At 69.9% G+C, this 56,936-nt stretch carries 52 protein-coding genes, 1 tRNA gene and 2 pseudogenes; 22 read left to right on the top strand and 33 right to left on the bottom strand.

All coding sequences use genetic code 11. The features are described 5' to 3' along the window. Positions 1–323: 323 nt before the first annotated feature. From AB0M27_RS25530 to AB0M27_RS25505, 6 genes are all read right to left on the bottom strand, one after another. Positions 324–659, bottom strand: coding sequence for a hypothetical protein (locus tag AB0M27_RS25530; RefSeq protein ID WP_365724412.1), 336 nt, complete (start codon positions 657–659; stop codon positions 324–326). After that, positions 656–1,462 carry an ISAs1 family transposase gene (locus tag AB0M27_RS25525; protein ID WP_365724418.1) on the bottom strand — a complete coding sequence of 269 codons (807 nt, stop codon included), beginning with the start codon at positions 1,460–1,462 and terminating at the stop codon, positions 656–658. Before AB0M27_RS25525 ends, AB0M27_RS25530 begins: the two co-directional genes overlap by 4 nt. A gap of 148 nt (positions 1,463–1,610) precedes the next feature. Further along, entirely contained in the window at positions 1,611–2,558 is a 948-nt protein-coding gene (locus tag AB0M27_RS25520; RefSeq protein ID WP_365724416.1) for an FkbM family methyltransferase, read from the bottom strand. A gap of 321 nt (positions 2,559–2,879) precedes the next feature. Continuing rightward, complete coding sequence (locus tag AB0M27_RS25515; RefSeq protein WP_365724414.1) at positions 2,880–3,029, bottom strand: hypothetical protein; 150 nt, start codon at positions 3,027–3,029, stop codon at positions 2,880–2,882. Between the two features lie 22 nt (positions 3,030–3,051). Next, entirely contained in the window at positions 3,052–3,387 is a 336-nt protein-coding gene (locus tag AB0M27_RS25510; RefSeq protein ID WP_365724412.1) for a hypothetical protein, read from the bottom strand. Next, positions 3,384–4,190: an ISAs1 family transposase gene (locus AB0M27_RS25505; RefSeq protein ID WP_365724410.1), complete on the bottom strand. Its 807-nt coding sequence runs from the start codon at positions 4,188–4,190 to the stop codon at positions 3,384–3,386. Before AB0M27_RS25505 ends, AB0M27_RS25510 begins: the two co-directional genes overlap by 4 nt. Before the next feature lie 361 nt (positions 4,191–4,551). Here AB0M27_RS25505 and AB0M27_RS25500 point away from each other — a divergent pair, with 361 nt between their 5' ends. Then, a complete protein-coding gene (locus AB0M27_RS25500) occupies positions 4,552–5,526 on the top strand; it encodes a glycosyltransferase (protein WP_365724408.1) in 975 nt (324 codons plus the stop codon). A 1,032-nt stretch (positions 5,527–6,558) separates the two neighbouring features. On the opposite strand, the pseudogene istB reads toward AB0M27_RS25500, so the two are convergent. Further along, a pseudogene (gene istB / locus AB0M27_RS25495) lies at positions 6,559–7,266 on the bottom strand (IS21-like element helper ATPase IstB); the annotation flags it as partial. A 342-nt stretch (positions 7,267–7,608) separates the two neighbouring features. After that, positions 7,609–8,652 carry a GDP-mannose 4,6-dehydratase gene (gene gmd, locus AB0M27_RS25490; RefSeq protein WP_365724406.1) on the bottom strand — a complete coding sequence of 348 codons (1,044 nt, stop codon included), beginning with the start codon at positions 8,650–8,652 and terminating at the stop codon, positions 7,609–7,611. A gap of 191 nt (positions 8,653–8,843) precedes the next feature. Here gmd and AB0M27_RS25485 point away from each other — a divergent pair, with 191 nt between their 5' ends. Both AB0M27_RS25485 and AB0M27_RS25480 read left to right on the top strand, forming a co-directional pair. Further along, a complete protein-coding gene (locus AB0M27_RS25485; protein ID WP_365724404.1) occupies positions 8,844–10,346 on the top strand; it encodes a polysaccharide biosynthesis tyrosine autokinase in 1,503 nt (500 codons plus the stop codon). 29 nt (positions 10,347–10,375) lie between these two features. Further along, positions 10,376–11,335 carry a GDP-L-fucose synthase gene (locus tag AB0M27_RS25480; RefSeq protein ID WP_365724403.1) on the top strand — a complete coding sequence of 320 codons (960 nt, stop codon included), beginning with the start codon at positions 10,376–10,378 and terminating at the stop codon, positions 11,333–11,335. Between the two features lie 67 nt (positions 11,336–11,402). Here AB0M27_RS25480 and AB0M27_RS25475 read toward each other — a convergent pair whose 3' ends face one another. Genes AB0M27_RS25475 through AB0M27_RS25465 form a run of 3 tightly spaced genes read right to left on the bottom strand, consistent with a single transcriptional unit; the run spans position 11,403 to position 14,804 of the window. Beyond that, the gene (locus AB0M27_RS25475) at positions 11,403–12,212 is read right to left on the bottom strand and encodes a glutaminyl-peptide cyclotransferase (protein WP_365724402.1); all 810 of its coding nucleotides are present in this window, start codon (positions 12,210–12,212) and stop codon (positions 11,403–11,405) included. After that, entirely contained in the window at positions 12,205–14,031 is a 1,827-nt protein-coding gene (locus AB0M27_RS25470; RefSeq protein WP_365724400.1) for a DUF4012 domain-containing protein, read from the bottom strand. Before AB0M27_RS25470 ends, AB0M27_RS25475 begins: the two co-directional genes overlap by 8 nt. A 59-nt stretch (positions 14,032–14,090) precedes the next feature. Continuing rightward, the gene (locus tag AB0M27_RS25465) at positions 14,091–14,804 is read right to left on the bottom strand and encodes an LPXTG cell wall anchor domain-containing protein (protein ID WP_365724398.1); all 714 of its coding nucleotides are present in this window, start codon (positions 14,802–14,804) and stop codon (positions 14,091–14,093) included. 61 nt (positions 14,805–14,865) lie between these two features. On the opposite strand from AB0M27_RS25465, the gene AB0M27_RS25460 reads away from it, so the two are divergent. The 6 genes from AB0M27_RS25460 (at position 14,866) to AB0M27_RS25435 (ending at position 25,673) form a co-directional block, all read left to right on the top strand. Further along, positions 14,866–16,596 carry a polysaccharide biosynthesis tyrosine autokinase gene (locus AB0M27_RS25460; RefSeq protein ID WP_365724396.1) on the top strand — a complete coding sequence of 577 codons (1,731 nt, stop codon included), beginning with the start codon at positions 14,866–14,868 and terminating at the stop codon, positions 16,594–16,596. Beyond that, positions 16,593–17,171: a low molecular weight phosphatase family protein gene (locus AB0M27_RS25455; protein WP_365724394.1), complete on the top strand. Its 579-nt coding sequence runs from the start codon at positions 16,593–16,595 to the stop codon at positions 17,169–17,171. Before AB0M27_RS25460 ends, AB0M27_RS25455 begins: the two co-directional genes overlap by 4 nt. A gap of 521 nt (positions 17,172–17,692) precedes the next feature. Continuing rightward, positions 17,693–18,097: a globin gene (locus tag AB0M27_RS25450; protein WP_365724392.1), complete on the top strand. Its 405-nt coding sequence runs from the start codon at positions 17,693–17,695 to the stop codon at positions 18,095–18,097. Between the two features lie 152 nt (positions 18,098–18,249). After that, complete coding sequence (locus AB0M27_RS25445; protein WP_365724390.1) at positions 18,250–21,630, top strand: ABC transporter permease; 3,381 nt, start codon at positions 18,250–18,252, stop codon at positions 21,628–21,630. 13 nt (positions 21,631–21,643) lie between these two features. Beyond that, positions 21,644–24,358 (top strand): FtsX-like permease family protein, encoded by a 2,715-nt coding sequence (locus AB0M27_RS25440; protein WP_365724388.1) that lies wholly within the window; start codon positions 21,644–21,646, stop codon positions 24,356–24,358. 352 nt (positions 24,359–24,710) lie between these two features. Next, the gene (locus AB0M27_RS25435; protein ID WP_365724386.1) at positions 24,711–25,673 is read left to right on the top strand and encodes an ABC transporter ATP-binding protein; all 963 of its coding nucleotides are present in this window, start codon (positions 24,711–24,713) and stop codon (positions 25,671–25,673) included. An 11-nt stretch (positions 25,674–25,684) separates the two neighbouring features. On the opposite strand, the gene AB0M27_RS25430 is transcribed toward AB0M27_RS25435, so the two are convergent. From AB0M27_RS25430 to AB0M27_RS25415, 4 genes are all read right to left on the bottom strand, one after another. Next, positions 25,685–26,362: a hypothetical protein gene (locus AB0M27_RS25430; RefSeq protein WP_365724384.1), complete on the bottom strand. Its 678-nt coding sequence runs from the start codon at positions 26,360–26,362 to the stop codon at positions 25,685–25,687. Beyond that, a complete protein-coding gene (locus AB0M27_RS25425; protein ID WP_365724383.1) occupies positions 26,359–26,772 on the bottom strand; it encodes a thioesterase family protein in 414 nt (137 codons plus the stop codon). Before AB0M27_RS25425 ends, AB0M27_RS25430 begins: the two co-directional genes overlap by 4 nt. Positions 26,773–26,778: 6 nt before the next feature. Then, positions 26,779–28,443 carry an energy-dependent translational throttle protein EttA gene (gene ettA, locus AB0M27_RS25420; RefSeq protein WP_365724381.1) on the bottom strand — a complete coding sequence of 555 codons (1,665 nt, stop codon included), beginning with the start codon at positions 28,441–28,443 and terminating at the stop codon, positions 26,779–26,781. 284 nt (positions 28,444–28,727) lie between these two features. Beyond that, positions 28,728–29,483 (bottom strand): GntR family transcriptional regulator, encoded by a 756-nt coding sequence (locus AB0M27_RS25415; protein WP_365724379.1) that lies wholly within the window; start codon positions 29,481–29,483, stop codon positions 28,728–28,730. A 75-nt stretch (positions 29,484–29,558) separates the two neighbouring features. On the opposite strand from AB0M27_RS25415, the gene AB0M27_RS25410 reads away from it, so the two are divergent. The 6 genes from AB0M27_RS25410 (at position 29,559) to AB0M27_RS25385 (ending at position 32,155) form a co-directional block, all read left to right on the top strand. Next, positions 29,559–29,837 (top strand): hypothetical protein, encoded by a 279-nt coding sequence (locus tag AB0M27_RS25410; protein ID WP_365724377.1) that lies wholly within the window; start codon positions 29,559–29,561, stop codon positions 29,835–29,837. Between the two features lie 323 nt (positions 29,838–30,160). Further along, a complete protein-coding gene (locus AB0M27_RS25405; RefSeq protein ID WP_365724375.1) occupies positions 30,161–30,364 on the top strand; it encodes a hypothetical protein in 204 nt (67 codons plus the stop codon). Continuing rightward, complete coding sequence (locus AB0M27_RS25400; RefSeq protein WP_365724373.1) at positions 30,361–30,585, top strand: hypothetical protein; 225 nt, start codon at positions 30,361–30,363, stop codon at positions 30,583–30,585. Before AB0M27_RS25405 ends, AB0M27_RS25400 begins: the two co-directional genes overlap by 4 nt. Continuing rightward, positions 30,582–31,325, top strand: coding sequence for a GntR family transcriptional regulator (locus AB0M27_RS25395; RefSeq protein ID WP_365724371.1), 744 nt, complete (start codon positions 30,582–30,584; stop codon positions 31,323–31,325). The genes AB0M27_RS25400 and AB0M27_RS25395 overlap by 4 nt, the downstream gene beginning before the upstream one ends. Continuing rightward, the gene (locus tag AB0M27_RS25390) at positions 31,322–31,624 is read left to right on the top strand and encodes a hypothetical protein (RefSeq protein WP_365724369.1); all 303 of its coding nucleotides are present in this window, start codon (positions 31,322–31,324) and stop codon (positions 31,622–31,624) included. Before AB0M27_RS25395 ends, AB0M27_RS25390 begins: the two co-directional genes overlap by 4 nt. A 252-nt stretch (positions 31,625–31,876) precedes the next feature. Beyond that, positions 31,877–32,155, top strand: coding sequence for a hypothetical protein (locus tag AB0M27_RS25385; protein WP_365724367.1), 279 nt, complete (start codon positions 31,877–31,879; stop codon positions 32,153–32,155). A 415-nt stretch (positions 32,156–32,570) separates the two neighbouring features. On the opposite strand, the gene AB0M27_RS25380 is transcribed toward AB0M27_RS25385, so the two are convergent. The 6 genes and pseudogenes from AB0M27_RS25380 to AB0M27_RS25355 all read right to left on the bottom strand — a co-directional run bounded on the left by AB0M27_RS25380 (position 32,571) and on the right by AB0M27_RS25355 (position 40,963). Continuing rightward, positions 32,571–32,774, bottom strand: a complete 204-nt coding sequence (locus tag AB0M27_RS25380; RefSeq protein WP_365724366.1) for a GIY-YIG nuclease family protein — start codon at positions 32,772–32,774, stop codon at positions 32,571–32,573. Positions 32,775–32,795: 21 nt separating this feature from the next. Continuing rightward, positions 32,796–33,110 carry a hypothetical protein gene (locus tag AB0M27_RS25375; RefSeq protein WP_365724364.1) on the bottom strand — a complete coding sequence of 105 codons (315 nt, stop codon included), beginning with the start codon at positions 33,108–33,110 and terminating at the stop codon, positions 32,796–32,798. Between the two features lie 863 nt (positions 33,111–33,973). Next, positions 33,974–35,377, bottom strand: a complete 1,404-nt coding sequence (locus AB0M27_RS25370; protein ID WP_365724362.1) for a TQXA domain-containing protein — start codon at positions 35,375–35,377, stop codon at positions 33,974–33,976. Positions 35,378–35,662: 285 nt separating this feature from the next. Next, positions 35,663–36,143 (bottom strand): annotated as a pseudogene (locus tag AB0M27_RS25365) (single-stranded DNA-binding protein). Between the two features lie 497 nt (positions 36,144–36,640). Continuing rightward, on the bottom strand, positions 36,641–38,845 hold the full coding sequence (locus AB0M27_RS25360) for a GTPase (protein WP_365724426.1): 2,205 nt from the start codon (positions 38,843–38,845) through the stop codon (positions 36,641–36,643). 510 nt (positions 38,846–39,355) lie between these two features. Next, complete coding sequence (locus AB0M27_RS25355) at positions 39,356–40,963, bottom strand: dynamin family protein (RefSeq protein WP_365724360.1); 1,608 nt, start codon at positions 40,961–40,963, stop codon at positions 39,356–39,358. Positions 40,964–41,236: 273 nt separating this feature from the next. Here AB0M27_RS25355 and AB0M27_RS25350 point away from each other — a divergent pair. Then, positions 41,237–41,312: transfer RNA gene (locus AB0M27_RS25350), tRNA-Arg, on the top strand. Positions 41,313–41,490: 178 nt separating this feature from the next. Here AB0M27_RS25350 and AB0M27_RS25345 read toward each other — a convergent pair. The 3 genes from AB0M27_RS25345 to AB0M27_RS25335 all read right to left on the bottom strand — a co-directional run bounded on the left by AB0M27_RS25345 (position 41,491) and on the right by AB0M27_RS25335 (position 43,573). Beyond that, positions 41,491–41,886, bottom strand: a complete 396-nt coding sequence (locus tag AB0M27_RS25345; protein WP_365724358.1) for a hypothetical protein — start codon at positions 41,884–41,886, stop codon at positions 41,491–41,493. Beyond that, entirely contained in the window at positions 41,865–42,308 is a 444-nt protein-coding gene (locus AB0M27_RS25340; protein ID WP_365724356.1) for a hypothetical protein, read from the bottom strand. Before AB0M27_RS25340 ends, AB0M27_RS25345 begins: the two co-directional genes overlap by 22 nt. A gap of 392 nt (positions 42,309–42,700) precedes the next feature. Beyond that, entirely contained in the window at positions 42,701–43,573 is an 873-nt protein-coding gene (locus tag AB0M27_RS25335; RefSeq protein WP_365724354.1) for a LysR family transcriptional regulator, read from the bottom strand. Between the two features lie 91 nt (positions 43,574–43,664). On the opposite strand from AB0M27_RS25335, the gene AB0M27_RS25330 reads away from it, so the two are divergent. Next, on the top strand, positions 43,665–44,906 hold the full coding sequence (locus tag AB0M27_RS25330) for an MFS transporter (protein WP_365724352.1): 1,242 nt from the start codon (positions 43,665–43,667) through the stop codon (positions 44,904–44,906). Positions 44,907–44,978: 72 nt separating this feature from the next. Further along, positions 44,979–45,176 carry a hypothetical protein gene (locus tag AB0M27_RS25325; RefSeq protein ID WP_365724350.1) on the top strand — a complete coding sequence of 66 codons (198 nt, stop codon included), beginning with the start codon at positions 44,979–44,981 and terminating at the stop codon, positions 45,174–45,176. A 357-nt stretch (positions 45,177–45,533) separates the two neighbouring features. On the opposite strand, the gene AB0M27_RS25320 is transcribed toward AB0M27_RS25325, so the two are convergent. Then, on the bottom strand, positions 45,534–46,922 hold the full coding sequence (locus AB0M27_RS25320) for a mercuric reductase (RefSeq protein ID WP_365724348.1): 1,389 nt from the start codon (positions 46,920–46,922) through the stop codon (positions 45,534–45,536). Positions 46,923–47,184: 262 nt separating this feature from the next. Here AB0M27_RS25320 and AB0M27_RS25315 point away from each other — a divergent pair, with 262 nt between their 5' ends. Continuing rightward, positions 47,185–47,925, top strand: coding sequence for a DUF899 family protein (locus tag AB0M27_RS25315; RefSeq protein WP_365724346.1), 741 nt, complete (start codon positions 47,185–47,187; stop codon positions 47,923–47,925). Between the two features lie 413 nt (positions 47,926–48,338). Beyond that, on the top strand, positions 48,339–48,914 hold the full coding sequence (locus AB0M27_RS25310; protein WP_365724344.1) for a hypothetical protein: 576 nt from the start codon (positions 48,339–48,341) through the stop codon (positions 48,912–48,914). Between the two features lie 670 nt (positions 48,915–49,584). On the opposite strand, the gene AB0M27_RS25305 is transcribed toward AB0M27_RS25310, so the two are convergent. The 3 genes from AB0M27_RS25305 to AB0M27_RS25295 form a co-directional block, all read right to left on the bottom strand. Continuing rightward, entirely contained in the window at positions 49,585–49,992 is a 408-nt protein-coding gene (locus tag AB0M27_RS25305) for an SseB family protein (RefSeq protein ID WP_365724343.1), read from the bottom strand. 643 nt (positions 49,993–50,635) lie between these two features. Further along, complete coding sequence (locus tag AB0M27_RS25300) at positions 50,636–51,139, bottom strand: DUF4234 domain-containing protein (protein ID WP_365724341.1); 504 nt, start codon at positions 51,137–51,139, stop codon at positions 50,636–50,638. Between the two features lie 230 nt (positions 51,140–51,369). After that, positions 51,370–51,516 (bottom strand): hypothetical protein, encoded by a 147-nt coding sequence (locus tag AB0M27_RS25295; protein ID WP_365724339.1) that lies wholly within the window; start codon positions 51,514–51,516, stop codon positions 51,370–51,372. Between the two features lie 292 nt (positions 51,517–51,808). Between AB0M27_RS25295 and AB0M27_RS25290 the strand changes: the two genes are divergently transcribed. Together AB0M27_RS25290 and AB0M27_RS25285 are read left to right on the top strand one after the other, a co-directional pair. Continuing rightward, the gene (locus AB0M27_RS25290; RefSeq protein WP_365724337.1) at positions 51,809–52,324 is read left to right on the top strand and encodes a hypothetical protein; all 516 of its coding nucleotides are present in this window, start codon (positions 51,809–51,811) and stop codon (positions 52,322–52,324) included. Between the two features lie 125 nt (positions 52,325–52,449). Next, positions 52,450–53,409: a D-2-hydroxyacid dehydrogenase family protein gene (locus AB0M27_RS25285; RefSeq protein WP_365724336.1), complete on the top strand. Its 960-nt coding sequence runs from the start codon at positions 52,450–52,452 to the stop codon at positions 53,407–53,409. Positions 53,410–54,069: 660 nt separating this feature from the next. On the opposite strand, the gene AB0M27_RS25280 is transcribed toward AB0M27_RS25285, so the two are convergent. The 5 genes from AB0M27_RS25280 to AB0M27_RS25260 all read right to left on the bottom strand — a co-directional run bounded on the left by AB0M27_RS25280 (position 54,070) and on the right by AB0M27_RS25260 (position 56,223). After that, positions 54,070–54,567 carry a DUF5949 family protein gene (locus AB0M27_RS25280; protein ID WP_365724334.1) on the bottom strand — a complete coding sequence of 166 codons (498 nt, stop codon included), beginning with the start codon at positions 54,565–54,567 and terminating at the stop codon, positions 54,070–54,072. A gap of 125 nt (positions 54,568–54,692) precedes the next feature. Further along, positions 54,693–54,974 carry a hypothetical protein gene (locus AB0M27_RS25275; protein ID WP_365724332.1) on the bottom strand — a complete coding sequence of 94 codons (282 nt, stop codon included), beginning with the start codon at positions 54,972–54,974 and terminating at the stop codon, positions 54,693–54,695. A gap of 221 nt (positions 54,975–55,195) precedes the next feature. Beyond that, complete coding sequence (locus tag AB0M27_RS25270; protein ID WP_365724330.1) at positions 55,196–55,417, bottom strand: hypothetical protein; 222 nt, start codon at positions 55,415–55,417, stop codon at positions 55,196–55,198. A 110-nt stretch (positions 55,418–55,527) separates the two neighbouring features. Continuing rightward, positions 55,528–55,737 (bottom strand): hypothetical protein, encoded by a 210-nt coding sequence (locus tag AB0M27_RS25265; RefSeq protein ID WP_365724328.1) that lies wholly within the window; start codon positions 55,735–55,737, stop codon positions 55,528–55,530. A 246-nt stretch (positions 55,738–55,983) separates the two neighbouring features. Further along, entirely contained in the window at positions 55,984–56,223 is a 240-nt protein-coding gene (locus tag AB0M27_RS25260) for a chaplin (RefSeq protein WP_365724326.1), read from the bottom strand. Positions 56,224–56,936: the final 713 nt, after the last annotated feature.

Below are 56,936 nucleotides of genomic sequence, written 5' to 3'. Positions count from 1 at the left end.
CACCCGCACGGTGATCGCCTACACCATCACGCGGGACGCCCTCCTCGCATGCGGGGTCGTGGTTGTACTGTGAACTTTCACCGTTGATCTGGACAGCCTGATACTGGGACGGATCGGTCCCGGAGGAAGCAGTCCAGGTAGTGAGTAGCAAGAGCAACTTCAGCAAGCGGTATACCGCCGACTTCAAGTTCGATGCCATGGAGCTGGCGTTGGCCTCCGACAGGACGGTCACGGAGGTTGCCCGGGACCCTGGATCAACAGGCCACCGGACCCTAGGCTGATTCAATGTGCTGGTGATCATGTGTCGGTGCAGGTCAAGTGAGTCAGAGCAGGTCGAGCGGGTGCGTGGAGGGCGTGTAAGAGGCCTGCCGTAGCCCGGCGGCGATGCGGTGGTGACCGGCGTCGCGGAGTGTGTTGACTGCGGGGTTTCGCAGTGTGGCCATGTTCGCCGGACCGTGCCCGGTGCGGATCTTGGAGGCGTCCTCGGCGAAGGTCGTGTCCCTCACGGGGTGCACGGACTCGATGCCCCAGTGGCCGCGGGCGAGTTGCCCGAGACGCCGCGGAGATGCCTGACGGGAGGTCATGTCGGTGATCGCGTAGACGGTCTGTCGGCTGGTCTTCCCGTTCTTGATGCCGGTGCGGTAGCGGTGGATCTTCACGGCCCGCGCGACGTGCGGGAAGTCCAGGCGAGGCCGGTGACGGTCAGCACGCGCACCGAACGGGTCTCACGTCGGCCGTGGCTTTGCTCGCGGTCGTAGCGCACCGCGGTGCATTCCCTCCACGGCAGGGTGCGCAGCACGGCGTGCAGGCGCGGCTGGTTGCGCTTGACCGCGAGCACGAAATGGGCGTTCTTCTCCTCGACCAGGTAGCAGGCCTGCTCGCGGGTGGTGTGCAACGCGTCGGCGGTGACCGTCACGCCGGTGAGGTCGAAGGACGCCAGCAGCGCGGGCGGGGCGGTGACCTCGGTGGTCTTGTCCGGCACCGGGAGCTGGGAGATGACGCGTCCGGTGCCGGTGAGGGCCGACAGCAGGTGAACAGCGTCGTCGGTGTCGGTACGCGAGCCGCGGGCACTATTGCCGTCCACAGCCACCTGATCGGCGCCGGCCGGGGCGGCGCCGATCAGATCAGCGAGCCCACCGGGGCACACCAGGGTGAGCACACGGCGGATCGTGGAGGTGGCAGGAGCACGCCGGATGACGAGCGGGCCACGGGGGCGGATACGGAGCCGGGCGAGGGCATCCTGCGGGGCGTTGCGCGCCCACTGGCCGATGGCCAGGTAGGAGCGGGCCCCGGCCAGCACCGCGCAGGCCGCGGTCAGCAGCACCGACACCAGGCAGTGCCGACGGCCACGGCGGTCACGCGGGTCGAACAGCGTCGCCAACCGCTCGGCGACGTCAGGCAGTTCACGCTGCCGCAGCGAGGGCGACTTGGTCAGGCAGACGGTGGCAGACTGGCGACACATCGAGGCTCCGGTGGTGCAGGGCGACTGGCAGGTCACCCCCGACAACCGGAGCCTCGTTGTCTTCGTGGCGGCCCGCCGCCACACCGTCACACTCCCGTGACCAGCGCCGCTGCAAGATCACCAGCACTTTGAATCAGCCCTGCCGCTTTCATGGACTGGCGTTGCCCCCTCGACAGAGTTCCCCATCTCGTTCGGCAGGAGCGAAAACAATGTTGTCGTAGCTGTAGTCGTCCCGCGGTTGATGCGGCACGACTCCACCGTCCCGCAACTCGAATGCTTGGTAGTCAAAAGAGAGGACTGCTTCCAGGAGATGCCGACTCCGCGGAGCTCCCGAGACGCCCAAGTCGCCTACCTCCAGCGATACGATCGGCCGGGGACCGCTGAGCATCTGCTGCATACCGCGCAGCACATGCAGCTCCGCGCTCTCCACATCGATCTTCACTACATCGGGAACAAGTCCGTGCTCGCTAGCGTAGTCATCGAGGGTGACGGCCGGCACTTGATGAGTGCGCTCTTCGAGACGGGCCTTGATCGAATCGGGCAACCGGGGGTCGAAGGCCGAGTTATAAGCGCTGAAACCCGGTCCGAAGTCGCGCAGGTTAATCATGGACGGCTCAGACCACACTGCGGTGTTCGTCGGCGTCACATTGCACCTGGCCCGAGCATTCATCTGAAGCACCTTGTACGTCGAAGGAGTCGGCTCAAAGGCCACGATCCGTCCGGTGGGGCCCACCGCATAGCTTGCCAGCATGCTGAAGTATCCGACGTGGGCACCAACGTCGAAGAAGGTCATCCCCGGGCGTAGAAAGCGAAGATAGAACGCGCTCAACTCATATTCAAAGTACCCGTTCCAGCGCAAGCACACCGAAACATCATCGGGCAACGTGACGACGAGCCGCTGCCCCCACGGCGTGCACGCTTCGGCCTGCACGCTGACTCCACGCTGCTTCCAGGCCCGCAACCTGGATGGGGTGGGGTAGCCGAAGCGCAGTGGATGGCGTAGCACTCTGTACCGCACGCGGGTCCGGCTCGCATGGTGCTGCTGGTCCAGCACTTGGAGTACCTGCTCACGCTTCGGTTCTTCGGTCGCACCCATGCTCACGTCCTCGGTCGACTGATGCCACACAGAATTACCACCCTTCGGGGCATTTGCATCTCTTCGGCACCACGGCTCAGTTGGGATGTCTTCCAGTGGAACCAATAGGCACGTCAGAGATGCAGAATACTGCTCAACTTGGAAAATCTAGACATTTTGCCGTGTCAGGGCCTGCGCCAGCCGGACAAAAGCAGTGTCGACCCCGCGACTGAGTTCCGCAGTTGGTGGCATGCGAATGTGTCGAAAATAGGGGTTGAACTGCGGAAACGTCGAAACGGCGGTCCGCGGAGGCGTGTGCCCACGTGGTCGCGTTGCGGCTGGTCAGGCCGGGTTGGCAGCGGTGATCCGGGACGGCGGCTTGATGTCGCAGTTGCGGTAGACGGTGGCCTGCGCGCTGCCCAGCGGGGTGGTCTGGGTAACCTGTCCGGCGTCGCCGGACAGGCAGGGCTGATTCAATGTGCTGGTGATCATGTGTCGGTGCAGGTCAAGTGAGTCAGAGCAGGTCGAGCGGGTGCGTGGAGGGCGTGTAAGAGGCCTGCCGTAGCCCGGCGGCGATGCGGTGGTGACCGGCGTCGCGGAGTGTGTTGACTGCGGGGTTTCGCAGTGTGGCCATGTTCGCCGGACCGTGCCCGGTGCGGATCTTGGAGGCGTCCTCGGCGAAGGTCGTGTCCCTCACGGGGTGCACGGACTCGATGCCCCAGTGGCCGCGGGCGAGTTGCCCGAGACGCCGCGGAGATGCCTGACGGGAGGTCATGTCGGTGATCGCGTAGACGGTCTGTCGGCTGGTCTTCCCGTTCTTGATGCCGGTGCGGTAGCGGTGGATCTTCACGGCCCGCGCGACGTGCGGGAAGTCCAGGCGAGGCCGGTGACGGTCAGCACGCGCACCGAACGGGTCTCACGTCGGCCGTGGCTTTGCTCGCGGTCGTAGCGCACCGCGGTGCATTCCCTCCACGGCAGGGTGCGCAGCACGGCGTGCAGGCGCGGCTGGTTGCGCTTGACCGCGAGCACGAAATGGGCGTTCTTCTCCTCGACCAGGTAGCAGGCCTGCTCGCGGGTGGTGTGCAACGCGTCGGCGGTGACCGTCACGCCGGTGAGGTCGAAGGACGCCAGCAGCGCGGGCGGGGCGGTGACCTCGGTGGTCTTGTCCGGCACCGGGAGCTGGGAGATGACGCGTCCGGTGCCGGTGAGGGCCGACAGCAGGTGAACAGCGTCGTCGGTGTCGGTACGCGAGCCGCGGGCACTATTGCCGTCCACAGCCACCTGATCGGCGCCGGCCGGGGCGGCGCCGATCAGATCAGCGAGCCCACCGGGGCACACCAGGGTGAGCTCACGGCGGATCGTGGAGGTGGCAGGAGCACGCCGGATGACGAGCGGGCCACGGGGGCGGATACGGAGCCGGGCGAGGGCTTCCTGCGGGGCGTTGCGCGCCCACTGGCCGTTGGCCTGGTAGGAGCGGGCCCCGGCCAGCTCCGAGCAGGCCGCGGTCAGCTGCACCGTCACCAGGCAGTGCCGACGGCCACGGCGGTCACGCGGGTCGAACAGCGTCGCCAACCGCTCGGCGACGTCAGGCAGTTCACGCTGCCGCAGCGAGGGCGACTTGGTCAGGCAGACGGTGGCAGACTGGCGACACATCGAGGCTCCGGTGGTGCAGGGCGACTGGCAGGTCACCCCCGACAACCGGAGCCTCGTTGTCTTCGTGGCGGCCCGCCGCCACACCGTCACACTCCCGTGACCAGCGCCGCTGCAAGATCACCAGCACTTTGAATCAGCCCTGCCACCCGACCCACGCCATCCCGACGCAGAACTCCCGGCACAGGGATAGCACGAACACCCTGGCTCACCGAGGTTGACAGGTTCCGGACCCGCGTCTCTCTCACCCCACGACCGCTGGCGGATCGGGATTAGACCTTTCGGATCAGCCCCCGGCCCGGTTGAGCCCTCAGGCAGGCTGTGCCCGGCGATGATGTGGTCGCTCGAGTCGAGGAGCCTCCCCGTGCCGCCAGCCCATATCGCCGTGTTGATCACAAGTCACAATCGCCGCGAGAAGACCCTGTCCGCCCTCGCCGCGCTCGCCAACCAGCGCCGATTGCCCCGGAACACCGTCGTTCGCACCCACCTGGTCGACGCAGGCAGTAGTGACGGCACTCCGGACGCCGTCCGAGCGGCGCATCCGGAGGTGGACGTCATCACAGTCAGTTCCACGGTCTACTGGAGCCACGGCATGCGTATCGCGAGCTTCCACAGCCGCCACGCCGAAGACCCGGCCTGGGACTATCAGCTCTGGCTCAACGACGATGTCGTGCTGGACGAAGACGCCTTGGCCGTTCTGCTCGGCACCGCGGACGCGGTCGGGCCAGGCAAGATCGTCGTCGGCGCCGTCCGAGGCAGGGAGGAGCGCTTCACGACGACGTACTCCGGACGCCGTGGCCGCACACTGGCACTGATCGAACCCACCGGCCGGCCGGAGCTCTGCGACACGTACAACGGGAATGTGGTGCTCCTGTCCCGCGCCGCGTACGAGCGAGTGGGCGACATCGACAAGGTCTTCCGGCACGGTATGGGCGACTACGACCACGGTTTCCGCGCCCGGCGCGCCGGCATCGCCGCTTGTGTGACGCCGCGCCACGTGGGCAGTTGCGACCGCAATCCGCCGCACACCGGCTCCCGTGAGCCCGGCATCGGGGTGCGCGAGGCGTTGCGCCGCGTCATCTCACCTGGCGAGCTGCCACCCCGCCAGTGGTGGGTCTACTGCCTGCGCCACTGCTGGCCGTGGGCGCCCCTGCTGATGTTCTCGCCCTACGTGAGGACGGTGGCGCGGGCCCTCACGCAGCGCGGCGGAAAAGCGGGGCAGGCGTGCGGGCCTGACGGTACATCGAGACTCGGCCCGTCAGGCCGAACGCGCTGCGGGACTTACGAACGCTGGAAGAACGAGGCAGGCGATGGGCAACCAAGTGATGAGCGGCGCTGACGTCGGCAAGACAGGCCAACTGGGACCATCGCATGGCACCCGGCCCCGAGTACCAGAACAAGACCCGAATCCTGAGGTACCGGACATGACGGAACCGCAGGGGCCCATTGCAAGGACAAGGATCGGGGATGCCCAGATCTCGACCGCTACGGTCAATGGGCGGGCGTTGGACGGCTGATCAAAGTAGCCGCATCCGAAGACGTGTTCGGCGCGACAACTCACGGCTCCGGACCTGCCGACGCGGGTGACCGACGAAGAGCGTGTGCGCAATTGCCGTATGCTGCAGCCACGAAAGCGGCCGGCCTTCCGGGGACCAAATGGCCGTCGGCGTCAGCTTCGACGGAACAGCGACCATTCGTCTCGTGCTGCTGAACCACGGCGCCGAGACGGTGTGCCGCGGGTGATGTGGCACGCGGCTTATCGAGATCATCTCACATCTGCTGTCAGTGTGAGGTCCCCCGAGATGCGGAGGATAGTGACAGACGGTCAGCTGGTTCTCATGAGCCCATCGGACCACCTGCGGTGACGCCCTCTCCGAGGGAAAATCGGGGTGGCTGCCTATTGAGGCCGTTTCCTCTGTGATCTGCGAGGTCGTTCATGAGCCGAGCACGGGGAGCCAGCCAGCGGGCGCTTTCAGTGTGGCCTCGAGCACGCAAATGAGATTTCTCCATCAGCCCTTTGGCTCCCACAGGCAGCAGCCGCCCCGGGAGCCGAGGAGGTGAAGATGCTGACAGAGGCACAGGGCGCCGAGGAGATCATCGAACGGGTGGCGGCCCTGGACATCGGGAAGGCCGAGGCGGTGTGCTGCACCCGCGTTCCCCGGAAGGGGGCGCCTGGGCGGCGCATGCAGGAGGTCGGCACCTGGCAGACCATGACCCGGTCGCTTCTGGAGCTGTCGGACCACCTGCGGTGCCTGGGGTGTCAACGGCCATCTTGTTCTCCCCGTAGGCGGCCAGGAGTTCGCCCCACTGGCGGCCGTCGAGATCTCCCCGGTGGCGGCCAGATAGTTCCCCGCCTTCGGGTCAATGTGGGTCAGCTGAAGGGCTTCACCCCTCTGTCCGCTGGTGGCCTGGGTGAGCCGGTAGCTGTCACCCTGGGTGACGACGATGTGAGCGTGGTGCATGAGCCAGTCGACCGTCGCGGTGGCCAGGGTCTTGGGCATGATCTCGTCGAAGCCCGAGGGATGAAGGTTGCTGCTGACCGCGACCGAGCGCCTCTCGTAGGCGGCATCGACCAGGCGGTAGAAGCCCTCGGCGGCGTCCGGGGAGACCGGCAGCAGTCCGATGTCGTCGACGATGATCAGGTCGGAGCGGATGATTTTCGCCAGGGCCCGGGCGATGGAGTCGTCCGCGCGGTGCCGGCGGACCAGGGCTCCGAGGTCTTCGATGGTGAACCAGGCGACGGTCAGCCCGGCCTCGATGGCGGTCTGGCCGAGGGCCTCGGTGAAGTGGCTCTTGTCCGTGCCGAGGGGCCGCAGATGCGGAAGTTCTCCCGTCGGCCGACCCATTCGAGCGTCTTGAGGGCGTCCTGGGTGGCGCGGGGGATGGAGGACTTGGTCTCGTCCCAGTCGTCGAAAGTCTTGCCTGTGGGAAATCCGGCCCGCTTGCGGCGGGTGTGCAGGTTGGCCCGGTCGCGTCCGGCGGCCTCCTCGGCCAGCAGGACACGGACGACCTCGGCCGGGTCCCACCTTTGTGCCTTCGCGGTGGGGATGATGCCGGTCAACGAGCGTCGGATGTGCGGGCACGCCGGCGCATGCCCACGGGTCGCCCGGGCACGCCTTCCGCAAGGTCGATTTTCGGATGAGAGGAACATCGACCATGGCTGCCCCAGGAAGTACTCGTTGGAGTTGCGCGAGCGTGCGGTGCGGATGTATCGGACCTCCGACCCGAAGCCCAGATCAAACGTCTGGCCATCGAGCTCGATGTGCATCCCGAGGCCCTGCGCGGCTGGATCCGGCAAGATTGACCGCACTGGCATTCTGCTTTCCACCTGGTCTCGGTCACCCGCTGGGTGCGTTCCATTGCGGTGATTTGGTTCATGAGGTAGTGATTCGAGCGGAATCTGCTCGTACCAAGGTGAGATCTACGGCCGTGCCAGTTCCAGAACGGGGCTCGCGGCGGGCGCTCCGACAGCAGTTGCACGAGTGTGAGACAGGGCCGTGAGTTCGGCGTCGACCATCAGTCGGGCCAGCTCAGGGGCTCGTACTCGCGGACGCCAGCCAAGGACGCGCTCGGCCTTGGCGGCATCACCAACGAGGTCGTCGACCTCGCTCGGACGCAGATAACGTTCGTCGAAGCGCACGTGGTCGCGCCAGTCCAGTCCGACATGGGAAAAGCACTGATCGACGAAGTCTCGCACACTATGACTGGCACCGGTGGCGATCACGTAGTCGTCCGGTTTGTCCTGCTGCAGCATCAGCCACATGGCTTCGACGTACTCGGCGGCGTACCCCCAATCCCGACGGGCGTCGAGGTTGCCCAGGTGGATCACCTCCTGTAGCCCGGCTTTGATCTGGGCCGCCGCCATGGCGACCTTGCGGGTGACGAAGGTGGGGCCGCGGCGGGGGGACTCGTGGTTGAACAAGATGCCGTTGACAGCGTAAAGCCCGTATGCTTCCCGATAGTTGCGGGTGACCCAGTATGCGTAGACTTTCGCCGCCCCGTAGGGCGAACGCGGATGGAAGGGGGTGCTCTCGTTCTGTGGTGGTGGAGTCGCGCCGAACATCTCCGAACTGGAGGCCTGATAGAAACGGCAAGAAAGGCCTGTCGCCCGGATCGCCTCCAGCAGCCTGATGGTTCCCAGTCCCGTGGTGTCCCCGGTGAATTCGGGCTCGTCGAAGGACACTCGCACGTGTGACTGGGCCGCCAGGTGGTACACCTCGTCCGGCTGTACCTGCTCCAGCAGAGCTGCGATCCGGGTCCCGTCCGTGAGGTCGCCGTAGTGCAGGAACAGGCGTGCATCGGGCTCGTGGGGATCATGGTAGAGGTGATCGATTCGATGGGTGTTGAAGGTGGAGGCGCGGCGAACGATTCCGTGCACCACGTAGTCCTTCTTTAGCAGCAACTCTGCGAGATACGAGCCGTCCTGGCCGGTGATACCGGTGACCAGTGCCGTCTTGAGGGTCACGCGTACTCCTTGCTGGCAGGTTGTGCTGGGGCAGGGACACGTGTCTCTACAGGTGGACGGCGCCCTGCTGTGTTCCAGTCAGCTTACGGAAATTGTCATGACTTAGAGGCATTTTGTCGATGTGTCGGGTTTGAGTTTGTTACCGTGACTTCGGGGCGTCATTTCACTCGATCCAACCAAGGACGGGCGTTTTGGATCTTTTCGACTACCTACGTGTCCTGTCTCGCCAATGGGTCACCATCGTCATCCTGGCCCTGCTCGGCGCCGGAGTTGGCGCACTGGGCACGCAGATCGCGACCCCCCAATTCCGTGCGACATCCACTCTTTTCATCTCTCTCCAGGGGCGTGCTGACGCCACTCACCTGACCCTGGGGAATGGCTTCACCCAGGCTCGGGTGAAGTCCTACTCCCTGGTGGCCACGAGTCCCCTGGTCCTGGGAAAGGTTGTCAAGGCACTGAGGCTGAACATGACACCGCAGCAGTTGAGCGGCAAGATCAAGGTGACCGTTCGTCCCGACGCTGTGCTGGTCTGGCTTACCGTCACCGACAGCCGGCGGGACGTGGTGGCAGGGATCAGTAACGCGGTCGCCGAGCGTTTCGCACAGGTGATCAGTGACCTCGAGAGGCCGCCGGGCGTCGAGCGGTCCCCGGTGAGAGTGACTCTCGTCGAGCCAGCCTCCGCCCCTTCCGTTCCTTCCTCCCCGCGCCCTGCCGTGAATCTCGCCCTTGGACTGCTGGTTGGGCTGAGTCTCGGGACTGGCCTCGCCGTGGCAAAGGAATTTCGGGACCGTTCGGTGAGCACGCCTCAGGCGCTATCCGACTTCCTGGCTGGGGTTGGCGGCCCGCCTGTGCTCAGCACCATCATCCACGACCCAAAGGCCGCCCGTCATCCGATGGCCACGGGCGACGACATGAGAGGGCCGCGTGCCGAGGGCTTCCGGCGGCTGGGTACCAACCTTCGCTTCGTTGAGGCGGACCGGCACCCGAAAGTGATTGCGGTAACGAGCGCTCTGCACGGGGAGGGGAAGACCGATGTCGCCGCCAACCTGGCCGCGACACTGGCGAAGAGCGGGGCATCGGTATGCCTCGTCGATACCGACCTGCGACGCCCCAATATCGCCCGCACCCTGGACCTGGTGCAAGGAGCCGGGCTCACCACCGTGTTGATCGGAAAGGCCGAAGTGCCCCAGGTGCTGCAGTCCACGGGTTCCTTCTCGGTACTAACCAGCGGCTCGGTCCCCCCCAACCCCAGCGAGCTCCTGGGGAGCGCCCGGACAAGGTCCGTGCTGACCTCCCTCGCCGAGAAGTTCGACCATGTCGTCGTGGATGCCGCACCGGTGCTCCCGGTCACTGATGCAGCCGTGATCAGCTCCGTCGTGGACGGTTACCTACTGGTGGTGCGCGCCTCGAGCACGCGCCGTGAACAGGTCGGTGAAGCTCTTCGCGTGTTGCGACATGTCGGTGCACCCGTGCTTGGGGCCATCCTCAACGCCGCGCCGCCGAAGGAGAACGTGGACATCCTTGGCCGCGGGTACGATTGGCGGCCCCTGCAGTGCCGCACGACCCGCCGGTTTTTCGGGCTTCGCGGCCTGGTTCGTGACGGGCAGGTCCGGATCATTCCCCAGTTCCACCACACTCGAGCCGACGACGGCCAGTTGTGCTCGGTGGCCAGCGAAGCGAGCGCCCAACGGTGAATGCCATCAGCACAGCACAGAACGCAAAGATGCTTTGTCCTCTCGACCGCTCCGCACGTGTGTTCGTTGCCGGGAGCCGTGGGCTCGTCGGCTCGGCGGTGCGGAGCGAACTGGTCCGGGAGGGGTTCACCGATGTGGTCGGGCCCGGCTCGGCGGAGTTGGACCTGCGAGACCGCCGGGCCGTATGCGACTGGTTCGCGGACGCGCGGCCCGACATGGTCGTGCTCGCGGCCGCCCGGGTCGGCGGGATCAAGGCGAACTCCACCCGGCCCGCCGAGTTCCTCTCCGACAATCTGCGCATCCAGGTCAATGTGCTGGACGCTTCCCTGGAACAGCGAGTGGAGCGGCTGCTGTTCCTCGGGTCCAGTTGCATCTACCCCAAGTTCGCCGAGCAGCCCATCCGGGAGGAGGCGCTGCTGACGGGTCCGCTCGAGCCGACCAACGACGCCTACGCCATCGCCAAGATCGCCGGCATTCTGCAGGTGCAGGCGGTGCGCCGGCAGTACGGGCTGCCGTGGATCTCCGCCATGCCGACCAATCTGTACGGGCCCGGCGACAACTTCCATCCCGAGCACTCCCATGTGCTGCCGTCCCTGATCCGGCGCTTCCACGAGGCGAAGGAGTCGGGAGCGCGACGCGTGGTGAACTGGGGCAGCGGCTCGCCCCGCCGGGAGTTCCTGCACGTGGACGATCTGGCCCGGGCGTGCGTGCACCTGCTGGAGCACTACGACGGGGACGGGCCGGTCAACGTCGGCACCGGCACGGATGTCACCATCCGTGAACTGGCGGAACTGGTCGCAGAGGTCGTCGGGTACGAGGGGAGTGTCGAGTGGGATCCGAGTCAGCCGGACGGCACCCCGCGCAAGCTCCTCGACGTCTCCCGGCTCACGGCGCTGGGCTGGGCGCCCCGCATCGCACTGCGCGAGGGACTCAGCCAGACGTACGCCTGGTACGTGGAGCACCTGGGATCCGACGCCCTGCGGCAGTGACCGGCGCCGTCGGTACACGACGACGGCGAGGGCCGGTACCGCTCGATCGGTACCGGACGCCCGTCCGTCAGGCCGGAACGAACACCACTCGGAACATCTTGGGCCAGAACTTCCCGGTGATCAGGAACTGATCCGTTCCTGGGACGGCCGCGATGCCGTTCAGTGTGGACCCCGGGACGAGCTCGTCACCGCGCAGCAGGCCCGATGCATCGATCGTCGCCGTCACCGCTCCGGTGGCGGGATCGATGCGCAAGATCCGGTCGGTGAAGAGGACGTTGGTGTACACGGCGGCCCCGACGCACTCCAGCTCATTGAGGTCATTGACCAGGCGGCCTCCCTCGGTCACGGCGACTCCGCCCGTCTTCGCGAGCGTGCCTGGGTCACGGAACGTCAGGCGCGCCGAGCCGTCGCTCGTCACCAGCCGGTGGGATGCCCGCTGGAGGCAGGCGCCCCAGCCGTCGTCGGAGTACGGGACGCGGCGCAGTTCCGCGAGCGTCCTGGCGTCGCGCTCGATGGCGATCCGGTTCCGCCAGGTGAGCTGCCACAGAGTCCGGCCGAGCACGGTGATCCCCTCTCCGAAGAGGGGTGCGGGTAGCGCGGTGCGGCGCGTGGGCGGTTCGCCCGGGGGCCCGGCCCGCACGGAGGACTCGCCCGACAGCCCGGTGCTCTCGTAGAGCGTGCCGCCGGCCATCTCGAGGCCCTCGGTGAACGCCTTCGGGTCGTGCGGCAGGACCTGGAGGACCTGGACCCGCAGGCGCTCGACCCGGCGCGCGGCGAGCGTCCGTTCGTCGGCGGCCGCTCGTGTGGCCGCACAGGACCCGAGCGCGAGCGCACCCGAGAGCACCATCGCCCCCGCTCGCCGCAGGCGCTCACGCACCGCACGCACCCTTCTCCTTCAGCGTGGTGCGCAACGGTGTCACCAGGGGTTGCCGCAGCAGGACGGGCGTGCCGTTCGCGTGGGGTTCCAACAGGTGCAGGACCAGCGTGCGGTGGGAGCGGGCGGGTAGTTCCAGGTCCAGGGTGTACACGGGGTGGCCGCGTTCGACGCCGGGTGCGAGCAGAGCGGGGCGGCCGTCCAGGGTGGCGCCCGTGAGCCTGGCACCGACGCCCGCGTAGTACGACACCAGGAGCCGGTTGTCGCCCGGCCGGGTGCGGTAGGACGGGCGGTCGACCCGTTGCGTGACGTAGTAGGGCAGGCCGGAGGTGGAGGCCCGGTTGGTCAGGGTCACCGTTGCCGTGACCTGACGCTCACCGTCAATGCAGCCGCCCGCCTCCCAGCGCAGGCTCCGGTCCAGGTAGTAGTCCAGCTTGGAGCCCGCCGCGTTGTTCACCACGAACCCGGCGAAGGGGCCCGGAGTGTCCGGGAGCGTGCCCGACCAGGGGCGCGATTCGAGGACGCGCTGCTCGGACGCATGGGCGCTCCACACCTTCAGCCGTCCGTCCCGCTCGGCGTCGTGCAGGGCGACGACCAGTGCGGGCAGCAGGCGGGCGTTGTCGGCGGCGGCCATCAGCGGCGCGGCGGCGGCGCGGGCCGCGTCGACGAAGAACGCCTTGCGCCGGGCGACGTCGTGGTACTTCGCGTAGCTGGCGCGTTCGGTGAGGTCCACCACGTTGTCGGCGGTGAGTTCGGTGCCGTCGGCCGTGCGGGCCGGGCCGGTGACCCGCAGCAGACGGCTCAGTGTGGCGGGGTCGACTGCGATCGCGCCGTCAACGCGCTCGCCGGTGTGCTCGCGCCACGCGGCGGCCCAGATGCGGGCCGCATAAGGGAAGTGCGGGCTCATGTTGGAGTTTTCCCACACGGTGGTGGGTTCGTCGCCCTGGTAGCGCGCCGCGAAGTCGGCTCCCAGGTCTACGTCCGCCTTCGCCTTGGCCATCTCGGTGTTGTTGCCGAACCTCTCGAAGGCCAGATGGCCCCGGTCGGCCCGCAGCACGGCGAAGGCTCCCGGCAAGCCCCCGGTGCCGCGTGCCTCGGCGAAGTTCTGGAACGCGAGGAAGTAACGCCGTTTCCCTTGCAGGCCGAGCATGGACGGCAGGACGCGAGCCGTCACGGACGCGTCGGCCGTCACCGGGGCCAGGCGGTCCGTCTGCAGCGCGAGCTGGGCCCGTGCCCGGTCCGCCGCCGGCAGCCATGTGGACCTGGGCAGCCCGTGCACGTCGGCCTGCACCTGGGCCGCCACCCGCGCGGCTCGGACGATCTCCGGAGCGTGCGTCCGCAGCGCCGTGAGGGCCTCTGACATCCCGGCGCCGTGGCTCTGCGCAGTGGGCTGCGGCAGGGCGTGCGCCAGGGGAGCGAGGACGTCGCCGGCCAGCCGGTCCGCCGCGTACGCGGCGCCGCGTACGGTCCTCATCGGGCCGCCGAAGAAGGGCAGTTGGGCGCCGGTGTACCAGGCGGGGCCGGTGGTGAGGCGGTGCGCGCGAGCCGCATGGGCGGCTGCCGAACGTACCGCCCGGTCGCGTTTCTGCGCGGACGAGGGAGCCGTAGGGGAGGCGGAGGCCGGCGCGGGCGCGGCCGTCACCGACTGCCGCAGGGTGTCGAGGTCCCGTTGGGCCGCCAGCAACTCGGAACGGGCGAGCAGCCCGGTGACGCCGATCCAGAGGGCGCCAGCGAGCGGGAGGGCCCCGCCGGCCAGCAGGGCGATGCGGAGGATGCGACGGCTGCGGGGCGTGCGGTCGCGGGGGCGGCCGGGCCCGGGCATGCGGCCAGCGTCCCGGCCGAGGCCGGGACGCTGTTCCGCCGTGCGGAGGTCTCCCCGTGTCATGAATTGCGGCGGCGGCGCACAGCCAGCAGCGTGCCACTGCCCGCCACGAGCAGCGCCGCTGCGGCGCCGCCCACGGTCATGGCCTTCTCACTGCCCGTCTCCGCGAGGCCGGCGTGCTGTGGCCGGCGCCCCGGGTCGACGGAGTTGGTGCGATCGTCGTCCGCCATGGGCACGTTGTCCGCGTTATTGCCGTGATGTCCACCGTGGTGGCCCTTGTGCCCACCGTGGTGTCCCGGCTTGCCGTGGTGGTGGTGCGGCGGCTTGTGGGGGGGAGGCGAGGTCGGCGGAGGGGAGGTCGGCGGAGGGGAGCCGACCCCGCCCAGCACGTAGATGGTGACGCCGACACTGCGGTCGGGGTTGTCCGAGGTGAGCCGGATGACGTGGAAGCCGGTGACAGTCGACGTCGGGATGGTCACGGACCCTGACACCACTCCGTCGTCGTCGGCCTCGAAGTGGCCGAGGACGACCGGCGTTGATTCCAGCATCGCCGTGACGTCCGTCCCCGGGTCGAAGGCCCTCGAGCTGAAGGTCAGCGGCTGTCCGGCCGTCACGGTGGTGGCGCTGACGGTCAGCGTCTCCGCCGACCCTGGCGGATACGGCTGTGCGTGAGCGGTCTGAGCTGCCGCCAGCGGCGCGGCGACGAGCAGGGCGGCGGAAGCCGCCGATGCAAGTGCGACGCGCCATCTGGGCGGTGTCGTCATTTTCTTCATTCACTCTCCTCGACTTCGGTACGGACCAGGCGGTTGCGCGTCGGCCGTACTCAAGATCTGGATGTCCAGGACCTGCGTACATGGAATGAATGGGACATATCAGGGTCCGTTAACGTGGCGTCGCCCAGAAGTCACCGGATGGGGTAGCCCTCGCTTCTCGATGGCCCAAGCGGGCGCGCCGGTGAGTGGTCGCGCCGTGTGCGTCGCCCGGGTCGTTCGACGGGTCGACATGGGGGTGGCTTCCTCGCTCCAGACGTGCGAGTCCCTATCGTCGGCTGTGCGCAATGGGAGCAGAATGCCCCGATTGGGGTGGTTCCCCCGGCTCTATGAGGGATGCAGCTTGGAATTCCACGCATTTCTGAAGGCTCTTGCCAGACGCTGGCCGACCGTCGTGGTCTGTCTGGTACTCGCTGTCGGTGCGGCAGCCGCCGCGACGGGTTTGAGTACCCCTGTCTACGAGGCCAGGACTCAGCTCTTCGTCGCCACCCACACCGGTGAGGATTCCGCCCAGCTGAACCAGGGGCAGAGTTTCTCGCAGGCGCGTGTGCAGTCGTACGCGGCGATCGTGACCACCCGTCAGGTCACCGAGCCTGTGGTCAAGAAGCTGGGGTTGCGCACCACACCGGAGGAACTGGCATCACGGATCACCGCCACCGCCCCGCTCAACACGGTGCTCATCGACATCGCCGTCCGGGATACCGCGCCCGAGCGGGCGGCGCGCATCGCCAACGCCGTGGCGGAGCGGTTCAGCGCGGTCGTCGAGCGGCTGGAGACGCCCAAGCGGGGCCCTGTCCCGGCGCAGCGCGGAAAGAACCGCACGGACGGCGAAACCGCGTCGTCACCTGTCTCCCTGGGCATCACTCAGGAGGCCGTCGCCCCCACCCAACCTGTGTCGCCCCGCCCGCTGCTGAATCTGTCGGCGGGGCTGCTCGGCGGACTGCTGCTGGGTGCCGGAGTGGTAGCCCTGCGCGAGAATCTCGACACCACGCTCAAGACCAGCGAGGCGCTGAGCGAGTTCGTCTCGCTGCCGGGCCTCGGCACCATCCCGTACGACAGGGACGCCGTCAAACGACCACTCGTCAGCACCGACGCGCGCTCCAAGCGTGCCGAGGCCTTCCGCAAGCTGCGCACCAATCTGCAGTTCTCACAGGTCGACGACCGGCCCCGGATCATCGCGGTGACGAGTTCGGTGCCCGGTGAGGGCAAGACCAACACCGCGGTGAACCTCGCCCTCTCGCTGGCCGAGGCCGGCGTCTCCACATGCCTGGTGGACGGCGATCTGCGCCGTCCGTGCGTGGCCTCGGTCTTCGGCCTGGTCCAGGACGCAGGTCTGACCACGGTCCTCATCGGGCAGGCCCGCATCGAGGACGTGATGCAGCAGGCCGAGGGCCGGCTCTCGGTGCTCACCAGCGGCGCCGTGCCGCCGAACCCCACGGAGCTGCTCGCCTCGGGGCGCATGGAAGAGGTGCTGCGTGAGCTGGCGGACACCTACGAGGTCGTGATCGTCGACACCGCGCCGCTGCTGCCGGTGGCCGACACCGTCGGACTCGCCTCGCTCGCCCAGGGCGCGCTGCTCGTCGTCCGTGCCGCCAGGACCAGACGGGACCAGGTTCACGCCGCCGCGGTATCGCTGGACCGAGTGGGCGTCCGCGTCCTCGGCACCGTCTTCAGCATGGCTCCGGCTCCCAAGGGCGACCGCTACAGCACCTACGGGCCCTACGGAGAGCTGCCCGCTCCTCGTGTCTCGGCCGCTCATGAAAAGGCGGGCGCACCTGGCCCAGGCCGGCAATGACCCGGGTCCTGTTCGTCTGCACGGGCAACGTGCACCGTTCGGTGCTCGCCGAGCGGCTGCTGGCCGGCAGGCTTCCGCCCGGCTCGGCCGTGCGGCCGGAGAGCGCCGGCACACAGGCGTGGCACCGCTACGGCATGGACGCCCCCACCAGGGCGGTGCTGGAGGAGCTGGGCGGTGACGGATCGGGGTTCGCGGCCCGCCCGCTCACCGCGCAGCTGGTCGCGGAAGCGGCGCTGGTGCTCGGGCTCGCGCGTGAGCACCGCGAGGCGGCCGTGCGTCTGGTGCCGTCGGCGCTGCGGCGCTGCTTCACCCTGAAGGAGTTCGTCCGTCTCGCCGCCGGGTCCACCGGCGGAGTGCGCACCAGACAGGACCGGGTGGATCCGGGGTGCCGTGATGCCGTGGTGGCGGACGCGGCGGCCCGCAGAGGTGCCGTCCCCCCCGTCCCGCCGGTCGAGGACGACATCGCGGACCCTGCGGGGAGACCCAGGGACGTGCTGTACGGGTGCGCCTGCGAGATCGACAGGACGGTGAGCAGGCTCGCCGGGCTGCTGGACGGCGACAGGGTAGGGCACTGAACCCCTGTGACCACAAGGTGGCGTCGGCGGCCGGGAGCTCCCGGGCCCGCTCACTGGCCAGCGCCGATACCGTTCCCAGGCCCCCCGGCTCACGCCCGTCCCGGCGCCCCGTCCGCGTGGCGCCGGCCGCCGCCTCTCTTCCGGCCGCCGTTTTCCGGGCCTGCTTTCGACCGCTCGGAATCCGGCCTCGGGTAGGGCTCACCGACGCGGAAACACGCCGGCCCGCCCGTGTCCAGCAAGGGACCGGGCAGAAGCCACTCCGTGCCCCACACATCCCCGTACCGGTGCGTCCGCAAGGGAATCGGCTCAAGCCGACGACGGGCCGCCGTCGCTGGGTCGTCGAGCGCGCCATCTCCCGGCTCACCGGCTAACGCCGCCTGTCACCCCGCTACGAGCGCCATCCCCACGACCACCTGGCGTTCCTCGACCTCGCCGCTGTCCTCTGCTACGGCCCACACCTCCCCCCACCATGACGGTGTAAGGCCCAAGACCTAGGCCACCCGGTCTGAGACGATGGACGGGTGAATGAGATTCGGCGCGGCACGCTTCAGGAGCAGACCTTCTACGAGCAGGTCGGCGGGGAGGAGACCTTCCGTCGGCTGGTCCACCGCTTCTACGAGGGAGTCGCCGAGGACCCGTTCCTGCGAGCGATGTACCCGGAGGAGGACCTCGGACCGGCCGAGGACCGGCTGACCCTGTTCCTGATGCAGTACTGGGGCGGCCCCAGCACCTACGGCGAGAACCGCGGCCACCCCCGGCTGCGCATGCGGCACGCCCCGTTCAAGGTGGACCGGGCGGCACACGACGCCTGGCTGCGGCACATGCGGGTGGCCGTCGAGGAACTCGGGTTGTCCGAGGAGCACGAGACGACGCTGTGGAACTACCTGACGTACGCGGCCGCGTCGATGATCAACACCCCGGACTGACGGACAGCCGTCGCCGAACCCCGTATTCCGGTCGCGCACGGCCGTATTCCGGTCACGATCTGGTATAGACCGCTCGACGACCGCTTACCCGGAGCCGGTCGGCTCTGTCAGCATCGCCCGAAGGTCTGGAGTACCGGACACACGGGGGCCGGGTGACGGGGTTCGTCTTCTCACGCGCGCGTGCGCACCGGCTGCTGCTGGGTGCCGCGTTGCTCACCGTGGTGCTGACCACCGCGGTGCTGGCGACTCTCAGCGCGTACTCGGCGGCGATCGGCGACGCCGCGCTGCGGCATGTGCTGGCCGGTCCGCGCAACGCCGCCGACACCGCGCTGACCGTCAAGGCGGATGTGCCGCCGGACGGCAGGGCCGCCGCCGACGCCGCCGTACGCGCGGGCGCCCGGCGGACCTTCGACGGCCTGCCGGTGACGCTCAGGACGCTGCGCCGCTCGGGCCCGTACGCGCTGCCCCGCTCGCTGCAGCCGCCCGCGGACCGGTCCGGCGACCCGGACCTGACCTACCTCGCGGCACTGGACCGCACCCAGCTGCGGCTGACCGCCGGCCGCCTCCCGCACCGCGGCGAGGACAGCGTCGAGGTCGCCGTCCCGCAGACCGCCGCCCGGGCGCTGCGGCTGAAGCCCGGTGACCGGCTGACCCTGACCGACCGGCTGGACGGCCCGGCGGTACGGGTGCGGATCACCGGGCTGTACCGTCCCGTCTCGGTCACGGCGCCGTACTGGCAACTGGACGACCTGCTCGGCCGCGGCGCGAAGAAGTCCGCCTTCATGACGTACGGCCCGCTGCTCGCCGACTCCTCCGTCCTCACCGGCGGCCGGGTCAGCACCGGGCCCACGGCGTGGCTCGCCTCGGCGGACTTCGACCGGATGACGACCGCGCGGATCGGCCGGCTGCGTACGGCGGCCCGGGCGGGCAGCGCGGGCCTGCGCGACCGTGCGGCGCTGCGCGGTACGACGATGGCGCAGACCTCGCTGCCGGACGTCCTGGACCGGATCGACCGCTCGCTGCTCGTCGCCCGCTCCACGCTGCTGATCGTCACCCTGCAGCTGGTGCTGCTCGCCGGGTACGCGCTGCTGCTGGTGGCCCGGCTGCTCAGCACCGAACGGGCCGAGGCGACCCGGCTGTTGCGGGCGCGCGGCGCCTCCCGGGCCCGGCTCGCCGCCCTCGCCGCCGCCGAGGCGCTGCTGCTCGCGCTGCCCGCGGCCGGCTGCGCACCCCCGCTCGCCGGCCCGCTCACCGCCCTGCTCGCCACGCACGGCCCCCTGGCCCACCTCGGCCTCCACCTCGACCTGCCCCCGGCCGGCCGCCCACTCGTCTGGCTGGTCGCGGCCACGGCGGCACTGGGCTGCGCCCTGGCGGTGACGGTACCGGCGGTGGCAGGCACGGGGGCGTGGGACCGAGGGGGCCGGTCGCGATCGCTGCCGTCCCGGCGGGGCGGGCGGCGCTCGGCGCCCTCCAATTCGGTTACCCGGCGCCCGGCCAGGCCCCTCCCGCTGTGGCGGCGCCGCCCCGCTGGCCCGCGCCCCGGCCGCCCTGCCTCCCCCGGCCTTCTCCCCGCTCCCCTGCGCGCCGGTGCCGATCTCGGGCTGCTCGCGGTCGCCGGGGTGGCCTACTGGCAGTTGGGGCGGCAGGGGTCGGGAGGTGTGACCGCCGACCGGTCCGGGGCGCTCGGGGTCGATCCGCTGCTGGTGGCCGCGCCCGCGCTGGCGCTGCTCGCCGGGACCGTGCTCACGCTGCGGCTGCTGCCGCCCGTGGCGCGGATCGCCGAGCGATGGGCGGCGGGCGGGCGCGGGCTGCCGGTGGCGCTGGCCGGCTGGCAGTTCAGCCGGCGCACCGCGCGCGCCGCGGGCCCGGTGCTGCTGCTCGTCCTCGCCGTCGCGCTCGGCATGCTCGCGATCGGGCAGGCCGCGTCCTGGGGCCGCTCGCAGGACGACCAGGCCGACTTCCGCGCCGGCGTACCCGTACGGGTGGTGTCCGCCGGGGAGGGCAGGCTCGGCCGTACCGATGTGTACGCGCGGCTGCCACACGTGCGCGAGGCGGCGCCGGCCGTCCGCGTCTCCCAGCCGCTGTCCGGCGACCGCACGGCGACCGTGCTGGCGCTGGACACCGGGCACGCGGCGGACGCGGTACTGATGCGCCCGGACCTGGCCGACGTGCCGGTAAGGCCGCTGCTGGCCGGGCTGGCGCCGCGGGGCTCACTGGCCGGGACCCCGGTGCCCGCGGGCACCGCCCGGCTCGGACTGACGGCGAGTCTGCGCAGTTCGACGGGGCCCGGGGTGGTCACCGACGTGACGGTGACGCTGGCCGACCGGTACGGGGTGCCGTACCAGCTGCCGTTCGGACAGCTCCCCGCGGACGGGCACCCGCACCCGCTGAGCCTCGACGTGAGCGCCGCGCCCGGCCCGCTGACCCTGACCGGGCTCCGCCTGGACATGAACCAGCCCGGCAAGAAGGCCGGACACCGGCTCGCCCTGGGCGAGTTGACGGCTACCGGCACGGACGGCCGGGCACACCGGCTCGCGCTGCCCGCCCGCTGGAAGACCTCCGCGGAGGCCGCGGGAGACGCCGTCGCGAGTCAGGCCACCAGCCCGACCCGCCCCAGGCTCACCGACAGCCACACCTTCGTCTACAGCACCGGCTACCTCCCGGAAGCCGACGCATGGCGCGTCGCCTCCGTCACGATCCGGCTGGAGGTGCCGCAGCACGCGCCGGCCGCGGTGCCCGCCGTGGCCACCGACCGCTATCTGGCGTCGGCCGGCGCCCGGGTCGGGCAGCGCGTCGGCCTGACGATCGGCGACCACACGCTGCCGGTGCGGATCGTCCGTGCGGTGCGCGGGCTGCCCGCCACCGCCGACCCGACGGCCACCGGCGCCCGTAACGGCGGCGCCGTCCTGCTCGACCTGCGCGCCGTGAACCAGGTGCTGCAGGCCCGGTACGGCGACAGCGCGACGCCGAACGAGTGGTGGCTGGACTCCGGGCCGGGCGCCGCGGCGGGGGTGGCCGCCGCCGTACGGGCCCTGCCGGACGTGGACCCGGGGCAGGTGGTGGTGCGCGACGAGATCGCCGCCGAGCTGCGCGACGACCCGTTCGGGGCGGGCCCGACGGCCGCGTTCACGGCGGCGGCCGTGGTGGCGGCGGCGCTCGCCGCGGTCGGGTTCGCGGTCGGCGCGGCGGCCGCGCAGCGGGCCCGCGGCACCGAGTTCGCCGTGCTGCGCGCGCTCGGTGTGCCCCGCCGCCGGCTGGCCCGCATGGTCGCCGCCGAGCAGGCCGTCCTGGTGGGCCTGGCGCTCGCTGTGGGCCTGGGCCTCGGCACCGTACTGGCCCGCGCCGTCCTGCCGTTGATCGTCCTGACCGGCGAGGCCGCCCGCCCGGTACCGGCCCTCCTGGTCCAACTCCCGCCCGCCCGCGTGGCGTTGCTGCTCTGCGCGGTCGCGGTGGTTCCCCTCACGGTGGCGGCGCTACCGACCCTACGCCGCACGGATCCGGCTCGGGCGCTGCGTGAGCAGGGGGGTGAGTGAGGTGAGCCGTCGGGTGTCGCGTGTCGTCGCGCCCTGGGTGCGGACCCGGTTGCGGGCCGCGCCCGGTGCCGCCGGCGCGCTCGCGCTGCTGGTCGCGCTGGCCGCGTGTCTGGCCGGCGCCTTCCCGCGCGCGGTCGACCGGTACGAGGACGCCGGCCTGCGGCGCGCGTTCGCGCAGGCGCAGCCCGCCCGCACCACCGTGATCGTGCAGGCGCCCGCGCCCGACCTCGGCCTGCCGGCCGGACAGCGGGCCACGGCCGTACGCCCGGCCGCGCTGGAACGGCAGTACCGGCAGATCCTCCCCACGGTCCGCAGCCCGCTGGCCGTCGACCGCGCCCAGTCGGTGTACGGCGTCGCCGGCGGCGTGAACCCGGAGGTGCCGGACGCGTTCCTGCCCCGCCCCACCGGGTTGCCCGCCCGTGTCTCGCTGTTCGCGCCGAGCGGCCTGGCCGACCACGCGCGCCTGCGCACCGGGCGCATGCCGCGCGCCGACCGCCCGGTGGACGCGAGCACCCCCGAGGTGGAGGCCGCCGTGACCGCCGCCACCGCCAAGTCCCTGCACATCAAGGTCGGTTCGGTCATCCATGTGCCCGGGGCCGGCCGTCCCCCGCTCGCGGTCCGGGTCACCGGCATCCTCGACCCGCACGACCCCGACGGCGCCTACTGGTCGACCGTGCCCCGTATGCGCACCCCGGTCCTGGTGACGATTCCCAGCCCCGGCGGGGACCCGCCGAAGTACTGGCTCGGCACGCTGCTGCTCCCCCAGGAGGCGGCGCCCGCACTGCTGGGCACGACCGCGGGCCCGTTCCGCTACTGGTTCCTCGCGCCCGACCCGCACGCCCTGCACGCCCACGACCTGGACCGGCTGAAGTCGTCCGTGGCCGCCCTGGAGTCCGGCCCCGCGCTGCAGCGGGCCCGCGCCGTCACCGACATCGACACCGACATCGGCACCGGCCTGGACGACACCCTCGGCTCCTTCGCCGAGCTGCGCTCCGGCATCGCCCCGCTGGTGTCCGTGGCCGCCGCCGGCACCGGCACGGTCGTCGCCGTCGTCCTGTTCATGACGGGCGGGCTGGCCGCCGACCGGCGCCGCGCCGAACTCGCCCTGCTGCGCGCCCGCGGCGCCTCCCTGCCCGCGCTCGCCGGCCGGCTGCTGGCCGAGACCGCCGTGGTCGCCGTACCGGCCGGCGCGCTCGGCCTGGCCACGGCCCTGCTCACGGTCCCGGTCGGCCGCACCGCGTACGCCGTGGCCGCCGCGGCCGCCGTCACCGTCACCGCCTGTGCGGCCCTGCCGCTGCGCGCCGCCCTGGCGCACCGCGCGGTGCGGGCGACGGCCGACCGCGCGGACGTGGTGGCCGTACGGCCCTCCCGGCGCCGTACGGTCGCCGAGCTGACCCTGCTGGTGCTGGCGGCCGGCGCGGTCGCGGCGCTGCGGCGGCGCGGCACGACCGGCGACCAACTGGTCGCACTGGCCCCGGTCCTGGTCGGCGTCATCGCCGCGCTGCTGCTGCTCCGCCTCTACCCGCTGCTGCTGCGCCGCCTCACCGGACCGGCGGCACGCCTGCGCGGGGCGACCGGCCATCTCTCGCTGGCCCGCGCGGGCCGCGCCCAGACCTCCGCGGTGCTGCCGCTGGTGGCACTGCTGACCGCGCTGACCACGGCGGCGTTCGGCGGCTCGGTGCTGGCGGGCGTGGCCGACGCCCGGAACCGGGCGGCACTGCTGACCGTCGGCGCCGACGCCCGCGTGGACTCCGACGCCCCGCTCCCGACAGCGGCGCCGGCCCGGGTGCGCGCCGTGGACGGGGTACGGGACATGGCGGCGGTGAGCATCGACTACCAGGCCAAGCCGGTCGACGGCCAGGATTCGGTACCGCTGGTGGGCGCGGACCCGTCGTCCTACGGCGCGCTGACGGCCCGTACCGGCCTGGGCGCCTTCCGCCCCGCCGCGTTGACGCCGCGCTCCGGCCGCCCCCTACCGGCCGTGGCCTCGCCGTCCGTCGCCTCCGAGTACGGCACCCGGCGCCCCTTCCCGGTCCGGCTGTCGGACGGCAGCACGGTCACCGTGCGCATCGCACTGGTCCGCGACGCCACGCCGGCGGTGTCCGGCGGCAACTTCCTGATCGTGAACCGGTCCGGCCTGCCCTCCCCCGCCGACCGCCCGACGGCCCTGCTGCTGACCGGGGACCGCCTGGACGCCGGCGCACTGCGGCACGCGGCCGGCGGCTCCACCACCGTCCGCCTCCTGGCCGCGGAGCGCGCCCGGTACGCCGACTCGCCCCTCCAGTCCGGGGCCGAGCACGTCTACACGGCGGCGATGGCCGCGGGCGCCGGCTTCGCCGTACTGGCCCTTCTCCTGGCCCTCCTCCGCGCGGCTCCCGAACGCGCCGCCCTGCTGGCCCGCCTGCGCACGATGGGCCTCACCCGCGCGGAAGGCCGCCGCCTGCTGATCCTGGAGTCCCTCCCGCAGGCCCTCCTCGCCGCCCTCGGCTCCACCCTGACCGGCTGGTCCACCATCCGCCTGCTCTCCCCCGGCATCGACCTGACGACCATCGCGCTGTCCTCGATCCAGTCCCCCCTGTCCGAAGCCGAGTTGAAACCGGACACCTGGTCCCTGACGGTCCCGGCGGTCCTGGTCGTGGTGGTGACGGTGGGCGTCGCGACGGCACAGGCATGGTGGACGGGCCGGAGAGGCTCGGTGCAGGAACTGAGAGCGGGGGACGGCCGATGACGGCGCGAAGCCCCGCCGCCGCTGCGAGCACTCGTGCCACTAGGCCGACGCCCACCCCACAGCAGCGGCCGCACCGCACAGCTGCGGGCAGTCGTACCACCAGGCCGGCGCCCGCCCCGCAGCGGCGGTCGTGCCCGCCTAGCTGCGGGCAGTCGTGCCGCTGGGGCGGCACGGGTGGGCGCTGGGAGTACCCCCTCTGGGGGAGGCACCCCGCGAGCGCGGGCAAGCGAAGCCGACCCCCGGCCGGCCACAGCACCGGGCACCCATGCAACACCGGCACCCGCACGGGCACCGGCACCCGGCACCCGGCACCCGGCACCCCCGCACAGGGCACCGTCCCGCAGGAGACCCGATGACCAGCAACCCCACCCTCACCGACCTGGCGGACCGCGTCGCGGAAACCCGGAACAAACCCGCCTACGGCCACGACGCCCTGATCACCTGCGACCGTCTCGTCCGCATCTTCTCCACGGACGGCATCGAGGTCCAAGCCCTCCAGGGCCTCGACCTCCTCGTCCGCGAAGGCGAGCTGATGGCCCTCGTCGGCGCCTCCGGCAGCGGCAAGTCCACCCTGATGAACATCCTCGCCGGCCTGGACACCCCCACCGCCGGCGCCGCCCGCGTCGCCGGCCACGACCTGCTCACCATGACCGCACGGGACCGCCTGGCCTACCGCCGCACCACCGTCGGCTTCGTCTGGCAGCAGACCTCCCGCAACCTGCTCCCCCACCTCACCGCCGCCCAGAACGTCGCGCTCCCCCTCCAGCTCTCCGGCACCCGCCCCCGTACCCGCGCAGGCCGCCGCGCCCGCACCGAACGCGCCCTGGAACTCCTGGAGTTGCTGCAGGTGGCCGACTGCCGAGACCGCCACCCGCGCGAACTGTCCGGCGGCCAGCAGCAGCGCGTCGCGATCGCCGTGGCCCTCGTGAACGACCCGGCGGTGCTGCTCGCCGACGAGCCCACCGGCGAACTCGACTCCCGGACGGCCGCGCAGATCTTCGACGCGTTCCGCACGGCCAACGAGACCCTCGGCACCACGATCGTCATCGTCACCCACGACCAGGCCGTGGCGGGCGAGGTCCGCCGCACGGTCGCCATCCGTGACGGCCGTACGTCCACGGAGGTGCTGCGGCGCAGCGAGATCGACGCCACGACCGGCCACGAGACGGTCGTCGCTCGCGAATACGCGATGCTCGACCGCGCCGGCCGGCTCCAGCTCCCCGCCGACTACCTCCGCGCCCTGGACATGCGTGACCGCGTGGCCCTGGAACTGGAGTCGGACCACATCGGGGTGTGGCCGGACGACACGGAATGAGCCACGTGGGCTCAGCGCACGCTGACGCCCAGCGAGCCCAGGCCCGTCCGCCGTACGGCGACGGACCCGTACGGGGTGCGCAGCCGAAGCCACGCCCCCGAGGAGAACAGCCCGGTGTCGGCCGGATCGGCGCCCGGCCGCAGGAAGCCCAGGGACTGCGCGGCGTGCACGGCCCGCACCGGAAGCCCGGTCCGCCCGATCTCCCGGGACCAGATGTCCCGCCCGATCCGGTCCAGCTCCGCCCGGGTACGGCCCTGCGGCGCCAGCTCCTCCGTACGGGACCGGAACTCGCCGACCGCCGCGGAGACGGTCGCCCGCAGCGCGTCCGGCGCGGGCAGCCCCGGCTCGGGCCGCCAGCCGCCGCGCGGCGGCAGCACTCCGGCCCAGGGCGGACCGGTGACCGCGGCCGGTACGGCGGCGGTGGCCGCGTGCTCGTCCACGGACTCCAGGAACTCACCGGCGGAGACGGTCACGTCGAGGCTGACGTCGAGGCCCTTCTCGTAGGGCTTGGCCAGCCGTACCGCACGGACGACCAGCACCTCGAAGGACGGCGGCCGGCCGAAGACGGCGAGCGTCGTACCGGCCGCCTGCAGACGCACCGCGGCTCCACGGTCGTAGTGGAGCAGCCGGGAGAGGAAGGCGGCGAGGTCGGCCGCCTCCGTCTCGTCGGCCAGGTGCAGCACCGTCATGCGGCGACGGCCTCCTCGTCGGCGTCGTCCCGGTACTTTTCGAGGAACTCCCGCTCCCCGTCGGTTATCCGGCGTGGCCGCTGCGTCTCGAAGTCGAACGGGACGACCACGGTGGAGGCCTTGACGTAGATCACGTCCGCGTCCTTCACCTCGTAGGTGACGGTGAAGGACGCGGCCCTGACCTGGGTGACCCACAGCTCGACGTCCACGGGCGTGGGCCGGTGGACGAGCTGGCGCTTGTAGTCGATCTCATGGCGCGCCACCACGGACCCCTGCTTGGACTCCTTGCCACGCAGGGACAGGAAGTCGATGCGCGCCTCCTCCAGATAGCGGAGGAAGATCGCGTTGTTGACATGTCCGTACGCGTCCATGTCCGACCAGCGCAGCGGGCAGCGATAGATGTGGCGCAAGATCGATCAGCCCCGGGTCAGCTTCTTGTAGGTGGCGCGGTGCGGACGCGCGGCGTCCGGACCCAGCCGCTCGATCTTGTTCTTCTCGTACGACTCGAAGTTGCCCTCGAACCAGAACCACTTGGAGTCGCCCTCGTAGGCGAGGATGTGGGTGGCGACGCGGTCGAGGAACCACCGGTCGTGGGAGACGACCACGGCACACCCGGGGAACTCCAGCAGAGCGTTCTCCAGGCTGCTGAGGGTCTCCACGTCCAGGTCGTTGGTGGGCTCGTCGAGGAGCAGCAGGTTGCCGCCCTGCTTGAGGGTCAGCGCCAGGTTGAGACGGTTGCGCTCACCGCCGGACAGGACGCCGGTCGGCTTCTGCTGGTCCGGGCCCTTGAAGCCGAACGCCGACACGTACGCCCGGCTCGGCATCTCGACCTGGCCGACGTTGATGTAGTCGAGCCCGTCGGACACGACCTCCCACAGCGTCTTCTTCGGGTCGAGGTTGGAGCGGCCCTGGTCGACGTAGGAGATCTTGACGGTCTCGCCGACCTTGATGTCACCGGAGTCCGGCGTCTCCAGCCCCTGGATCATCTTGAACAGCGTGGTCTTGCCGGCGCCGTTCGGGCCGATGACGCCCACGATGCCGTTGCGCGGCAGCGTGAAGCTGAGGCCGTCGACGAGGACCTTCTCACCGAAGGCCTTGTTGAGCTTGTCGACCTCGACGACGATGTTGCCCAGTCGCGGGCCCGGCGGGATCTGGATCTCCTCGAAGTCCAGCTTCCGCATCTTGTCGGCCTCGGCGGCCATCTCCTCGTACCGCGCGAGGCGGGCCTTGGACTTGGCCTGGCGCCCCTTGGCGTTGGAGCGGACCCACTCAAGTTCTTCCTTGAGCCGCTTCTGCCGCTTGGCGTCCTTCTGGCCCTCGACCTTCAGACGGGTGGCCTTGGTCTCCAGGTACGTGGAGTAGTTGCCCTCGTACGGGTAGGCGCGGCCGCGGTCGAGCTCGAGGATCCACTCGGCGACGTTGTCGAGGAAGTACCGGTCGTGAGTGATCGCGACCACGGTCCCCGGGTACTTGGCGAGGTGCTGCTCCAGCCAGTTCACCGACTCGGCGTCGAGGTGGTTGGTGGGCTCGTCGAGCAGCAGCAGGTCGGGCTGCTCCAGCAGCAGCTTGCAGAGCGCGACGCGGCGCTTCTCACCACCGGAGAGGTTGGTGACCGGCCAGTCGCCCGGGGGGCACCCGAGCGCGTCCATGGCCTGCTCCAGCTGAGCGTCCAGGTCCCACGCGTTGGCGTGGTCCAGCTCCTCCTGCAGCTTGCCCATCTCGTCGAGCAGCGCGTCCGAGTAGTCGGTCGCCATCAGCTCGGCGATCTCGTTGAACCGGTCGAGCTTGCCCTTGATCTCGGCGACACCCTCCTGGACGTTCTCCAGGACGGTCTTCTCCTCGTTCAGCGGGGGCTCCTGGAGCAGGATGCCGACGCTGTAGCCCGGGGACAGGAACGCGTCGCCGTTCGACGGCTGCTCCAGCCCCGCCATGATCTTCAGCACGGTCGACTTACCGGCACCGTTCGGCCCGACGACGCCGATCTTCGCTCCCGGCAGGAAGTTCAGGGTGACATCATCGAGGATCACCTTGTCGCCGTGCGCCTTGCGCGTCTTGCGCATGGTGTAAATGAACTCAGCCAAGAGAAACCGTCCGGCAGCTTGAAATCTGGCAGTGGGCAGATACACCCCATCTTGCCTGAACGCCAGGCTTGGGTGTTAACCCGTGTGGTCTGGGGGCTGTGACCTGGGGTTTCGTTGGTGGCGGTTGTGGCTCGTCTGTCGCTGTCGATCGCTGTTGGGTGGCCTCGGGCACCCTCGCACGGCCCAGGGACGGCCCGGCGCGGGACACGGATCAAGCACTGGAGGGGCAGGCCCGGGACCGGACCCATGGAGCATCGGGCGGCAGGCTTGACGTCGACTGTCGGCTAGCGGTTGATCGGGATCTCGTACACGATCTCGCAGTGCGCGGCGGGCACCACGATGTCCGCCGTCTCCACAGGCCGTCCATGGTCGCTGTGGTACGTCCGCCGGATGTGCGTGACGAGCGCGGCCTTCTGGATGCCGAGTATCGACGCCTCCTCGGCGGTCGCCTGCCTCGGCTCGGGCTGCTCCACGGCATGGCTGACGGTGACGCCGATCGCGGCCATTCGGTTCACGACGCCCGCCCCTGCGTGCGGCCCTCCCTCGGGGAGGACGACGAGGGTGCCGGCGGTGAGGTCGTACGGCTCCCAGCTCGTGGACAACTGCACGGGCCTGCCGTCGGCCAGGAACTCGTACGTCGTCCGGACGCACAGGTCACCCTCGGCGATGCCGAGCCGCGCCGCGATGTCCGCCGGTGCCGGGACCTTGGCGTCGGTCCGACTCTCCCAGTCCCCTTGCCTGCCCACGGCCTTCATGTCCGCCCGGAACGGCGATCCGCCGGGCTGTTCCCGGGCCGATGACCGGACGACCCGGACCCGCTGCCGGGGCTCGGCGACGTACGTGCCCGACCCGGCGCGGCCTTCCAGCACACCCTGGGAGATCAGCAGCTCCTGCGCGCGGCGGACGACGTTCTCGCCCACGCCGCACTCCTGGCCGATCTGGGCGCGAGAGGGCAGACGGTCCCCCGGCTCCCATACATGCTCCGCGATCCGCCGCCGGAGTTCGTCGGCGATGCGGAGATAGGGCGGCTGCTCAGACATATGGAAAATCTAGTCCACTAGCAATCTAGTTAACTAGCTTTACTGAAGGTGATCGCGGTTGACGGAGGCTGCCCTGTGCCCGCTTCGGGAGTTAGCGCGGCAGCCATCGCTGCCCGGCTGTCGGCCGTCGGGCTCCCCGCACGCGTGGAGGAGCACGACCGGTACGCGTCGGTCGAAGCGGAAGTGCCGGACTCGCTCTCCGCCGATCTATGGCGGGAGGTCCTGGAAGCGGTGGCGGAAGCCGATCGGTTCGGTCTCGTCGCCACCAGCCTGAACGGCCGCACCCTCTGGGCGGTCGTACGCAGAGCGGTCCCCACGACGGGCGATGTCGGGGGGACCTGCCATCAGCGATAGGAGCTGAGCAGCGTGCTCAACCGTATCCGCCGTGCCTTCTCGCTCACCAGAGCGCGGTGCGCCCCCAAGGGCAGGCATCGCCGCCCCTTAGCGCCCTTCCGGCCACCAGCCACACCCGCCTTTCCCGCGTCCGCTGACGCGTCGACGGTCATCCTGGGCCGGGCTTCCGGCAGCGCGAACCACCGACACCCGCTCAGGGGCGAAGAGAACGCACTCGTCCGCCCATACGCCCTGGCCTGGGAAGAGCGAGCACGGCCGCATGTGGTGGTAGTCGCTTCCCACCTGCCCGCTGAGGCCTGGTCATGCCTCGCGGGGGTCCGCTGATGCCTCCTCGCCAACAGCCCCGCATCGCCGATGCCTGGACCGTTCCCTACCGGTCGACTGCCTGCCGTATCGGCACGCACCTTGCCTGCACGGAGTCCTCGGCGGTCTGCGCACCGATCGACCTGCCGGTCGTCTACGAGACGTACGCCTGCCCGTGTCACTCGGCGTCCCACCACTCGACGCCCGCGGAGGTGGAGCGATGAGGGGCTGGGCACCTGGCGGCACGCTGGCGTCCAACGTCGAGATCACCGCGGCCACCGTGCAGCGCCGCGACATCATCCAACTCGGCGGCAGAGCATGCCGGGTGAGCGACCTCTTCCAACTCCCTCAGGGGGCCAAGCAACTCCTCTTCGCGTCAGGCGAGCTGCTGACCATACACGCGCGTACCCGGCTCGCCGCTGTTCGCGTGCTGAGAAGGCGGTGACCCGGTTCGTGCCTCCACGCCATCACGACATCGCCGACGATCTCCGGCTGCAGATCACGACCGGTCGCATGAAGCCGGGTGAACGTCTTCCATCCGAGGCCGACCTCGCCGACCGATACAAGGTCAGCACGGTGACACTGCGAAGTGCCCTCGCGGTCCTCCAGGGCGAAGGCCTGGTCGAGAAGATCCACGGCAAGGGCAACTTCGTCCGTCGCCCACCCCGCAAGATCGTGTACGTCGGTGGATGGGGGACGCTGGACCCGTGGACCGCTGCTGAAGCGGTGCTGCGTGTCACCGTGCGCACCACCATGGTTCAGGCAGACAGCCGTCTGACGACGTTGCTCAAGGTGCCGACGGGCAGCCCCCTCGCCGAGTTCTTGTGCATCAGCCACGAGCGAGAGTCACCGCACGGACTGGCCCGCATCTACATCCCGCACGACCTGGTCCCGGCCGGAGTGCTGAACGACGAACTCTCCTGGCAGGAGACCGCCCTACGGCTTGCCGTTCTGGGCTCGCCGCCGGCAACCGTCCGGGAGACGGTATGTGCCCGCCCACCGACACCGGATGAAGCATCGGCCCTCCGGACCGGCTCCTCCAAGACAGTCCTCGCGATCACGCGCGTCGCGACCGACACCGCCGGGCGAGTCATCGAGGCCGCCCCTCTGACGTTCCCACGGGACCGCGTCGACGCGGTCTTCACCACCCACCACGTGACCGATGAGAGGCAGACGCAAGGATGACGGCACCGAACGAACTACGACTCCTCCCGTGGTCGGGGCCGGAAGGCAAGCCCTGCTACCTGAACACCGACGACAAGGGCGGCTACATGTCCCGCCTGACGGACAGCATCGAAGCGGTCCAACTGGGAACGGCAGCCGAGCTGCTGGAGCATGCCTCGGACACCCTCGACGACCACGACCAGGGCCCGGAGAACCTGCGACGGTTGGCCAAGGAACTGACCGGGGCATTGCGAGACGTGCTCCGCGTCGCAACCAGCCGCGGTCACCTCCTGGCAGTGAGCGATCCTCATCGCCCCTGAAAGGGAGACGGCGCGTTTGGCGGCTACAGCCCGCTCAGTGCGGCCCAACTTTCCGGTCTACTGATCACCGGTTTCACTGACCGGCGGAACAGAGGAAACCCACGCCTCTGACCAGTTCAGATGCCCGTGGGCTTCTGTCGTTGTTGGTCGGCGTCGGACGTCCTCGCACGGCCCAGGGACGGCCCGGAGTGCTGATGGCTGGGCGGGAACCCGCAAGGAAGCGGTGTCGCAGGGATCGGCTACGTTGCACGGATGACTGACACGGATCCGCTCGTGCCGGCACTCACCGGCCTGCTCGTTGACATCGTTTGGTGGCTGGAGGGCTGCGGGGACGAGGAAGTGGATCCGGACTCCGCGGTGAAGATGATGGAGAGCGTGGGCTGGGTGCTGCTGCAACTGCCCTCAGACCAACGCGAACGACTCCTGCAGGCGCTCGCAGACTTGGCCGAAGTGGAGCAAGACCCTGTACGGCGCGAGTTCCTGGAGTCATTTCCCGTCGCCATCGGCATGGTCGAGGATGAGGAGAGCTGAGCGCGGGTCTGGCTACTGGGAGCCAGTTCAGCCACAACTGATCACGGGCGGCCGTGACCTGCGGCCGCCTTATCGATCAACGTCCTGACCTGCGGTTGAGCTGTTGGCAGTTGTCGGCGTTGGTCATCGTTGAGCGTCCTTCCACGACCCGAGTACGGCCCGGGAAGGCGCTCATGCGTGAGCACCGCTTTAGGAGTTCGATCCCCCTCCTACGTTGAGTGCTGAAACAGGGCTTGGCGCTCGCGCCTCGATCCGGCTGTAGCCGCCTCGGGGCCTGATCGTTCGCTGCTGTTGATGTCAGCTGCTGATGTCAACCCGACGATCTATGCGCTGATTGGCAACTCTGGTTCCCTGGCGCGTTGGGACCCGCAGCTCCTTGAGGCGGCCGCAGAACGCGTTGCCGCGGTTCTGAGGTTCAGCGGCAGGTCGAGTTGGCCAATGAGTGCGACTCCGTGGTTGACGGTTCGCTGTGCTCGATCCAGCACACTTGCACGTTCTGCGCCGTCCACTGGCTGAGGGCGGCCTCGCTGGCCGTGCCGAAGGTCATGCCCTTGCCGCTGCCTACGCGGCGCAACTCAAGCCCGAGCAGGCACCCGAGGGTGAGCCGTAGCGTCAGCACAGGACGCCCGGGCCTTCCCGACTAGTCAAGGATGCTGTCGGCGCTCGACTGAGGGACCTGGAGGATGCGCCGGACCCGGCCCGCCATGCCCCGGACCGGGAGGTAGATCCGGGTGCCGCCGGATCGGGCAGAGGTGATGAGACCCGCCCCGGCGAGCCGCTGTACTGCGTCCGGAACGAGCTCCCGGTGCTTGGCGTCCAGGCCGCGGAAGAGCGCGGACTCCTTCCGCCCTGTGCCACGCTGGGCGTAGACCTTCTTCAGTATCGTGAGCAGGACCTTGTTCATCGGCGTCGTCTTCAGGGCGAGAATGCCCTTGATGGTGCCCCAAGCCCTCATCCAAGAGCGCCCCAATTTTCGTGAGCCTGAAGCACCGAGCGCCCCACGATCTGCCCGACACGGATGAGCGCCGGCCTCCGTGCGCTGACATCCCAACGTATCCACCGGTGTACGCGGTTCTGGGTGCTGATCCCGTTCGCCACATGCTGCGGGGCTATGCCGACGTAGAGGTAGGCGGCCGGCATCCAACTTGGGATGGGGCGCCCTCTCGAGGTGCCACCCGTAGACGCTGCGACCGGTGGTTCCGGGCGACAGAGACCACGATGAGGCCGAGAAGGCTGCTGTAGACCGGCCCGGTTTTCCATGAACCGTGGATGGTGGCCGACGTGCCGGTGACCGCCAGGGCGCCGACCGCTGCCGACCGCTGCCGACAGGGTGCCCAGGGGGCCCATGGTGAGTGCGGCAAGCGCCGGCATCGCAGTGAGGAGCGGCCCGGTGTACATGGAGTGCATCGGCGAGAGTTCCATGCCGAGTCCCAGGAGCAGGACCGCGAACGGCACGCGTTGCTCCAGCCTGAGGAGGAGGCACTCATGATCGCCCGCTCCCGACCCGAGAGAAGCGCGGAAGGGCCACCGCATGGGAACAAGGGCCACCGCATGAGAACAGCGTCCCTCTTGGCCGTCAGATCTTCCAACCCCGCCGAGAACATGATCTGCCGGCCACGCGCGACGCTCTTGGAAACCACCCGGTGATTCCCCGTCCCATCGGGCACGGAAGGGGCACGGTCGCCTTCTGATCCGAGGTCTCATGGGCTGGTCGGACTGCTGTCAGCGTCGAGATACGCCGTCCCCGTGAGGGGAGAGGGCCAGAAGCGGCATACCCGTTCCCGACGCCCGGGCGGCGCTGTCCTCCGGCGGACGTCGTCAGCCGTCGGCCTGTTCGCGCTTGCGCAGCAGGACCAGGACCGCGCCGCCGATCACCACGAATCCGATGGCCACGCCGGCGATCAGCGGGGTGATCGCGGAGCCGCCCGTCGCGGCGAGGTTGGTGTCGGGGGCCGTGGTGCCGCCGACCGAGGCGGGGCTGGGCTCGTTGTGGGCCTGGGTCGTCTGCGTGGTGATCGCGTCCTGTGTCTTGCAGTCGAGGACTCCGGTGAAGCGGTGGCTGAAGCCGTCGGCTCCGGTGATCGTGAAGTCGTAGGCCTGGTCCTCCTGGAGCGGCACGGTCACCGTGCGGGAGGCGCCCGCGGGGATGGTGTGCTCGGCGCCCATCAGCTCGAAGGTGAAGGGCTTGTCGCCCTTGTTGGCCGCGAAGATGTCCAGGCCGCCCTTGGCGCAGTTCTTCCGGGCCGACACCGCCGGTATGGCACCCGCGGCCGCCCAGGTGGCGGTCGCGGTCGCGGAGACCGTGGACTCGCTGGAGCCGGCCAGGATCTGGGTCTGGCTGCGGCTGTCGGAGGCAAAGGCACGGCCCACCGGCACCGTGGTCGACGCCTGCACGCTCAGCTGCGCCGTGCCGTTCGTGGCGTCCTCGGGTATGTCGAAGTACAGCTGGGTGCCGTCCTGTGCGGACGTCATCACCTTGCCGGTCCTGTCGATGATCCGCACCCCGCTGGTGGACGCGTCCGGTGGCGGACTCACCGTGACGGTGCCCGCGTTGGTGTGCACGGTCACCGGTCCCAGCACGTCGCCCGGCCGACCGGAGACCGCCGGCGGGTCCAGGGTCAGCGAGGCCTGCGGTTCGCCGAGGTCGCGGGCGCTCTTCTGCAGATAGTCGGCGAGCTTCTCGGCCTGCGGGCCGACGGCGTCGACCTTCGCGTGGTCGGAGTATCGCCAGATGGCCACCTGGGTGCCGGCCGCCGCGTCCTGCTCGGTCAGGGTGCCGACGCCGGCCCGGCGGGCGAGCGCGGCCAGGTCGTTGACCTGGGGATAGGAGTTCTGCAGGATCCAGCGGATCCGGCCGGCGTCCCTGTTGCCGCCCAGCGAGGTGCCGCTCCAGGGCGTCTCCTGGTAGAGGGCGTCGCGCTGGGTGGGGTTGTGGAGGTCGACGCAGTACGTCTGGAGGGTGCCGCCGCCGTCGACGGACATCTCGAACAGGCCCGCCGCCACGCGCTGGTCGCCGCCGTCCTCGTGGATCACTGCCTCGCCGTAGGTCTTCAGACCGTTGATCGTGGCCGTCGCACCGCCCTGGGTCTGCGGTGTCCCGTCGGCCACGGCTGTACCGGCGCCGGACAGCACACCGGCCGCCACGAGTCCGGTCACCGTCGTGGCGGCGGCCAGGCGGGCCGCTCCGGCGGAACGGCGGAACCCACTGAACGCAGCAAGCACAGAATTCCCCTTCGAGCAGGACCCGTTGGACGTGGGGGACGGTCCCACCAGCAGAATCGGCAGCCCCTAGGGGCACGCCCGGCATCCTATGGATCAGCCGGAGCCTCTCCCGCCGGTCGGATGATCCGATGGGCGATCCGATCCGTAATCGTTATCGCCGGGACCGTCCATGAGCTGGGCATATCGACAAATCCACCGGTTCGTACGGGGAGTTCGGCAACCGGGTGCCCCCGCGGTGACCGGGTTCACAGCCCGGCTCGGCCTCGCCGGAGCCGGATACTGATGTCACGTCACCGCGACTGCTTCCGCCGCCTGTTGAGGCGCACCGCTCCCCTCGTCCGGGGTGTCAGCGGGACGCGGTGTCTCCCAGTTCGGCTCCGGCCGGGTCGCCGTCGGAGGTGCCTCCGGTTTGGCCGAGCGCTGGAAGGCGGCCGTACCGCGTGAGAGGTCGTGGCCGATCGCCACGGCGTCGATGTCGGCGGAGGCCCACTGCTGCTGCCCGTCGCGCACCTCCGTGCGCACCTTCAGCCGGCCCTGCACGAGGACCGGCTGGCCCACCTCCACGCACGCGGGCACGTTCACCGCGAGCTGGCGGTTGGCCCACACCGTGAAGAAGTTGGTGCCCGTCCGTCCAGATGCTCCTCTCCCGGTCCCAATAGCGCGCGGTCACCGCCAGCCGGAACCGGGCCGACGGACCCGCCGCCGACTCCCGGTACACCGGCTGGGTCGCCACGTTGCCCACCACGCACACGATGGTCTCGTTCACGTCCTCACTCCCCTCCTCCGCCCGGCCCCTTCCAGCCGGGCGGACATGCGCACGGGGCCATCCCGTACGGCTGCGTCTGTCATGCGGCTCTCCCGTTCGGGTCTCCCGTGCGGGCGTGCGGGCCCTGTTCGGGTCTGTCGTGCGGGCCCGTTCGGGTCTGTCGTGCGGGCGCGTACGACCGCCGTACGTGCCCGCACGTCCCGCCGATCGCGCGCACCGTCCGCCGTCCCTCCGGCCGGACCCGCCGTGCGATCGCCGCGCACCCAGACTGCCTCCGCCCGGCCGAGCCCGCTGGGAGCTGTGGACGACCACCCCACCTGTGGAAAACCCCGCCACCCGCACGAGTGACCCCGGTCGCCGGCGGCCCTCCTCACCCCGCCCGGAACACCGCTGAAGAGCCCCCTGAGCACACCCGAGTCCCCTCCCCGAAACCGCCGAGGGGCCCCGGAAACACCGAGGCCCCTCGCGCTCACATCTCACCCGCTCCGAGCGGGCTCTCACCCCACTCCGGCCCCACTCCGTGCGACGCGCCCGTACTGCTCCCGTACCTCCCGGTACCGCAAGAGCTCAGCCGCCACCGGATCGAGCACCCGGGCCCGGCCACAGCCGGCGGCCGCCTCCCGGAGCCGGCGTTCCGCCTCCTGGCCGTAGCGCCGGGCCGGGCCTCTCGCCGCCATCCGGCTGCTCCACTCCACCAGCGGTCCCCCGACGATCCCGCACACCATCAGCAGCACCGGAACCCCGAGATTGGGCGCCATGGCACCGACGATCTGGCCGAACAGCCACAGGCCGCCCACGACCTGCAGCAGGGTCATCGCCGCCTGGACCAGCACCGCCGCCGGCCACCACCCCGGCCGCGGCGGCCGGCCCGGGGGCAGTCCCGCCCGCGCCGCCAGGTCGTCCAGCGCCTCCGACAACCCCTGCGACCCGCGTACGGCCGCCTCACGCACCGCCTGCGCCCACGGCGCCGGCAGCCCGGCCGAGGCCCGGTCGGACACCGTACGGACCGCCTGTTCGACGCGCTGACGGGCCGTGGCCTCCTCGTCGGGCTGGGCCGCCCGTACCGGCATGCGGCCCGTGCCGGATTCGCCCCGGGACTGGTACCAGCGCCACAGCCGCAGCCAGGGCGTGCCGCAGGCCCGGTTGGCGTTGCGCAGCCAGGCCCGCTCGGCGGCCTCGCCCGCCGCGGTGGCGCCCACCGCGTCCGCGAGCCGGTCCGCGAACTCCTCGCGCGCCTCCTCGCTGAGGCCGACCCGCCGCCCGGCGGCGTACACGGGGCGCAGATCGGCCGCGGCGGCGTCCACGTCGGCCGACACCCGGCGGGCCGCCGCGCCGCGCTCCGCCACGAACTGGCCGAGGCTCTCGCGCAGGTCGCCGACGCCGTCGCCGGTGAGCGCGGACAGCGCGAGCACGGTGGCGCCCGGTTCGCCGTGCTCTCCGAGCGCGATGCCGTCCTCGTCCAGCAGCCGGCGCAGATCGTCCAGGACCTGGTCGGCGGCCTCCCCGGGCAGCCGGTCGATCTGGTTGAGGACGACGAACATGATCTCCGCGTGGCCGGCCATGGGCCGCAGATAGCGCTCGTGCAGCACGGCGTCGGCGTACTTCTCCGGGTCGACCACCCAGATCACCGCGTCGACCAGCTTAAGGATCCGGTCCACCTGCTTGCGGTGCTCCACGGCGGCGGAGTCGTGGTCGGGCAGGTCGATCAGGACCAGCCCGCGCAACTGCGCCTCGGCCTCCGGGCTCTGCAGCGGACGGCGGCGCAGCCGGCCCGGGATGCCGAGCCGGTCGATGAGGCCCGCCGCACCGTCGCTCCAACTGCACGCGATGGGCGCGGCGGTGGTCGGACGTCGTACGCCGGTCTCCGAAATGGCCACTCCGGCAAGGGCGTTGAACAACAGCGACTTACCGCTGCCGGTCGCGCCCGCGATGGCCACGACGGTGTGCCGGCCGGAGAGCTTGCGGCGGGCGGCCGCCTCGTCCAGTACCCGGCCCGCCTCGGCGAGGATATCGCCCTCCAGGCGGGTCCGGGAGAGTCCGACCAGCTCGCGCAGGGCGTCCAGCCGGGAGCGCAGGCGGCCGTCGTACGCCAACGGGACCGGGGTCTGGCTGCCGGGACTGCGGCTGCCGCTCTCCAGGGCGGTGACGCGTTCGGCGGCGAGGGCGGCGGCCATCGCCTCCGTGACGCGCCGGGCGATGAGGCCGTCGTCCCAGGGCTCGGAGGACTCGGAGGAGTCGTGGGAGCCGGAGGAGTCGGGGGGCTCCGCGGACTCGGGAGACCGGGGAGCCTCCGACGGCCGCGAGGACGCCGACGACGACGGGGGCTCCGAGGGCTTGTGCGACCCGGGGGCGGCGTCCGCGTCCGCGGTTGTGCGGGAGGCGGGGGTCGGCGCGAACGCGGGCATGGGTTTGAGGGACGGCAGAGGCGGCAGCAGGGGCAGGGGTTTGACGGGTTTGGTCGTCGGGATGACTTCGTTTGTCGTGATGGCTTGTGCCCCCGTGACTGATTTGGCGGTGGGAGTCGGTTCGGGTGTGGGGATGGGATTGGGTTGGGGGGCGGATGTGGTTCGAGGCGTGGATGTGGCTCCGGGGGTGGTGGCGTCGCCGGCGGGATGCGGGAGCGGGTGCGGGTGCGGCAGATAGAGCTGCGTGCCGCCGCCCCCGGTGTCCGCGTGCTTCCCCGGCTGTGTGTCGAGGTTCATCCGATCCGCGGCCTCGACTTCGCCATCGCCCTCGTTCGTGCCCTCACCGGCGTCCGGGCGGTCGTCGGAGTTGCCGGAGGCGTCCGGCCCTGCACCAGGACCGGAACCGGGATCACCCAGCCCGTCTCCGTCGTCCGCTCTGCTGGGGCCACCCCCAGGACGCTCTGCAGGCTCGGTCATACCTGCGCCGTACTCGACACGATCCACGTACTCGAAGCGGTCCGCGTGATTGACGCGACCGATGTGTTTCACGCGGTCGGCGTGATCCACGCGACTCATGTTCTCGAGGCGATCACCGTGCTCCACCACCTCGGGCATCACGTGACGGCCGTGTTCCACGTGACCGCCGTGTTCCACGTGACCGCCGTACTCCACATGCCCGCCGTGTTCCAGGTACCCGGTACCGCTGTCGTTGCCGTGGCTGCCGTGCTCCATGTCCCTCATGCGTCCTGCGTGCCTCATGTGGTTGGTGTGATCCGTGTGGTCCTGGTCAGTGACGGCGGTCACCGGTCACCTCTCCTTCTGCAGTACCGACAGCGCGGCGATGAGTTCGGCCTGGGGCTCGGGATGGACGTCCAGGGCGTCGAGCGGGCCGAGGCGCCGCTCGCGTTCCGTGTGCAGGACGCGGTCCACGTGTTCACCCAGCAGCCGCCCGGCCCGGTCGCGCAGCCGCAGCGCGCCGTGCGCCCCGATTCGCTCGGCAAGCCCCTCGCCCGCGCTGCGCGCCCGGCGTCCGCCGAGCAGGGCGGTGGCGACCAGGGCGGCGACGACGTCCGGGTCGGGTGCGGCGGTGGCACGATCCAGTTCGCGTACCTCGTCCTCGGCGTACTCCTCCAGCTCGCGCCGCCAGCGGCGTACGGCGACACCGATGCGGTGTTCGGCGCTCTCCGCGGAGCACTCGCCGGCGGCGAGGGCCGGGCCGGCTCCGGCCGGCTCGCGCCGCCAGGCCTCGTCGATGCGCTCGTCGGCGGCGGTGACGGAGCACAGCAGCAGGGCGGCCAGGCTCGCCACGAGCGCGTCAAGAAGTTCGGCGGGGGTGCAGTCCAGGGGGAAGGCCCGCCAGCGTTTGAGGGCGTCCCCGGCGAGTACGGCGCCGGACTGGAGCCGGCCACGCACGCGCGCTTGCTCGCCTTCGTAGGCGGCGTCCACGGCGGAGATGAGCCGGACGGCGGCGGCGTGCTGGGCGGCGGCGGCATTGGCCAGCTCGGGCATGCGGGACTTGAGGGAGTCGAGGAGACCGTACGCCGTACGGGCCATGACATGCTGCCGGGCGGCGGGGTCCTGCGCGTGGTGCTCGAGCCAGTTCTTCAGCGGCGCGACGGCGGTGGCGGGCAGCAGCCCGGCGCCCCAGGCGGACTCGGGTAGCTCGGGCACGGTGAAGCGGGGTACGTCGCCGAGCCCGGCCTTGGTGAGCAGGGCGCCGTACTGCCGGGAGACCTCCGAGACGACCTGGTGGGGCACGCGGTCCAGGACGGTGACCAGGGTGGCGTCGTACTCCTTGGCGGTGCGCAGGAGGTGCCAGGGGACGGCGTCGGCGTAGCGGGCGGCCGTGGTGACCATGATCCAGACGTCGGCGGCGCAGATCAGCTCGGCGGCGAGGACGCGGTTGTCCGCGACCAGGGAGTCGATGTCGGGGGCGTCGAGGAGGGCGAGTCCGCGCGGGAGGGTCTCGGCGCTCTCCACGCGCAGCACGCGCGCGGGGTGGTCGCCGGGGAGCAGGAGCTCGTCGGAGTCCTCGTCGCGCCCCCACACGCGCGTGAGGTCGGGAAGCAGGCGCATGCAGCTGAACCAGTGATGATCGTCCGGATGGCAGACGAGCACCGGCATCCTGGTGGTCGGCCGCAGCACGCCCGCCTCGCTCACCGGGCGGCCGACGAGCGAATTGACGAGCGTCGACTTGCCGGCGCCGGTGGACCCGCCGACGACGGCCAGCAGCGGCGCATCGGGCTCCCGTAGGCGCGGTAGTAGGTAGTCGTCGAGCTGCGCCAGGAGTTCGTCGCGGTTGGCACGCGCGCGTGGGGCACCGGGCAGGGGCAGCGGAAAGCGTGCGGCGGCGACACGGTCGCGCAGTGCGGAGAGTGTGTCGAGCAGCTGGGGCCGTACGTCCAAGGTCACCACATGCGAAGAATGCCCAATTTTGGGGGATTTCTGAAGCATATGGATACGTCTGCGCGCCGACGGGACAGAAAGGATGCAAGGGACGACTGGGACACAGGCACAGCCCAGGCATAACGAGTGCACAACACCCGGTGCGTCGCACGCCAAAAGCGGTGCACGATTCGTACCTGCCTGCGATTATCGGGATCGCTTCACCAAACCTCCACATCGAGCCACGGAGGCGAAGCGACAGGGTCGAGGAACAGGGAGCTTTATCCTTGGTCCCGCCACCAGGCCCCCGTAGCTCAGTGGATAGAGCAGGCGCCTTCTAAGCGCTTGGCCGCAGGTTCGAGTCCTGCCGGGGGCGCCAGGCTTCGCCCTCCCGCCTGGGAGGGCTTTTTGCTGGTCAGGGTGGGTGCGGGTCGACGCGACGAAGCCCCGGACGCCCTGTTGATGATCAAGGGCAGACTCCGGGACTGTCCGGCTGTCACCGGGTTTTCGCGGGTGGCCGTGTCGAATACGTGTCGAAGTTCTCGACCGGGGGAAGATCAGCCAGCGTCCGGCAGCTCCGTCTCGGGGAGATCGCCCGCGGCCTCCAGTCGCCGTTTCAGGTCCGGCGGCTGCCCGTCGACGTATCGGGCGTAGGTCGCCAGGAGGACGGCGACGCTGTTCCCGGCCCACTCGGCCACTTGGGCGGACGGGATGCCGTCGTTGAGCCACTTGGTCAGGCGCGTGTTCCGGTTGTCGTACACGCGCCGTCCGGTGGGCGACTCGAAGACGTGCGGGGGCAGTACGGCCTTACGCGCGCTGCGCCACGCCCGGCGGATGACGGAGCCGGCGAGGATGCCGCCGGACTCGCCCTGGAAGAGCAGATCACCTGGCTCGAGCTGTTCGTCGGCGATGTGCTGCCGGAGGATGCGCGTCAGGGCCGGATGGCCCGGCACCGTGCTGTCTCACCCTCCGCGCGGCCTTTGAGGTCGCGTTGTTCGTGGATCTCCCCCGTGTCGGTCCACTGCTTCCCGACTTCCGGGGTCGCCGTGTGGATCAGCAGCTCACACCATTGGTCGTCGGCGTCGGGTGCGGGCAGGGTGACGTCCTCCACGCGCATGGCTACGGCTTCCTCGGGTCGTGGGCCGCAGTAGTACAGCGTGGCGAAGAAGGCGTGGAGCCGCTTGCCGCCGCGCGGCCGGCGCCGTATCCAGTCGAGGATTGCCGCCGCCTGCTCGGGGTTCAGCAAGGACCGCTTGTCCACGGCGTTCGTGGTCTTCGTGGCGGCCGTCGACTCAGGGATCGGCCCAAACGCCCCCAGAGGCAGGTGCGGCTCGATCAACTCCCACTCGGCATCGGTCAGATCACCACGAGTCACGCGACCGGTCTACCGCAGCCAGCGCCCTCCTGAAGCCGGAATGACCGATCCCGTGATCTCAACCCAGAACACGCCCTAACGGGCAGGTCCACAAGCCTGCCCGATCCGCGGGCCAGCGTAAGGGGCCATGATCACTCGCGCCAAGGCAGCTCCAGCCCAAAAGCCGATACACCGACCACGGTCATACGCTGACCACCCATTTGGCGAGAGGCGAGAAACGTGGCCCTGGTTGCCTCAGCTGCCAACGCCTCTGTGACCCCATGCCCCGCAGGGCAGCGACATCTGACGCGCGATGAGGGGCGAAGCGACAACGACATCCGGGCGGGCGTTCGTCGGATCGTCGCGGCGCTCCTCGACCGCCCCTCATGAGCTGAAGGCGCCCGGAACAGGGGTCAATAGGCCGCGAGCAACTGCTCGAGCAGAGCCGCGGTGGCTTCGCCGGTCGAGGTCCGCGTTACGACGTTGAACTCCCAGGTGATGCGCTCGTTCAGAGGGACGACTGCGATGCCTTCGCTTGGCGGGATCAGCAGTTCGGGAAGCAGCGCGATGCCGAGGCCGTTGGCGACGAAGACCGGGATCGAGCTGGTCTCGGTCACCTCGGCACTGACGTCGCGCACAACCCCGCGCGCGCTGAGCGCGGCGTCGAGGACGTCACGATTGCCGAAACCGACAGGCGCGTCTACGAAGCGCTCATCCACGAGGTCTTTCAGCGCTAGTCCCGCGCGCGACGCGAGTTCATGGTCGGCCGCGAGGATGACCGCGTAGGGCGTTGTGGCGAGCCGGTGCACGGCAAGGCCTGGGCCCGCGGTGGCCGCTGGGAGCCCGTACAAGCTGAGATCGAGCCGCCCCCGCCGCACGGCGTCGGCGAGCTCCGCCGAGCCAGACGGAGACGCGCGCAGTCGGAGGTCGACGAGCGGGTGTTCGCGGTGGAAGGCGCCGATGACGCGCGGGATCGCGAGGTAGCTCACGCTGGAGAACACCCCGATGCGCAGCTCGCCCCGCAGTTCGCCTCGCGGGTCGGCTGCGGTGCGGGCGCGCGCCTCGGCGTCGGCGAGCGCGCGAAGCGCGGGCAGCACCGCCTCTCCAGCGGCGGTGATCCGCACCCCTCGCTGGTCTCGCTCGAAGAGCGCAGTGCCGAGCTCTCGTTCCAGCGCCCGAACGCCGGCGGAGACGGTCGACTGTGCTGCGTAGACCCGTTGCGCGGCACGGGTGAAGCTCAGCTCGTCGGCGACCGCGATCGCGTACTCGATCAGTCGGGTTTCCATCTCTCCGCCTATTTGCTCCATCGTTTATGTCGATGACTATGAACAAGAGTATGCGTTGGACGCGATGACAGGAGGCGCCGAGCATGCAGGTATGACGACAACCGCGGCTTCCGCCCAGCCTCCAGCCACCGAACGACTCCCGCATGGGGCGGGGTTCTGGATCATCGCGCTCGCCTTCGGCACCGAGCTCGCGTTCTGCGCCGTCCCGACGCCCCTCTACGCGATCTACCAGCAGCGCGACGGCTTCCCGACGATCGTCCTCACCATCATCTTCGCCGCATACGCGGTCGGGGTCATGCTGAGCCTGTATCTCGCGGGCCATGTCTCCGACTGGCTCGGACGCCGACGCGTGATCCTCGGCTCGCTCCTCATCAACCTGCTGGCCGCGATCCTCTTCCTCGTCTGGAACGACGTCGCCGGCCTCATCGTCGCCCGCTTCATCAGCGGACTCGGCATCGGCATCCTCACCGCCACGGCGACCGCACACCTCTCCGAGCTCGGCGCGGCGGCCAACCACGCCAAAGGCCGCGTCGCCCTCGTGTCGACTTTCGCAAACCTCGGCGGCATCGGTCTCGGCCCTCTGATCGGCGGGTTCATCGCGACATGGTCCACGCGACCGCTCATCGCGCCCTACGTGGCCTTCGCCATCCTCCTGGTCGTCGAAGGGATCCTGGTCGCCTTCGTTCCCGAGACGGTCGAGCGCCGTGAGGAGCGCCCTGCCTACCGGCCGCAGCGCGTCGCAGTGCCGGCGGCAGGGAGGGGCGCGTTCTGGGCGGCCGGAGCGGCGGCGTTCGGGGCGTTCGCAGTGTTCGGCACATTCATGGGACTGTCCTCGACCTTCCTCGTCAGTCTCCTCGGGCTGCATTCGCACCTGCTCGCCGGCCTGGCGCCATTCGTCGTTTTCATGGCGGCAGCCCTCGCGCAGATCGTCACCGTGCGGCTGGCGATGCGCCCTCAGATCGGGCGCGCCATCGCGCTCGCCGCGCTCGGGCTCGTGAGCATCGGTGTTGCCGCCATCGTCGCCTCGCTTCCGCTCTTCCTCATAGGCGGCGGGGTCGCGGGCGCAGGGATCGGCATCCTGTTCCGAGCCGCCCTCGGCACCGTCGCCGCGGTCGCGGATGCGGAGCATCGAGGCGAGGCGCTCGCCGGCATCTTCCTCATCGCCTACGCCGGCATGACCATCCCGCCGCTACTCACGGCCGCCGCGCTCAGAGTCTGGCCCACAGTCGCCGTGCTTGTCGGCCTTGTCACCCTCGCCGCGATCCTCGTCGCAATCTCCGGCTCCCGGATGCTTCGCCGCTCAACAGATCAGATGAAGGCGGTTCGCCATTAACGCTGCGTTCCGCTGGGGCTCGGGCGAACCTCCGCGTTGCTAAGACGTCATCTCAATCTAAAACTGACGATCATGTTCGGGCTGACTACAGCGTTCGGAGAGCTCTCGCTCCTTCTTGACCTACCCGATCCCTGGACCACGATCATTGACGTGATTGCCCGTGCGCTCGCCCTCACCGCTGTGTTCATGGTCTTCCGGACGGTTTTCATCCTTTTCATGCGCGGCACTCGGCGGGTGTTTCGACGCCGAGGAGTGGACGCCAACATCTGACAGCAACAGCCGCAGTTGCTGGAACGTTGGGGCACTTGGCACCTGTCATCTGACGGCAGTCTGACGGCAACGACAACGGACGTCAGCGTACACAGCGGTATGTCACGGGGTGTCTAGGTCTGTCGTTCTCGGGCCGGATCATGATCCTGGCCGCACGATCAACTCGCCTGAAAGCAGAAGGTCGGATGTGCCCTGCGTGCCCGCCGCGTGCCCGATCCGGCGGGACGCAACGGGGACTCACGGGGAACAGCGGCGCCAATCGCGCTCCGGCCCAGGTCAGCGAGTTGCCAGGTCAGCCGCCACCCGTATACGGCGTCTTCCAAACCGGTGCTCTCGGAGCCACGCGGCGCCGTTCGACTAGGCATCGAGCGTCATGAAGAGACTGTTGAGGCCCTCCGCCAGCAACGGGTGCGTGAAGATGGCGTTCGCCATGGCGGTGTACGGGAGCTTGCCCAGCATGGCGACCTGGATGATCGTCATGATCTCGCCACCTTCTGGGCCGAGCACGGCGGCGCCGAGGATCTGCTGGGTGTCCGCGTCGACGACGGCCTTCATGAAGCCGCGCGTCTCCCCGGTCTCGAGGGCCCGGATGACGGCGCTCATCGGTAGCTTCGCGACGCGGACCGCGCGGTTTTGCTCCCTGGCCTGCCGCTCGGTCATGCCGACGCGGCCGAGCTGCGGGTCGATGAACACGGTGTACGGGACGATCCTGTCCCGCGTGCTCGCCTTCTCGCGGCCGAGCAGGTTGGCGTGCAGGATCCGGTAATCGTCGTAGGAAGAGTGGGTGAAGGCCGGGCCGCCCTTGACGTCCCCCATGGCGTAGACGCCGGGGACGGAGGTTTCCAGGTACTCATCGACCTCGATGAAGCCGTTGCCGTGCAGCCGGATGCCGGCCGTCGCCGGCGCGAGCGCTTCCGTGTTGGGGACGCGGCCGATGGCCGACAACAGGTGGGAGCCTTCGACCTGCTGCTCGCCGTCCGACGTGCGAATGGTCAGCCGCACCCGCCCGCCGCCTGCCTCCTCGACCCGGTCCGGCGTCGCCGAGGTCAGGACCGTGATCCCGTCATCGCGCAGGATGGCGGCGACCTCGTCGGAGACGTCCTCGTCCTCGTTCATCATCAGGCGCGGGCGGGTCTGGACGATCGTGACCTCGCTGCCGAACCTGCGGAACATCTGCCCGAACTCCAGGCCGATGTAGCCGCCGCCGAGGATGATCAGGTGCTCCGGGAGCGCGTCCAGCTCCATGATCGACGTTGAGTCCAGGACAGGGACGTTCTGCGCGCCACTGATCGCCAGCGTCTTGGGCTTAGCGCCCGTGTCGATGACGATCACCGGCGCGGTAATCTCCCGCGTCCCGCCGTCCTTCAGGGCGGTCTCGACCGTCTTGGGCCGCGTGAAATGGGCCTCGCCTTCGATCAGGTCGAGCCCCTCCTGCGTCAGGCGGCTCGCGTAGTTCTCCCGTGCGCCCGCGACCATCGCCCGCTTGCGCTCGCGCACGGTGGCGAGGTCGACCGACACCGGGCCGGTCCGCACGCCGTACTCCGCGCCGCGCCGCGCTTGGTAGGCGAGGCGCGCGCTGGCGACCATCGTCTTGGTCGGGGTGCACCCGGTATTCACGCAGGCGCCGCCTAGGTGGTCGCGCTCGACGAGCGCCACCTTCTTGCCTGCCTTGGCCAGATCGACGGGGAGGAACCGGCCGCCCTGGCTGGTCCCGATCACAATCACGTCATAGCTCTCGTCTGCCACAGGAGGATCGTAACCCTATGCTTTCCTAAGTGCACCGAGAGTGAGTACAGGTGGGCTATTGGCCGGTCAGGTGGTCGGGCTGTGATCAGTGGCCGAGAATAGGCTCTGCCGGCTTCCATACTCAACCTTGTGAAAGCGCAGTGCAGTGATGAACCGCAGGACGTGAAAAGGGCTTTCTGTATTTTCCTAACTCCGTAAGGGAGTGGGTTCGGAGCATAGGGAAAGGATGGGAACAATGGCTGTCAGGGGTAGTCCGCGCGACATGAACCAGTGGGGGAAACTAATCCGCGACCCGAACATCCAGTTCCCGGGCGAGTCGAGCGAATACCGGCGCGCGCGCAACCAATTGTTGGAGTCGGAGGCCGAGCTGCGGCGGATGAACGAGCAGGTCGCAGCGCAGCGCCGGGCGCTCCCATTGGGCGGCCTCCTGGCGGAGGACTACGTCTTCGAGTCCGCGGCCGATGGCAGCGAGATGAGGCTCTCGGAGTTGTTCGCGCCGGGCAAGGACACGTTGGTCATCTACAACATGATGTTCCCGCGCTGGTCAGAAGACCCGCGGGCGGGTGCCCGGGGCGAGACGGGCCTGCTGCCGCTTGTCGAGCAGCCGTGCCCGTCATGCACCTCGGTCGTCGACGGGCTCGACGGTCCTGCTGCTCACCTCTCCGAGCGGATCAACCTCGCCGTGATCGCGAAGACAGAGCCCGCTTGGCTCGGCACCTACGCACAGGAACGCGGCTGGCGCAATCTGCGGCTGCTGTCCTCGCGGAACAACACCTTCAACCATGATTATCATGGGGAAACGCCGGAGGGCGAGCAGCTCCCGGTCCTGAGCGTTTTCTCACGCGACGAGGACGGGATCCACCACCGGTGGTCGAGCGAATTGCTGTTCGCGTCCGACGGAGACCCCCGCCACCTCGACTCGATCTGGTCGATCTGGGGGGCTCTCGATTTGACGCCGGGCGGACGCGGAGACTCGGCTAACTACCCCAGGCTGCAGTACTAGTAGAAGCCCTCGAATCCCCGCGTCGTTTCCGGTCGGACGCGGGGTCGCATGGCCCCTTGGACCCGACATGGCTGTCTGCCCCCGCAGTGCGCAATGGCCTGAGGGCCTGCCGCCTGGGCCGCACGCTGCCGTCATCGGTCCGTGTCTGAGTTCGTATGGCCAGCTCCGCCAGAAGCGCCGGCCGCGGCGGACGTACGTCGGAATCGGGCGGCCACCGTCTCCGCGCTGCCTGTAGGTGCCCAAGTCAGCGGCGCTTCATCGGTCGCCGGCGCTTCGGCGTCTTCATCCGGATTCACGGCACGCCTGAAGCAGTGGGGCTTGCTGAGGTCGGCGGGATGCCCTCATGACATGGAGCTGCCCGCTGTGGGCACTGAAGTAGCAAGCGTCGTCGTCGGGGCGCGCTCATCGGCATCGTGGCCGGCCTCGCTCTGATCGGCGTTGTCGTGGGCACCGCGCTCGACGTCGGCGGCAACGACCAGCAGTCGGCCGCCGACGCCTCCGCCACCTTGGGCAGCGGCCAGTCTGGGACGGAGACCGCGCAGGCCCAGGCGAAGTCGCTCGACGCGCTGCTGCAGTCGAGCAAGAGCAGCCGCACGGCGGTGATCGACGCGGTCGCCTCCATCAAGCAGTGCAGCAACCTCGCTGGTTCGGCGACCGACCTGCGCACCGCCGCGAGCCGGCGCGACGACCTGGTCACCAAGCTCTCCCAGCTCACCTTCGACAGACTCCCCGATCACGGCGACTTGGTGGCCCAGCTCACTACGGGCTGGAAGGCGTCCGCCGCCGCCGACAACCACTACGCCGCCTGGGCCGACCAGGCGGCCGGCGCGAAGGGCTGCCATAACGGCCACGCGACGAAGACCGAGCAGACCGACCAGGGCAACGCGGCCAGCGAGCAAGCGACCCTCGCCAAGAAGAAGGCTGCCGCCCTGTGGAACCCCATAGCGCAGCAGTACGGTCTCCCGCAGCGCCAGTTCAACGAGCTCTGAGCCGCTGGCCGCGGCACTGAGTAGACCGTATGAACCGAGCCGGTCGCCGAGACGACAGGACAGGTTCGGGCCGCTGTGGTGACGGGGTCGACGGTGCCGCATCGCGTCGAGGGCGTCGGTGCGAGGCGCTCGCGCCTGAGTATCAAATGAGGCGGGCTCCAGGGCACCGCGACGGCAACGCTGACGGCAACGAGCGCGGACGACTACAACAGCCGGCGGCCTGTCACGGAAGCCCTGCGGAGCCGCTGGTCCATCCTGCTGGGGTATGCCCGCATCTTCTAAGCGCTTGGCCGCAGGTTCGAGTCCTGCCGGGGGCGCCCACCCTCAGCCCTCCCTTCGGGAGGGCTTTTTGCTGGTCAGGGCAGGTGCAGCCGCACGCAGAGAAGCGCCGGACCGCCCCCGCTGATCGCGGAGAGGGGCCGACGCTGTCCGGCTGTCACCGGGTTTCTGCGGGGGGCTGCGGTGAATACGGGGAGAAGTTCTCCAAGCGGCCGTCAGCCGGTCTCAGGCAGCTCGGGGAGGTCGCTCGCCAGAATCCGCTGTTTCAGGTCCTGGAGGTGCCCAGAGATGCACCGGGCGTAGATAGCCAGCAGCACGGGCCCCTCTGACCGTTGCGGTCGCCCGGCGGGCGGCACCCGCGGAGTTCGAGGCGGCCGTACAGACCTGGCGGTCACACGAGGCAGCGGCCGAGCAACCACCGCGCGTTGTGCGCGGAGAGTGTCAGCTCGTCTTCGTCCCCGGCGTCGATCACCAGCACCACCTCGTCGCTCGGCCAGCGAGAGGCCAGGTCCCGCAGGGTGACAGCCCTGTAGCAGGGCACCTGGGGAAAGGCCCTGAGCAGCCGTTCCTCCGAGGTGAACACCATGACCGCGGGGGCGTCGTTGGCGCTTTCGATCACCGGCAGCACAAGCCGCACGAGTTCACTGCGGTCACGCGTGTATCGGATCCCGCCGATCGCAGGAATCAGCACGTCACAGCCGGCCAGCGCATCCATTGCCGATAGGTCCACCGCGGTGGACAGGTCTTGCAGAGCCTTCCGTGCCACCAATTCGAAGACCTCTGCCGGTATCTCAGTCATCGCGCCGCACCCTTTTTTGCATAGAAACGACCCTGAGACGACGGATCGTCTACGTTTCACCTACCCGCGTTCGGTCCGATCATGCGGTGAGTCCGCGCACGAGCGCCGTCCCGGGGCCGACCTTGGGCCGGGAAGGGCGCTCGACGATGACCAATCGCTGACAACTGTCGACGGCTACGTCGCAGGTCGCAGTGCTGATCGATTACATGGCCGCAGGTCAGCGACTCGGCCCCTCACTTCTTCGGCTCCTGGCCGAGCTGGGGCCCGAGGTCCGACCGTGGACTGCTCTGCCTGCGCCCCTGGACCGTCGCAGTACAGCAGCGAGCACAGCGACCCCATCGACCGGGGTCGACCGTCCGCGTCCCTGGCTACCCGTCGTACCAGCCCAGGAGACCTCAGCGACCACCGTGCCCATGGTTCGCATCGAGAGGCTCCGGGCCCGCTGCGTGCCCGTTCCGAGGGGAGGCAGCGGGAAGCCACGGGGGAACGACGGGCAAACCTGAGCTCTGCCCCAGGACGTGCGAGGCCAGTCAACGCCAACCGACAACGACAGAAGCCCACGGCACCCGACCTGGTCAGAGCCGTGGGCTTCGTCGGTCCGGCTGATCAGCGAGACATGTGATCAGCAGACCGGCTCCTGAACTCAGGCAGCCAGGGGCACCTCGGTGCCGGGAGCAACGCCCGGGTAGGCGTCGACGACCAGGTTGAGCTGGCGCTGCATGTACCAGATATTGAGGCCGAAGACGAAGGTCAGCCACGTGCTTGCGGCGGCGCTGCACGTCACCGGCAGGCCGGCCGCACGCTGAGCGTTGGCGATGGCCTTCCCGGTGTTGTGGAAGGAGATCAACGGAGCGATCAGGGTCCAGCCCAGGAAGATCATGACGAGCAGGCTGCCCGTCGGGCTGAGGACCCGGCGCCGGTCGAACTCCTGCAGCTCTTTGTGGATCTTGTAGTACCAGACCAGCTGGTAGATCCCGAGGGTGACGAGCGGCAGGCCAAGCCACACCGCGACGGGTCCACGGCGCTTCATGGCCAAGCCTGGCAAACGGACCGCGGCGGGGATGCCGGCGGTGCTGGGTGCGACGGCGCCGCCGGCCGGGATCGGAACGCTCTGGCCGGACTCGGTGGCGGGCTTGATGTCGTCCATGTGATGGGCTCCACTTGCTGGTTCTGGTCTCAGCCGGAGCAGCATGGCAGCAAGTGAAGGCGCCGTGAAGATAGTTGGCGGTTCAATGAAGGTTCGTCACGTGATTGTGATCAACTCGATCAGCAGGCAGCGCGGCGGAGTGGAGTGCCAACGCCCACAGGGAGACGACAACTGCCGTCAACGATGCCGGACGGCGCCGGCATTCACCCGCGCCCCTGTCCGGTCGTCGCTCACGCCGCCAAGTCCGTCGGTCGCTGGGTTCGCTCCGCGGTCGCCTTCTCCGCCAAGGCGTTCACCGCGGCGTTGAAGCGTCCCATCGAGGTCGGGTGGTCGGGGCCCAGGACGTAGTCCTTGAGGGTGCGGCGGGACGGGGCCATCGGGTCCGGGTGGGTGGGAGCGGATGGCGGTGAGGATGGACGGGAGGCGGGTGCAGGCTCGGTCCAGGAGATAGGCGCCGCCCGCCGTGGTGCAGGTGGCGCGGAACTCGGCGTCGGGGAGGTCGTGGGCGTTGGTCAGGACGTACGGCTTGAGGCTCGCCACGAAGTCCGCGACCGCCGAGGAGACGTCGCTGATCAGCATGTCGGCCTGATTGAAGCAGTCGTACAGGGTCGGGAGTCGGTTCGCGATCGTGTTGTGGCGGATGGGGCCGCGGCTCTCCCAGAAGACGCGGTGCCATTCCGACCGCAGCTCCTGCCACTCCGCCTCCCCCGCGCGGTCGGGGATGCGCGCAGCGCGCAGTTGTGCCGCGTCGTCGCCCCGGTGCCGGCCGGCGAGTTCGTCGAGACGGGCACCATCATCGCGAAGTGCGCGCTGAGGACGGCGAGCCCGGCGACGAGCACCGCGTCCGGCGCCTCCAGCCGGCTGGCCAGCGCCAGCAGCATCACCGTACGCACCGCGAACCGCATGGTGCGGTCGAGATGCAGCGCCGCCAGCCGGCGCACGAAAGCGGGGGCCCGTACGTGCAGTACCTCGTCCACCACGTACGTCACGGCCGTCGCCGCCACGAAACCCCACAGGGACGGCAGCAGGGCGAAGACCGGCGCCGAGCAGGAGCACGAGGAGCAGGTCGGTCGTCTTGCGCACACGCAGGACTCCGCACAGCCGACGGACCGTCATGGGCAGGGTTCCTCTTCCGGGACGCGCCCCCGCTCGGGGCGTACACCGCTGTTCACCGGTTCGACGTAAGAAAGAGGTCAGGAGTTGTACACCGAGAAAAAATAAGCAGTTGGTGTTCTGTTCACTCAGGATGGCAGGCCTCGGCGCCCTTGTTGAACAGCCGTTACCGTCATCGTGGGAAAGGGAGGGACGACGTGCGACTTCGCTGTGCGGTGCTGGACGACTTCCAGGGCGTGGCCGTCGAGTCGGCCGACTGGTCGGTGATCGAGGACGAGGTCGAGGTCGTCGCGCTGCGCGAGCACCTCGACGGCGAGGATGCCCTCGCCGCGGCCCTCGCCGACTACGACATCGTGGTCACGCTGCGCGAACGCGTACCGTTTCCCGGCCCGTTGCTCGCCCGCCTGCCCCGGCTCAGGCTGATCGTCGCCTCCGGGATGCGCAACACCGTCATCGACTACGCCGCCGCCGAGAAGCACGGCGTCACCGTGTGCGGCACGGACAGCTCGGGCATCCCGCCCGCCGAGTTGGCCTGGGCCCTGCTGCTCGGGCTGGCCCGCGGGATCGTCCAGGAGAACACCGCGCTGCGGACGGGCGGCCCCTGGCAGTCCACCGTCGGCACCGATCTGCACGGCTCCCGGCTCGGTGTGCTCGGCCTCGGCAGGATCGGAGCCCGCGTGGCCCGGGTCGGGCTCGCCTTCGGCATGCGCGTCAGCGCGTGGAGCCCGCGCCTCACCACGGAGCGCGCCGCGGAGCACGGTGTCGAGCTGGCCGCGTCCAAAGAGGAGTTGCTGGCCGGCAGTGACTTCGTCTCCGTCCAGGTGCCCGGCGGTGACAGCACCCGAGGGCTCATCGGCGCCGCAGAACTCGCCCTGATGAAGCCGACGGCCTACCTGATCAACACCTCCCGGGCGTCGGTCGTCGACCAGGACGCCCTGCTGGCCGCGCTGCACGAGGGCCGGATCGCGGGCGCCGGCGTCGACGTCTTCGACATCGAGCCGCTGCCCGCCGGCCACCCGATGCGCACCGCACCCCGCCTCCTCGCCACACCCCACCTCGGCTATGTCTCGCGGGCCAACTACACGACGTACTACGGCCAGGCGGTGGAGAACATCCAGGCCTACCTGGCGGGCTCCCCGGTGCGACGACTGCCCTGATCCGCCGCCAGGAGCGCCCCCGCTGCCGGCGAACGCCCCGGCTCCGGCGCGGGGCCCCGGTTCGGAGGCCTGCCGGGCGGCGGCGGCATCGCCGGGGCAGGAGCCGGGACAGATGAAAAGGCGGTCCGTGCCGATCGCCGGGGAGGCGGTCGGCACGGACCGTTCGGGGGAAGACCGCGCGAACGGGGAGCTCGTCCCCTTGGCGGCCGTACTCCTTCGCCCGGGACCAGACCGGCTGTCAGACCGACGTGACCTGGACGGTCGCGGTGTCGGGGCCATTGTTGGTGACGTTGACGGTCCAGGCCGGACCCGGCGTGCCCGGACCCGTCCCTGTCAGCAGGACGACGCCGCCACCGACGGCCGTGTGAGCGCCACAGCCAGTAGCAGGGCGCGACGAGGGCCGGGACGGGAGAGAAATGATCCCCCGGAATGGGAAAGTTCGGCCCCTTCAGTTCGGAGCCAGGCAGGTGTCCGTCCGCATAGGAACCGACGAACGGCCTGTTCGAAGATCCCCAAGTTGTAGGCCGCCCTTCGTTTCAGGATTCGCCCGGGTGCCCTAGTAGTAGGACGGCACAACCGTCGGCTCAGTCCAGAAGTGCTACCGCCGTGCGGGCACCGGCAGCGGCGCGGCCCACGGCTGTCGCCTGCGGTTCTCGCCCTTCAGCCGCGCAGGCTCCGGACCGGCAGGACCAGGTGCGCCGCTTGCTTCAGGGTCTCCTCGGCGCCCGCGAAGGCGGCCAGTGCAGCGGGGTCCACGTGCCTGCCCGGCACGGCTTCGGGCCAGAGACGGGTGGTGAACACGAAATAGGCGAAGCCGCGCACGCCGACCGCCTCCAGCCACTCCCGTGGCGCCGGGCACTGGGCCTTGAGCTGCGCCATGCTCACGACGGCCTGCCCGGCCCCGACCAGCAGGCTGACCGGCAAACCGGACTGCGCGAAACCGTCGACGAGGTCGCCGCCCACGGGCAGTCCGTTGCTCTCCAGCAGCCGCCGAACGGCGGAGGAGGAGGCCTCCGGGCCGCCCTCGGCGTCGCCGAGAGGGTAGGCGAGCAGGTAGGGCATGTCACCACCGGGAGCCTCTCCGCTCCAGGCCAGTACGACGATCGTGCCCAGGTCGGTGGGGCGGGAGGAAAGGATCGCGCTTGAGGTTGAGGTCACCGCGCGATCGTATCGACGGCCCCCGAAGCAGTCCGGCGACGCTTCACTCGACCGGAGCAGCGGCTCGTACTGTCCATACGAACGAGGGACGCCTCTCGGCGCCCCTCGCACACCGCTCAGGTGCATCAGCTCTGCAACGGCAGGCCGCCCAGCAGCCGGGTGTGCTGGTTCAGTGCACCGGTCACGCCCTTGACGGTGTGAAGCACGGAGTTCCGCTTCTCCGTGTCCAGAGCGCCCGACTGGTGGTGCAGCGGCATCACGTCGAGGGGGCCTTGGGTGAGCCTGTTCACGGCGCCGTTGAGGTTGGTGGGCGTCACCTCGGCAGGGCTTTGGGCGAACGCGGGCGCGGCGGTACCGGCGACGACCACGGATCCGGCAAGGACGGCGGCGGTTTTCAAGGACTTCATCGATTCCCCTTCTTCGGCGGGTCACTGCAAATCGACCGTCTCGGACGCGGTGTCCAACGATTCCCGGCCGGGGTGGAACCCCGGGTGGAGAAGTTCTCCGCACCTGCCGAGTCCTCATATGAGCCCGGAAAATAAGACCGAAAAAGCGAACCGAAAAAAAAGGGAACAGCCATCACGCCGGCGCGGACATCCGGCACTACGGCTGTCCGGGGACTGCTTCGTCAGACCCCCGGTACCGAGGGGGTGGGTGTGGGCGTAGGCATGGGCACCGGCAGGCCGCTGCCGCCCAGCACTGCGGTGACGTATTTGTCCAGAGCCGTCACGACGCCGTTGACCGCCGTGACGACCTGGCCGGCGTTCCCGGAAGTGACAGCCTTTTGGAGGGCGTCCAGCGCCTTCTGCAGGGCGGCAAGGGCATCGCTGCCGGCGTCCTTGGCCTGCATTCCGACACCGGCCCTCTGGTGGGCGACGGCCTTCTGGCGGCATTGACGAGTCGGGTCCTCTCGGCGGCGGAGAGTCGGCCGTTGTCGGCCTTGAGCACGGCGTTGAGCAGTCACGTCTGCGGGTTGAGCACCGTGTCGACGCCGTCGATGTTGTCGATGCGTGTCATGAACGCTTTCGCCCTGGACAGGGGCGCAGCGGACACCGCAGGGCCGCGTTCCCGAGCAGAGCCGGCCGCCGTGGCGGCCGGGCCGGTGCCGCCGGCCAGGAGCGCGGCACAAAGCGCGGTGGACGCGATACGCCGTGCGGACAGACCACGCATGCGAGTTCCTTTCGGTGATGGAGTCTGATCTTGCGACCACCGTTTAACCGCACAGTGAGGTGCGCGATCAGTCGGGTACTTGGAGCCGACTGCCTCGCGCGTCGTCCCTGGTCAGTTGCCCGGATTAGACCAACCCGGCGGACTGCCGTCCCGTCCGGCCGTTCAGGGCACCGGGGGTACACCGAGGAAAACACGAACCGGCCGCTCTCCTCTGGAGGGCGGCCGGTCGATGGAGTGCTGGCGACGTCAGTGGTTGGTGCAGGTGTTGCCGAACGCCGGGTTCAGCAGACCAATGACGTCGACGGTGTCCCCGCAGACGTTGACCGGTACGTGAACCGGGACCTGGACCACATTGCCCGACAGGACGCCCGGGGAGTTGCTGGCGGCGCCGCTCGCGCCACTGTCGGCGGCGGCGATGCCGGCGGCGCCGGCGACGGCCGCGGCGGCGACGGAGGTAAGGACAAGGCCCTTCGCGATACGCGACATGGAGAGGTACTCCTTGGGTTGGAAACAACATCCGGGCGGATGCCCGACGTTGTGTCAACGCGCGGCGGGCGCAGGAGTTGTGCCGCCGAAGGAGTGATGTGAGCGAGGACCGGACGCACCAACTCACCTCTGATGACGCCGCGTTGACGGACGCGGTGAGGGCCCCCTCGGCGGACGTGTCCGTCAAGGGGGCCCTTCAGCCGCCACCCGCCCGTGCGGGGGATGTCTTTCGGTCGACCGGCCTTCGCGGCTGTCATGACGGCCGGTCGACCGAGGGTGCCGGGCGTCCCCGCGCCCGGCACCCGGCACGTCACCGACTGTGTGCGGCTCGGCCTCGCCGGTACAGGATCAGCCCTGCCGCGATCAGCGCGGAGCTGGCACCCGAGACCGCCAGCGTGGTCCCGCTGCCGGTGGCCGCCAGGGTGGCGCGACTGCTGCCACCGATCGCCATGGGCCGCATGGCGGGGGTGTTGGACCTGTGCTGCTCGGCAGGGGCGGGCAGCCGGGGGGCCGGCAAGTGAGCAGCGGGTGGAGTCTGCGCGTCATACTCCGGCGGAGGAGTCTGTGCCTGCCTGGGGGGCGTCGCCACGGAACTCGTGTCGGAGTCGCCGGTTCGGCTGGGGGGCGTCGCCACGGAACTCGTGTCGGAGTCGCCGGTTCGGCTGGGGGGCGTCGCCACGGAACTCGTGTCGGAGTCGCCGGTTCGGCTGGGG

Source organism: Streptomyces sp. NPDC052107 (assembly GCF_040680215.1).
Taxonomy (GTDB): domain Bacteria; phylum Actinomycetota; class Actinomycetes; order Streptomycetales; family Streptomycetaceae; genus Streptomyces.
Note: the sequence above shows the minus strand (reverse complement) of the source record. Positions and strands in the feature narration are given on the sequence as shown.

Excerpts from the sequence above, each read along its gene's own strand:
- AB0M27_RS25525 (WP_365724418.1), bottom strand. The coding sequence starts at position 1,462 with ATGTGTCGCCAGTCTGCCACCGTCTGCCTGACCAAGTCGCCCTCGCTG.
- AB0M27_RS25520 (WP_365724416.1), bottom strand. The coding sequence starts at position 2,558 with ATGGGTGCGACCGAAGAACCGAAGCGTGAGCAGGTACTCCAAGTGCTG.
- AB0M27_RS25515 (WP_365724414.1), bottom strand. The coding sequence starts at position 3,029 with ATGATCACCAGCACATTGAATCAGCCCTGCCTGTCCGGCGACGCCGGA.
- AB0M27_RS25505 (WP_365724410.1), bottom strand. The coding sequence starts at position 4,190 with ATGTGTCGCCAGTCTGCCACCGTCTGCCTGACCAAGTCGCCCTCGCTG.
- AB0M27_RS25480 (WP_365724403.1), top strand. The coding sequence starts at position 10,376 with ATGCTTTGTCCTCTCGACCGCTCCGCACGTGTGTTCGTTGCCGGGAGC.
- AB0M27_RS25470 (WP_365724400.1), bottom strand. The coding sequence starts at position 14,031 with ATGCCCGGGCCCGGCCGCCCCCGCGACCGCACGCCCCGCAGCCGTCGC.
- AB0M27_RS25465 (WP_365724398.1), bottom strand. The coding sequence starts at position 14,804 with ATGAAGAAAATGACGACACCGCCCAGATGGCGCGTCGCACTTGCATCG.
- AB0M27_RS25460 (WP_365724396.1), top strand. The coding sequence starts at position 14,866 with ATGTCCAGGACCTGCGTACATGGAATGAATGGGACATATCAGGGTCCG.
- AB0M27_RS25455 (WP_365724394.1), top strand. The coding sequence starts at position 16,593 with ATGACCCGGGTCCTGTTCGTCTGCACGGGCAACGTGCACCGTTCGGTG.
- AB0M27_RS25435 (WP_365724386.1), top strand. The coding sequence starts at position 24,711 with ATGACCAGCAACCCCACCCTCACCGACCTGGCGGACCGCGTCGCGGAA.
- AB0M27_RS25430 (WP_365724384.1), bottom strand. The coding sequence starts at position 26,362 with ATGACGGTGCTGCACCTGGCCGACGAGACGGAGGCGGCCGACCTCGCC.
- AB0M27_RS25415 (WP_365724379.1), bottom strand. The coding sequence starts at position 29,483 with ATGTCTGAGCAGCCGCCCTATCTCCGCATCGCCGACGAACTCCGGCGG.
- AB0M27_RS25405 (WP_365724375.1), top strand. The coding sequence starts at position 30,161 with ATGCCTCCTCGCCAACAGCCCCGCATCGCCGATGCCTGGACCGTTCCC.
- AB0M27_RS25400 (WP_365724373.1), top strand. The coding sequence starts at position 30,361 with ATGAGGGGCTGGGCACCTGGCGGCACGCTGGCGTCCAACGTCGAGATC.
- AB0M27_RS25390 (WP_365724369.1), top strand. The coding sequence starts at position 31,322 with ATGACGGCACCGAACGAACTACGACTCCTCCCGTGGTCGGGGCCGGAA.
- AB0M27_RS25385 (WP_365724367.1), top strand. The coding sequence starts at position 31,877 with ATGACTGACACGGATCCGCTCGTGCCGGCACTCACCGGCCTGCTCGTT.
- AB0M27_RS25375 (WP_365724364.1), bottom strand. The coding sequence starts at position 33,110 with ATGAGGGCTTGGGGCACCATCAAGGGCATTCTCGCCCTGAAGACGACG.
- AB0M27_RS25360 (WP_365724426.1), bottom strand. The coding sequence starts at position 38,845 with ATGAACCTCGACACACAGCCGGGGAAGCACGCGGACACCGGGGGCGGC.
- AB0M27_RS25335 (WP_365724354.1), bottom strand. The coding sequence starts at position 43,573 with ATGGAAACCCGACTGATCGAGTACGCGATCGCGGTCGCCGACGAGCTG.
- AB0M27_RS25330 (WP_365724352.1), top strand. The coding sequence starts at position 43,665 with ATGACGACAACCGCGGCTTCCGCCCAGCCTCCAGCCACCGAACGACTC.
- AB0M27_RS25325 (WP_365724350.1), top strand. The coding sequence starts at position 44,979 with ATGTTCGGGCTGACTACAGCGTTCGGAGAGCTCTCGCTCCTTCTTGAC.
- AB0M27_RS25315 (WP_365724346.1), top strand. The coding sequence starts at position 47,185 with ATGAACCAGTGGGGGAAACTAATCCGCGACCCGAACATCCAGTTCCCG.
- AB0M27_RS25305 (WP_365724343.1), bottom strand. The coding sequence starts at position 49,992 with ATGACTGAGATACCGGCAGAGGTCTTCGAATTGGTGGCACGGAAGGCT.
- AB0M27_RS25300 (WP_365724341.1), bottom strand. The coding sequence starts at position 51,139 with ATGGACGACATCAAGCCCGCCACCGAGTCCGGCCAGAGCGTTCCGATC.
- AB0M27_RS25295 (WP_365724339.1), bottom strand. The coding sequence starts at position 51,516 with ATGGCCCCGTCCCGCCGCACCCTCAAGGACTACGTCCTGGGCCCCGAC.
- AB0M27_RS25275 (WP_365724332.1), bottom strand. The coding sequence starts at position 54,974 with ATGAAGTCCTTGAAAACCGCCGCCGTCCTTGCCGGATCCGTGGTCGTC.
- AB0M27_RS25270 (WP_365724330.1), bottom strand. The coding sequence starts at position 55,417 with ATGCAGGCCAAGGACGCCGGCAGCGATGCCCTTGCCGCCCTGCAGAAG.
- AB0M27_RS25265 (WP_365724328.1), bottom strand. The coding sequence starts at position 55,737 with ATGCGTGGTCTGTCCGCACGGCGTATCGCGTCCACCGCGCTTTGTGCC.
- AB0M27_RS25260 (WP_365724326.1), bottom strand. The coding sequence starts at position 56,223 with ATGTCGCGTATCGCGAAGGGCCTTGTCCTTACCTCCGTCGCCGCCGCG.